Source organism: Microvirga sp. BSC39, assembly GCF_000739015.1.
GTDB lineage: Bacteria > Pseudomonadota > Alphaproteobacteria > Rhizobiales > Beijerinckiaceae > Microvirga.
On the sequence record NZ_JPUG01000049.1, the window covers coordinates 1 to 51,432 of the forward strand.

Consider the following 51,432-nt stretch of genomic DNA (forward strand, 5'->3'; position numbering starts at 1 on the left):
TAGCCCAAGTTTCCATGGGCTATTCCAAACTGAAGGTCACGTTCCCACGCTTTACTCACCCGTCTGCCACTCACCCCGAAGGATGCGTTCGACTTGCATGTGTTAAGCCTGCCGCCAGCGTTCGTTCTGAGCCAGGATCAAACTCTCAAGTTGAAGAATTTGATCTCGACTATAGTCACTACGCAAATTGACAGAGTACCTCCATACTCCAGCGTTTCCACTGAAGCGGTGTACTCACCAAAGCATAGAACTGGTCGATGTATCTTACAGCAGCTCGTAAAAGCTGCCCGCAAGGACACCGCCGCCTACGCTTCTCTTCCCCTCTCAACAATGTCAAAGAGCATTTGTCTCACAAGAGACTGGAAAGAACCTCAAGCACCCCGGCTTCCCTTGCGGGAGATCCAGGACTTGAAGCTTTCCCGGCAACGATCCCGAAGAACCGCGCCGCCGATGAAGATGTTCTATCCGAACCCCTTCTTTAGGTCAACACCTTTTTCGAGATTTTTCTCGAAATCAGCAGCACCTATCACCATCACTCAGTATAAAGACAAGCTTCATCGTTCGCAGAGAGTGCATCCACCTCTGCGTTTACTTGCTCCGGACCAATGACATCAATCCGAAACCTTCTCTTTTCCGTCAGAGGAGCCATGAAGAATCGCCATCTATTGGCGCTCATGGCTCTTGTCGCAGATCAGGATCTTCTGAGATCGCCGATCAAGACCCTAACGAGCATCGAGATCCGAAGAACTCGGCAGCGTCGGTGTCCGTTGAGATTGAAGCTCGCCTGAACTGAATTCCGGCGGGGCTGCGGATATGTCGATTCCCGCCTTGTTTGTCAACACCCGACCATCGCGCTGTGCAGGGTTTTTCCTCCCGCTCGACAGCCAAGGTAAACAGAAGCGCTCTTCCATGAGCTTCTGTCTTGATTGTAAGGAGATTGGAGCGGGCGATGGGAATCGAACCCACGACATTCAGCTTGGGAAGCTGACGTTCTACCTCTGAACTACGCCCGCGCGCCCTTATTCATACCCGGCCTTTCGGCGATCCGGCAAGGGGCAGCTTACACGGTTACCGGAAGTGCTTCGACAGCTTAAGTCCTTGGGCTTGGTAGTTCGAGCCTGCGCCTGCGCCGTAGAGCACCTTCGGCCGCTCGGCCATCCGCTCGTAGACGAGGCGGCCGACGATCTGGCCATCCTCCAGGATGAAGGGCACGTCACGGGAGCGCACCTCGAGTACGGCCCGGGCCCCCTCCCCTCCAGCCTCCGCATGGCCGAAGCCCGGATCGAAGAAGCCGGCATAATGGACGCGGAACTCGCCCACGAGGGGATCGAAGGGCACCATCTCGGCGGCATAGTCCGGCGGCACGTGCACCGCCTCCTTGGAGGCGAGAATATAGAACTGGCCCGGGTCCAGGATCAGGGTGCGGGAGGCATCCGCATAGAGAGGCTCCCAGAAATCGGCCACGCGGCAGGAGCCGGGCTTGTCCACATCGACGAGGCCCGTATGGCGCTTGGCGCGGTAGCCGATCAGGTTGTCGGTCCCGAAGCCGGCGAGATCCACGCTCACCGCTACCCCATCCTGAATGGACGGCTCGGCGGAGGTCACCACCCGCTCCAGCCTGTGGAGGGCCAGAAGCTCCGCATCGCTCAGGCGCACCTCACCCTTGCGCAGGCGCAGCTGGGACAGGCGCGTCCCCGTCCGGACCAGCACTGGAAAGGTGCGCGGCGAGATCTCGGCATAGAGGCGGCCACGATAGCCAGCTCCGATCGTATCGAACTCCTGGCTCTGATCGGTGATGACGCGGGTGAACACGTCGATCCGGCCCGTGGAGCTCTTGGGGTTCGCCGCCGCCGAGAGATCCTGCGGCAAAGCCAGCTCCTCCTGCAGCTCCGCGATATAGACGCTGCCGGTCTCCAGGATGGCGCCCCGGCTCAGGTCGATTTCATGGAAGCTCAGTTGGTCGAGGCGATCCTGGACTGTGTGATTGCGCCCCGGCAGGAAGCTGGCGCGGACACGATAGGCCCGGCGTCCCAGCCTGAGATCCAGGCTTGCCGGCTGGATCTGATCGGGCGCGAAGGGCGTCTCCGGTTTGATGGCTCCTGCTTCCGCAAGGCGCATGATGGCATCAGCCGATTGGATCCCGTCCTTCAACGCAACCATGTCCGTCATCCGAAAGCCCTGCCGTCTCTAAATGTTGAGCCTGACAGTATCCTCTAAGGCTTGTTACGGAATTCTCAATCGCTTTCCTCCGGCCCATCGCGGAAGGCGTGCCAGGCCAGGGTGACACGGGCGAGCGCACTCATCACGGTCAACCCGGCGAAGGCATAGGCCAGGATGGGGAAATGCCCCGGGAGCAGGATCATGGCGGCGAAGAACAGGATCGTCTCCGTGCCTTCCATGAAACCGGCGGTGAAATAAATCGACTTGATGCCCCGGATATCGCTGCTCATCCCCCGCTTGGCGGCAACGGCCGCGAAGGCGAGGAAGCTCGCTCCATTGACATAGAAAGAGAACAGGAGGACCGCCGCCGGCAGAGCGAAAGCGCCGGGGTCACGCAGGGCAAAGGCCAGAGGAATGGCCCCGTAGATGGCGAAATCGAGGACGATGTCGAGAAAGCCGCCCCGATCCGTGCGGCGGGTCGAGCGGGCGATGGCGCCGTCGAGACCGTCGAGGAGCCTGTTGAGCCCGAACAGGACAAGGGCGGCCACGTCGAACTGCAGGGCGATCATGAGAGCTGCGACCAGTCCCACCCCCAGCCCTGCCAGCGTCATGGCATCTGCGGAAACGCCGGCTTGTGCAAGTCCCTGCCCCAGCCGATCCAGCGGCGGATCGATCCTGCGCCGCATCCACCCGTCGAGCATGGCCGTTCTCCCCTGCCTCGATTGACGAGGTCCGAGGACGGCCTTACCACGGGCGGGTCGAACTTCTCTACTGGGTGAAGGCAGGCTCATGTACAAGGCTGTGACCCGCGGCATCTCTGTGACGGTAACGCCCCGCTACATGCCCGAAGAGTCCTCCCCCGACGACGGCCGCTACTTCTTTGCCTATACGGTGGAGATCATCAACACGGGCCTGGAACGGGTTCAGCTGCGCGCCCGCCACTGGCGGATCACCGATGAGCACGGTCATGTGCAGGAAGTGCGCGGCGCAGGCGTGGTCGGCGAGGAGCCGGTGCTCGGGCCCGGCGAAAGCTTCAGCTACACGAGCGGCTGCCCCCTGACCACGCCGAGCGGCACCATGCAGGGCACCTACCTGATGGAAACCGCGAGCGGCGAAACTTTCGATGCCGAAATCCCCGCCTTCTCACTCGATATCCCACGCGCCAGGCGCGTGCTGCACTGAGGTTCCCGATGTCATCTAAAGGCCAGCGGCTCACACCGCTCGAAATGTTGGCGAAGCTCGTGTCGTTCGACACGGTGAGCTCGAAGTCCAACCTGCCGCTCATCGACTTCGTTGAAAGCTACCTGCAGGGCTGGAACGTGCCTTATGTGCGGGTGCCGAACGAGGCTGGTGACAAGGCGGCCATCTATGCGACGGTCGGGCCGCAGGATCGCGGCGGGATCGTGCTCTCCGGCCACACGGACGTGGTACCCGTGACAGGGCAGGCCTGGATGTCGGATCCCTTCACGCTTCGGGTGGAGAACGGCCGCGCCTATGGGCGCGGCGCCGTGGATATGAAGGCTTTCGACGCACTCGCGCTCGCGCTGGTTCCGGAGTTCCAGGCCGCAAACCTCATGACGCCGATTCACATCCTCCTTTCCTACGATGAGGAGACAACCTGTCTCGGCGTCGTGGACGTGATCCGACGCCTCGGACACGATTTGCCGCTGCCGAAGGCTGCGATTGTCGGAGAGCCCACAATGATGGAGGTGGTGGATGCGCATAAGAGCGTCGTCACCTTCAGCACGACGGTGCATGGCTTCGAGGCGCACTCGTCGAAACCCTACCTCGGCGCGAGCGCCGTGATGACGGCGGCCGAACTGATTGCGGAACTGAACCGCATCGGCGACGAGATGATGGAGCGCGGCGACACGAGCGGACGTTTCGACCCGCCTTATACAACCGTGCATGTGGGCACGATCTTGGGCGGCACGGCGCGCAACATTCTGTCGAAGTCCTGCAGCTTCCACTGGGAATTCCGTGGGTTGCCGAGCCTGGATCCGCAGGAGATCCCCGACCGTCTGGAGACGTTTGTGCAGGAGGTCGCTCTCAAACGCCTCAACCGCTTCGGCGCGTTCGGAAGGATCGAGACGAAACTCGAGGTGGCTGTGCCGGGTCTGGCGCCGGAACCGGGATCCTTCGCGGAAACCTTTGGCTTGAGGCTTGCCGGCAAGAACCAGACGCAGACCGTCCCCTTCGGCACGGAAGCCGGTCATTATCAGGCAGCGGGCATCCCCACGGTAGTCTGCGGCCCAGGCTCGATCGATCAGGCGCATCAGCCGGATGAATACATCACCCTGGACCAGTTGGAGGCGGGCGCAGCCTTCATGCGCCGGCTCGCCGCGACATGTGCGAGTTCTTGATAATCAACACGTCGTCATGCCCGCACTTGTTGCGGGCATCCACGTCTTAGCCCGCTCAAAAACGTCACGGCCGGGACAAGCCCGGCCATGACGACATCTTGAGCAACCGAATTTATGTGAGACGCGGTGTCTACGCTTCCGACTTCGCGATCTCGGCTTCAACTTCCACCGGATCGAGATCGTAGAAGCGTGAGCAGAACTCGCAGGTTATGCCGATGCGGCCGTTATCGCCGACCATGTCGCGGCGGTCTTCCGGTGGGAAGCGGCGCATCATGCCCATGATGCGCTGATGCGAGCAGGTGCATTCCTCGTGCACCTGCTGGCCCTCGAACACGCGCACGCCGCGCTCGTGGAACAGGCGATAGAGAAGCGTCTCGCTGGAGACGGCCGGATCGATCAGCTCGTGATCCTCGACCGTGCCGATCAGCGACTTGGCCTCCATCCAGGCATCGTCTTCGGAAGGCACGCCGAGATCGTTCGACGGGTGTCCCTCCGGAACGTCGCCGGGATCGAGATCGGCCTGCCGGAGACGCTCGGAGGAGGATGGGAGGAACTGGATCATCAGCCCACCCGCGCGATAGGTGTGGCGCCCATTCTCGAACTGCTCGGCCACGGCGAGGCGCACCTGGGTCGGGATCTGTTCCGACTGGCGGAAATACTGGTGCGCCGCCTCCTCGAAGCCCTGCCCTTCGAGAGCCACGAGGCCTTGGTAGCGGCTACGATCGGAGCCTTGATCGATGGTCATGGCAAGGTAGCCGGAGCCCAGGAGTTCGCCTGTTGTTATGGATGCTGAATCGAGAGCTTCGAGCCGGTCTTTGTCGAACCGGGCTGTGGCGCGCAAGCGGTCCGGCGCATTGAAGTCCACCACCACCATGTCGATGATGCCGTCGGTTTTGGTCTGCAGCTGGAAACGTCCCTCGAGCTTCAGGGACGCGCCGAGCATGACGGTGAGCGCCGCCGCCTCGCCGATGACGCGGGCCACCCGGTCGGGATAGCCGTGACGGGCCAGGATCGTGTCGATGGAAGGACCAAGGCGCACCACGCGCCCGCGCACATCGAGGGGCTCGACCGCGAAGGGGAGAACGACGTCGTCATGTCCTTCGAACGAAGCTGAACTCATGCGCTTGCTGCTCCGAGGCACCAGGCCAGGATGCCTTTCTGTGCGTGAAGCCGGTTCTCGGCCTCGTCGAAAACTACGGATTGCGGACCGTCCATCACCTCGTCCGTCACCTCCTCGCCGCGGTGGGCGGGAAGGCAATGCATGAAGATGGCCTCCTTGTCGGCCACGCCCATGAGCCTGCCGTTGACCTGATAGGGCTTGAGCAGGTTCTGGCGGCGGAACTCGTCGTCGTCACCCATGGACACCCAGCAATCGGTGATGACCGCGTGGGCGCCCTCGGCGGCCTCGTAGGCATCGGTGGTCACGCTGATCTTGGCCCCTTCCTGTTTCGCCCAGGACAAAAGCTCCGGGCGGGGGGCAAGTTCCGGCGGGGACGCGATCTTCAGGGTGAAATCGAGACGCGCCGCGGCATGGACCCAGGAGGCGAGCACGTTGTTGGCGTCACCCGTCCAAGCCACCGTCTTGCCCTCGATGGAGCCGCGATGCTCCTCGAAGGTCATGATGTCCGCCATGATCTGGCACGGATGCGTCATCTTGGTGAGGCCGTTGATGACCGGGATCGAGGCGTATTGGGCGAGCTCCGCCACCATGGCATGATCGAGGGTGCGGATCATGATGGCGTCCACGTAGCGGGACAGGACCCGGGCCGTGTCGGCGATGCTCTCGCCACGGCCAAGCTGCATCTCCTTGCCGGTGAGCATCAGGGTCTCGCCGCCAAGCTCGCGCATGCCGACGTCGAAAGACACGCGGGTGCGGGTGGAGGGCTTGTCGAAGACCATCGCCAGGACCTTGCCCTCGAGCGGCCGCTCCTTGGCCTTCTCGCCACGGCGGCGCTTGGCCTTGAGGTCGGAACCAATCTTCAACAGTCCCCTGATCTCTGATCCGGAAAAATCGCTCAGATCGAGGAAGTGGCGGGTCTTCATTGGGCGGCTCCCCGCTGGACTGTGTTTTGCTGCGCAGCTTCAATGGCCGTGCAGGCGGCCTCAATGCGGTTGACGGCCTCGCCGATTTCCGCGTCGCTGATGATCAGCGGGGGCAGGATGCGGGCCACGTTGTCGCCGGCGCCGATCAGAAGCAGCTTCTGGGCACGGGCAGCGGCAACGAGTTCGGTGTTGGGCACCACGCTGCGCAAGCCCATCATCAGGCCGTGGCCGCGCACGTCCGCGATGACGCCGGGATGGCGGTCCTTCACCTCGGCGAGGCGCTGCTTGAGCAGCAGACCCTTGCGCTCGACCTCCTTCAGGAAGCCGGGTGCCAGGATTACGTCGAGCACCGCGTTACCCACCGCCATGGCCAGCGGATTGCCCCCGAAGGTGGTGCCGTGGGTGCCGACCGTCATGCCCTTGGCAGCCTCTGCCGTGGCAAGGCACGCACCCATCGGGAAGCCGCCACCGATGCCTTTGGCGACCGACATGATGTTGGGGGTGACGCCCGTCCATTCATAGGCGAAGAGTTTGCCGGTCCGCCCGACTCCGGTCTGGATTTCATCGAAGATCAGCAGCAGACCCTGGCTGTCGCAGAGCTGGCGCAACTCGCGCAGAAAGGCATTGGAGACGGTCCGGATGCCGCCCTCGCCCTGGATCGGCTCGATCATCAGGGCTGCGGTCTCGGGACCGATAACGGCCTTGAGGGCATCGAGATCCTCGACCGGCACCTGATCGAACCCGTCGACCTTGGGGCCGAAGCCTTCCAGATACTTCGCCTGGCCGCCGGCCGCGATTGTTGCCAGTGTCCGGCCGTGGAACGCACCTTCGAACGTGACAATGCGGAAGCGCTCCGGATGACCGTTCACGGCATGGTACTTGCGGGCCATCTTGATGGCAGCCTCGTTGGCCTCGGCGCCGGAATTGGAGAAGAAGACCACGTCTGCGAAGGTATTATCGACCAAGCGCTTGGCCAGCCGCTCCCCTTCGGGGATCTGGAAGAGATTGGAGGTATGCCAGACCTTGGAGGCCTGCTCCGTCAGAGCCTGCACGAGGTGCGGATGGGCATGACCCAAGGCATTGACCGCGATGCCGGCCCCGAAATCCAAATATCGCTCGCCATCTCGGCCGAAGAGCCAGGGACCCTCCCCTTTCTCGAAGGAAAGCTCGGCGCGTGCATAGGTCGGCAGCAATGGCGATGTCACAGGTTGTCTCCGCCTCCAAGGACCCAAGGTCGCACCTGGGGCCGAAAAAGAAAGCGCCGCCCCAGCAGGGGCGGCACGGCTTGGAATTCTACCGAGGCGCGAGACCCTGTCAATTCAAGAGAAATGAACTGACTCATCACAAGGAACTTTTCCCAAAGGTGAGTTCCTTGGGGAAAACGGCAGGGCTTGTTCGGGGACTCTTGCGCCGGAGTCCACCCATCCTGTAACTTCGGGTCAGTCGAGTACGGCATTCGTGCGGCGGCATTCACCCTCAGGAGCGATCCTCGCAACGCGGTCGGACATAAAAACCCTGTCCGCGAGGCATCCGGGATTCTGAGTGTTTGAAGGCCGCCCCCGATGGAGGCAGATTGAAAATGATAGATGCGGGCGCAACTTGGACGGACGAGCGGGTCGAGCTTCTCAAGAAGCTCTGGACCGATGGTTTGAGCGCGAGCCAAATCGCCGCCGAGCTTGGCAACGTGACCCGCAACGCGGTTATCGGCAAGGTTCACCGCCTCGGCCTGTCCGGCCGGGCCAAGGATGCCAAGCCGGCTGGATCCGCCGCTGCGGCCCGCCCCCGCAAGGCGACCCGCGCGCCGAGCGCACCGGCTCCCCTGCCGCCTCAGCCGCATAACAACAATGTGGTCATTGCCCCGATCGCCCTCCAGCCCGTCACCCAGGAACCGAGCGTCTATGTCGAGGACGACCTTGCCGTTCCGGTCTCCGAGCGCGTGACCATCATGGACCTGCGCGAGTCCATGTGCCGCTGGCCCATGGGCGACCCGACCAAGCCCGAGTTCCGCTTCTGCGGCGCCCGCTCCATCACGGGCCTGCCCTATTGCACCCATCACGCCCGCATCGCCTATCAGCCGGTGGCCGACCGAAAGCGCGACCGCAAGCTCGCCCGCGCATAAACCTCATCGTTTTCATAAAATAATAAGGGCCGCGCTGAAGCGATCAGCGCGGCCCTTATTATTTACCCGGTGCTTTGCCTCAGGCCTCCAGAGCCTGCTCCTCGCGGGCGAAGGTCTCGTCGAAGGAATAGCCGGCGCCCCGCACGGTGCGGATGGGATCGGGCTTGCGCGGCAGGTTGATCGCCTTGCGCAGGCGGCCCACATGGACGTCCACCGTGCGCTCGTCGATGTAGACGTCGTGGCCCCAGACCGCATTGAGCAGGTGCTCGCGGGAGAAGACGCGGCCGGGGCTCTGCATCAGGAACTCCAGCAGGCGGAACTCCGTGGGACCCAGGTGGAGCTCCTGGTTGGCGCGGCGCACCCGGTGGGTTTCGCGGTCGAGCTCGATATCACCGGCCCTCAGAAGCGTTGCGATATGGGCAGGCTTCGTCCGGCGCAGGAGCGCGCGAACCCGCGCCAGCAGCTCCGGCACGGAGAAGGGCTTGACGATATAATCGTCGGCACCGGTCGACAGGCCGCGGATGCGGTCGCCCTCCTCGCCACGGGCCGTGAGCATGATCACCGGCAGGCGTTCGGTTTCCGAGCGCGCGCGGATGCGGCGGCACAGCTCGATGCCGGAGAGGCCGGGCAGCATCCAGTCGAGCAGCACGATGTCAGGCACCTGCTCGCGCAGGCGGATCTCCGCCTCGTCGCCGCGCGACACGCTGTCCACCTCGTAGCCTTCGGCCTCCAGGTTGTAGCGCAGGAGGAGCATGAGGGGCTCCTCATCCTCCACGATCAGAACGCGAGGCCCCATGGTCAGGCTCCCGCCTCGACCGTCGTGTCGATGGAGCGGTCGTTCTTCGGGCGGTCGATGGCCAGCGTCTCGGCCGTGACGAGGTAGTGAACCGTCTCGGCGATGTTGGTGGTGTGATCGCCGATGCGCTCGATGTTCTTGGCGCAGAAGAGAAGATGCGTGCAGAACGAGATATTGCGCGGGTCTTCCATCATGTAGGTCAGGAGTTCCCGGAACAGGGACGTGTAGAGCGCGTCGATGGCGCCGTCGCGCTTCCACACATCGAGTGCCTTCGCCGTGTCCTTCTGCGCATAGGCATCGAGCACGTCCTTGAGCTGGCCCATCACCAGATCGTTCATATGCCGGAGCCCGACCACGATCTTGTGCGGCTGGAAGTCGTCACCAATCGCCAGCGCCCGCTTGGCGATGTTCTTGGCGAGATCGCCGATGCGCTCCACGTCGCCGGCAATGCGGATGGCCGAGATGGTCTCGCGCAGGTCGACCGCGAGAGGCTGGCGGCGCGCAATGGTAAGAATGGCGTTCTCCTCGACCTCGCGATGGAGAACGTCGAGGCGCGGGTCGGAGGCAATCACCGTCTGAGCCAGAGGCTTGTCGTGGCGCGCCAGCGCGGCGACGGAATCGACCAGCATCTTCTCGGCGATGCCGCCCATCTCGGCGATGCGCTGCCGGAGCCCCTGGAGATCGGTGTCGTAGGAGCGGACGATATGCTCTGACATGGAAGTCCTCCGTGAACCGCTTCGGTCAGCCGAAGCGGCCCGTGATGTAGTCCTGAGTCTGCTTCTTGGTGGGGTTCATGAACATCTTGGTCGTCGGGCCGAACTCCACGACTTCTCCCAGATACATGAACGCCGTGAACTGCGAGATGCGCGCCGCCTGCTGCATGTTGTGCGTGACGATCACGATGGTGAACTCGGAGCGGAGCTGCTCGATGAGTTCCTCGATCTTGCCCGTGGAAATCGGATCGAGCGCCGAGGTCGGCTCGTCGAGGAGGATCACTTCGGGCTTCTGCGCGATGGTGCGGGCGATGCACAGGCGCTGCTGCTGGCCACCGGACAGGCTCATGCCGGACTGACGCAGCTTGTCCTTCGCTTCGTCCCACAGGGCCGCCTTGCGCAGGGCCTCCTCGACGCGGCCGTCGAGTTCGGATTTCGGCAGCCTCTCATAGAGTTTGATGCCGAAGGCGATGTTGTCGTAGATCGACATCGGGAACGGCGTCGGCTTCTGGAACACCATGCCGACGCGGGCGCGAAGCTCGTTCACGTCGATGGAAGACGAGAGAACGTTCTGGCCGTCGAGCAGGATCTCGCCGTCGGCGCGCTGCTCGGGATACAGACTGTAGATGCGGTTGAAGGTGCGCAGCAGCGTCGACTTCCCGCAGCCGGACGGCCCGATCAGCGCCGTCACCTGACGGTCGTAGAAATCGAGATTGATGTCCTTGAGACTGCGGAAGTCGCCGTAATAGAAGTTCAGATCTCTGACGGCGATGCGCACCGGCGCTTCGGCATTCCCGGCGGCGGCTCTTCCGACGGCGCTGCTCGTGTTGAGGGCAATCGTGCTCATCGGACTTTATCCTTCCTCAGGAGCAGGCGCGCCACGATCGACAGCGCCAGGATCGACATGGTGATGATGAGGGCGCCGGCCCATGCCAGTTCGCGCCAGTTCTCGTACGGCGAAAGGGCGAACTGGAAGATCATGACCGGCAGGTTCGCGACGCCGCCCATCAGGGTCGGGCTGAACCAGAAATTGTTGTTGAGGGCGGTGAACAGCAGCGGCGCTGTCTCGCCGGCAATGCGGGCGGTGGCCAGCAGCACGCCCGTGACCATGCCGGCGCGCGCCGCCTTCCAGCTGATCTTGATGATCACGGTCGACATGGGCGCGCCGAGCGCTGCACCCGCCTCACGCAGCGAACCCGGAACGAGGCGCAGCATGTCCTCGGTGGTGCGCACGATCACCGGCACTGCGATGATTGCAAGCGCCACGCCGCCGGCCCAGCCGGAATAGCCGCCCATGGGCTGCACCATGAGCATGTAGACGAAGAGACCGATCAGAATGCTGGGCGCCGCGAGCAGGATGTCGTTTACGAAGCGGATGACTTCCGCAAGCTTCGAACTCTTGCCGTACTCGGCCAGGTATGTGCCGGCCAGCACGCCGACGGGCGTTGCCACGACGATGCCGAGGAAGGTCAGGATGAGGCTGCCCACGATGGCATTGGCGATGCCGCCGCCCTGGGTTCCCGGTCCCGGCGTGGTCTCGGTGAAGACCGCCGGCGACAGGCCGCCGATTCCCTCGACAAGGAGCATGAGAAGGATCCAGCCGAGGACAAACGCGCCCAGGACCGTGAAGAGGGTGCAGATGATCTTGAGAGCGCGGTCGGCCACATGGCGGCTGCGGCGCACGCGTCCCCAGGGGGCAGGAGCGGTTGTCGGCTCGGTTGAAGCCTGATGCTGCAGAGCGATATCCATCAAATCCTCCTCAACCCACCTTCACCCGTGACACCAGCAGCCGGGCGAGCACGAGCACGGTGAACGTGACCAGGAACAGGATGCAGCCCAGAGCCATGAGCGCATTGAGCTGCAGGCCGATGGCCTCGTTGAACTCATTGGCGATGCGCGATGCGATGGTGGAGCCCGGATCGAAGAGCGAACCCGACAGGCGGTTCGCGTTCCCGACCACGAAGGTCACGGCCATGGTCTCGCCGAGAGCGCGGCCGAGCCCGAGCATGATCGCCCCGATGATGCTGACGCCCGCCTGCGGCAGGAGCACGTTGCGCACGACCTCCCAGGTGGTGCAGCCGATGCCGTAGGCGCTCTCGCGCAGCACAGAAGGGATCTGATCGAGAATGTCGCGCGCGATCGACGCGATAAACGGAATGATCATGATCGCCAGGATGATGCCGGCCGTCAGGATGCCGACGCCGGACGGCGTGCGGGCATACAGAATGGTGCCGATAATCGGCATTCCCTCGACGATGTTGGAGACGGGAACCTGAACGTAGTTGGCGAACAGAGGCGCGAAGACGAAAAGGCCCCACATGCCGTAGATGATGCTGGGAACGGCTGCGAGCAGTTCGATGGTCGTCGCAACAGGCCGCTTGAGCCAGGGCGGGCAGAGCTGCGTCAGGAAGATGGCGATGCCCAGGGAAAGAGGCACGCCGATCACGAGGGCGATCAAGGCCGTCGTCAGGGTGCCGACGATGGCAACCCAGGCGCCGTACTGGTCTTCGTTGACGTTCCAGACGCTCGACGTGATGAACCCGAAGCCGAATTCACGGAAGGCGGGCATCCCGCCGTAGATCATCGATCCGATGATGCCCAGCAACACGATGAGCACCAGAAGGGCCGATGCGAGGCTGGCTAGCCGGAAGAGCCGGTCGAAGCTTGGAGGAGTGGACCGACGAGCGGGAGCATCCGCGCTCGAAACGAGACGTTCTTGCGAGAGAGCTACCATTCGCCGATCCGCTGTGTTGTTTGATCGAGGTCAGATTACTGCGTGAAGACCGGCTGGCCCGAAGCGTTCTTGATCTCGCTCTTCCACGTCGCGCGCACCTGATCCTTCAGCTGAGCGGGAAGCGGCACATAGTCGAGCTCGACAGCCATCTTGTCGCCGTTCTTGAACGACCAGTCGAAGAACTTCAGGGCCTCGGCCACCTGCTCCGGCTTCTCCGGATTCTTGGGAACGAGGATGAAGGTCGGAGCCGTGATCGGCCAAGCCTCGTCGCCGGCCTGGTTCGTCAGCGAGATGCCGTAGCCGGGAGCCGACGTCCAGTCGGCATTGGCGGCGGCAGCCTGGAACGTCTTGGCTTCCGGCGACACGAACTTGCCGTTCTTGTTCTGGAGCTGAGCGAACGGGATGCTGTTCTGCTTGGCGTAGGCGTATTCCACGTAGCCGATCGAATTCGGCACCTGCTTCACGAGAGCGGCGACGCCCTCATTGCCCTTGCCGCCCTGGCCGACGGGCCATTGCACCGATGCGCCCACACCCGGTCCGCTCTTCCAGGTCTCGGAAACCTGAGACAGGTAGGTGGTGAACACGCTGGTGGTGCCCGATCCATCGGAGCGGTAGACCGGAGTGATCGAAGCGTCGGGGAGCTTTACGCCCTGGTTCGCCTGGGCGATCTTGGCGTCATTCCACTTGGAGATCTTGCCGTTGAAGATGTCGGCGAGAACCTCGCCCGTCAGCTTCAGCTGGCCGGCGGAAACGCCCTGGATGTTGTAGACGGGCACAACGCCGCCCATGACGGCCGGAAACTGGACGAAGCCGTCCTTCTGAAGCTCTTCGCCCTTCAGGGGAGCATCGGTCGCGCCGAAATCGACGGTCTTGGCCCGGATCTGGCGGATGCCGCCGCTGGAGCCGATGGACTGATAGTTCAGTCGGTTACCCGTCTCCTTGTTATAGGCCTCAGCCCATTTGGCGTAGATCGGGAACGGGAACGTCGCGCCTGCGCCGGTGATGTCAGCGGCAGAGGCCGTGGTCGTAAAGCTCGCGACGGCAAGGCCAGCCGCAATGGCGAAGGACATGATCTTCAAGGGTCAATCTCCTGTTCATGCAGTGTGACAGGTGGCTTCGAAAGCCAAGGCCCGTGTCACGCGATGGGACAGCTAGGCCCGACGGATGTCTCCTCTACGACAGTTGGATGACAATTACATGACACCCTCGAAGGATCCCTTGGAATGTCTCGATTTCCGTCCTGGGGAAAGTTGGCTGATCAGGAGCGCGCCTCGGGCAACGTCACCGTGAACCGAGCGCCCTGCCCCGGCTCGCTGGCGATGTCGAAATGGCCCCGATGGCGATTGACGATGTGCTTGACGATAGCCAGTCCCAGGCCCGTTCCGCCCTTGTCGCGGCTCTGCGCTACGTCGGCCCGGTAGAACCGCTCGGTCAGGCGCGGCAGATGCTCGGGCGCAATGCCGGGTCCGTAATCCTGAACGGCGAAGGTGACGTGGGGACCCTGCTCGCCGTGGGAGGCCCCGATGCTATCGACCTCTATGTCCACCCTGCCGCCGCTTTCGCCATACTTCACGGCATTCTCGATCAGATTCTCCGCCACGCGCAGAAGCTCGTCGCGGTCCCCGCGCACAAGGATGGACTGCCCGGGCAGCTTGGCCTGGATGACGACGCCCCTCTCCCGGGCCATGGGCGACAGGGTCTCCACCATCTGGGACACGATGGAGGCCAGATCGACATTCTGGGTCGGCGAGACATGCGCCCGCATCTCGATGCGCGACAGGGACAGGAGATCGTCGATCAATCGCTTCATGCGCTGCGCCTGCCCCTTCATGATGTCGAGGAAGCGCTCCCGGGCCTTCACGTCGTCGCGGGCCGGACCCTGCAGGGTCTCGATGAAGCCGAGGACCGAGGCTAGGGGAGTGCGCAGCTCATGGCTCGCATTGGCCACGAAGTCGGCCCGCATGGCCTCCAGGCGCCGGGCCGAGGTGAGATCGCGAAAGAACAGGACGACCCCGGCCTGAACCCCGGTGCTGGGCGCATCGGCCTGGAGGGGACCGATATGAACCTCGAAGGTGCGCTCGGTGGGAACCCGTTCGGAATATTCCACCTTCAGGGGCTCGCCCTTCTCCAGAACCCTCTGGATGCCGTCGAGCACGTCGGGGCTGCGGAGAGCGAAGGACAAAGGATGCCCCGTCTTCAATCCGCTCAGGAGCCCATAGGCGGCCTTGTTGCCCTCAAGGACCACGGCGCGCTGATCCACCAGGATGACCGGATCGGGGATCTGGGCCAGAACCGCCTCGGCGATGCTCGATTGCTGGGGCTTGTTTGGCTGTGATCGAACCCCGACCCCGAGGCTGCGCTTCGGACTGGCAACCAAGAAGCCAGCCATGATGGCAACGGCAGCCCAGAGCAGAAGCCAGGCATCTCCATTGCCCTGCACCAGGGCAACAATCACCATGACGAAACACGTGACCACCGCAGCCCGCAGGGCTGCATCACGCAGGAGTGCAGCGCCCTGGAGTTTGGGTTCCGGCGTCGGATCTTTGGGATCGCTCATGGAACGGAGGGTCTCGGAAAAGTTGCCTGCCTTCTTTAAGGCAGGCACCGGCAGGTGTCATCTCCCGCCAAGCTCTGCCCCAGCGGCGACCTCATCGTCATCGGGTTTGAACGAGAGCCGCGCCGCCCGGATCCGATTGCGAATTTCATAGCCCCCCAGAAGCGCGAGTGCGATCACGAAGGGCACGAGATAATAGCACAGACGGTAGAGGAGCAGCGCTCCCAGGACCGGCTCTCTCGGGTAACTTGAGAGGGCGAGCAGGATGGTGGCCTCGAAGACACCCAATCCACCCGGTGCATGGCTCGCCACCCCCAGCATGACGGCGAAGATGTAGACCGCCACGAAGGTCTCGAAGTTGAGGCCATGTCCGCCCGGCAGGAGCACGAAGAGAACCCCCGCGCCTGCACAGACATCGCCGGCGCCGATCAGGATCTGGGCCAGGGACAGCCGAAAGCCCGGCAGCTCCAGCTTCCAGCCCTGGATCTTCACGGAGCGGCGCTTGAGCGAAACCCAGACCATGTAGGTCACGACGAAGACGGCGGCGCCCAATCCGACAAGCTGGTTCATCCAGATATGCGTATAGACGAGGCTCGCCAGCTCGTCGGCCTTGCTGATCAGGCTCCAGGCGAGCACAAGGGCCATGCCGAGCCAGAAGGTCACCCCGGCGATCACGGTGAGGCTTGCTACCCGCCCCGGCTTCACGCCCTTGGGCGAATAGATCCAGTAGCGGACCGTTCCGGCCGTGAGCAGCGGGAAGCCCAGGGTGAAGCTCACCGCATAGCTCGTGAAGGAAGCCAGAGCCGTGGTGCGGTAGGGGATCTGCAGCTTGAGCTGGCGCAGTGCAATGGCGTCGTAGCAGGTCAGCAGGCCATAACTGATGGCGGTGAGGAGCACCGCCAGCCCGATCTGACGCGGGCTAGCGGCCGTGAATGCGGATTTCAGCTCATAGACGTCGATGTCGGATACGATGTGCCAGAGAACGACCAGCGAAGCGCCGAACAGAAGAATGCTCGCGGCCATCCCGATCCAGGCGAACCGGCGGGAGCGGCGCTCCTTCGGCTGAAGGGCTTCGGCAGATGACATCTCCGGTGGAGGCACCGGGCGGGAGCTCATATCGTTCATGAAAACTGTCAATCAGCCTCAGCGGAGGAAAGATCGCATCAAGGTGCGCGGGCTGTCCTGCATCTAGGCGCTGACGAGGAGAACCGCCAGACGCAGGCGGCCTTTTAATGGTTTCGCCGGACTGACGCTACTCTTTGAGCCGAGAAAATGCACATTGGGGCGGATGTGGGTTGTCAGCCTCGAAAAAGGCCTACAACAATGCTTGCCTGAGCTAAGCCGAATTGTGAGTGACTTTGGCCGTATGGGTGGCCCGGGAGTTCTGCGTGGATTTCAAGGATACAGAAACCCAATATGCCGTTCTGGCGGAGTCTCTGCCCCAACTCGTCTGGTCGTCCCGACCGGATGGATATGTCGATTACGTCAACCGCCGCTGGCGTGAATATACAGGCCGTTCGGGCGAGCAGATCTTGGGCGACGGATGGCGGGAATCCGTTCACCCGGACGATCTGGCTCAAGTCCAGGATCATTGGAAGCGCTCCCTCGAATCCGGACAGGCCTACGAATGGGAATACCGGATCAGGAGCGCCGCAGGAGACCACCAGTGGTTCTTAAGCCGTGCGATTCCGATTCAGGACCTCACCGGCAGGATCACTCGCTGGTTCGGCACGAGCACCAATATCGATGAGCAGAAGAGGACGGAGGAAGCCGCCCGGATGCTCGAGAGCCAGTATCGCCTGGCTCTGGAGGCTGCCCATCTCGGCACATGGCAGATCGATCTGGATAACAACCAGATCACCTGGGACGAGGAAAGCTGCGCCCTCTACCACATCCCGCACAATGGATTGTACAGCCTCCCGCTCGACAAAGCCTTGAACATGATCCATCCCGAGGATCGGGAGGACGCGAAGGCGCGGATCGCCGCTGCCGCCGCTCCAGACTCGGACGGCAAATACGACAACCGCTACCGGGCGCAGCTTCCCGACGGGAGCCTGCGCTGGTTCCGTTCTCACGGGCAGGCCCTTCATGTGAACGACGGCGGCACGCGCCGCGCCGTCAGTCTTTATGGCGTGATCAGCGACATCACGGAGCGCCAAGCCCTCGAAGAGGCACAGAAGCTTCTGACCAGGGAACTCAATCATCGCGTGAAGAACCTGTTCGCCATCGCGAACGGCATGGTGTCGATGACGGCCCGCACGGCCAAAGACCCCAAGGACATGGCGACGGCCCTGCGCGGGCGCCTCAGCGCCCTGTCGCGGGCCCATGAGCTGGTCCAGCCAGCCTCGATAACGGAGCCTGGAGCCGGCACCGACGTCGAGCTCTCCCGCCTGATCGAGGCTGTCCTCGAACCCTACAGGCAATCCGGCCAGAACAGGATCGCCATTGAGGGCCCCAGCGTTGCCGTGGGCTCCAACACGACGACGAGCCTTGCCCTGGTCCTGCATGAGCTCGCCACCAACGCGGCGAAATATGGGTGTCTCTCCTGTCCGGAGGGCGAGCTCACCATCCATTGGACGCTCCAGGGCGAGGACGTGGACCTCCTCTGGACCGAAAGCGGCGGCCCTTCCATCGAGGCCCCTCCAAGCTTCGAAGGGTTCGGCACGCAACTGTCTCAGAGGAGCATCGCCGGACAGCTCGGAGGCACCCTCGATCGGGACTGGCGGCCGGAGGGCCTGCGCGTTCACATGGTCGTTCCCGTCAACCGGCTGAGCGCCTGACCGGTCATGCCTGTGTACCGTCGTGTCCTGGTCCTGGGCGGCGCGCGCTCCGGCAAGAGCCGCTCGGCCCTGCAGCTTGCCGAGCGGGCCTCATCACAGCGGATCTATGTGGCGACGGCGCAGGCCTTCGACGATGAAATGCGCGAACGCATCGCTCTCCACCGCCTGGAGCGCGACGCTTCCTGGCAGACGGTCGATGCCCCACTGGAGCTGTCGCAGGCCATCCAGGCTCAAACCGGTCTCGGAAAAGCCGTGCTTGTGGATTGCCTGACCCTCTGGCTCTCCAACATCGTGCTCGCGGAACGGGACCCGGCTCATGAGGCCGAACGGCTGATCGGCGCGGTTCGGGAGGCCCAGGGCCCCCTCATCCTAGTGTCGAACGAGGTGGGTCAGGGCATCGTACCGTCGACCCCGCTCGGGCGGTCCTTCCGCGACGAGCAGGGGCGCCTGAACCAGCGGATCGCGGAAGCCTGCGATGCGGTGGTCTTCGTGGCCGCGGGTTGCCCGATCCTGCTGAAGCCGGCCCCTCCCCTGGACCTGAGACTGGCCTGAACACGCGATTTTCGCGGCCGGTTGAGCTGCGCCTCATGGCCTCGATCTCGGCCGGCATCGAGGGACCTCGGCAAATCGTGAGACGAGCCGGAAGGGCTCGGCGCGGGAGTTGCTGTGAACACCTGTTTTCCGAACGCCGCAAGCTCAGGATCAACCGGGCTGCACTGCCCCAGGATAACCTGAGCAATTTCCTAGGTGCGGCGGAATGACCCGCACTTTATAGTTAATGGCCTGCCTCATACACGTCTTCGCTCCAGTATTCCTTGGAATGCAGGAGTTCTTTGAAGATTATCCCCTTTGTCCGGATAGTTGCAAAAGGTCGCATGTGGGAACAAAGTCCAATCTCACCGTTAAGCTGACCCATTCTGGACATATCTGACACGCACATACTCACCTCACTTGAACGAAGAACAACCGCAAACCTGTCGCGGCGCGGCAGTGAAGCGGCGCATTTCTAGGGGGCTTCTTCATATGCAGATTGCACTGACAGCGTCTCGCGACGCATGCCAGCAGAAGGCTATTCGCCTGGACTTCGGACAGCACAGCGGCCTCCAGGGACGCTGCACGGCTCAGAAGCGTCCCGCCCTTCAGGGAGGTCAGACCCTGCTCAACCTGACCAAGATGCTCGGCCTCGGCGCCTGCATGACGCTGGCTCTCGGCACCGCCGCTATGCCCCAATCGGCCTCGGCTGCAGAGCAGAAATCAGCCCTTCCGGCGGCTTTCGATGCCGGCGAAAAAGCCATCAAGGTTCCAGCCCAGCACGCGCAGCCTTTCGCCGCGTCGGCGGGTGATGCCACTCCGGCTGATCCGCTGGAAGCCATCGTCACGGTGGCGTCGGCTGAGGCCAACCAGGCCGATCTGCAGAGGCAGATCATCCTGACCATTCCGCTGACCAATCCGGCAACCCGGGTCGGCAGCGACGACGACAAGCCCGTCTCGCGGGAACTCACGGATTATATGGAATTCGAGGAAATGCGCGTGCCCGTGTGGATCGTGGACACGATCCTGCGCGCCTCCAAGATGACCGGTGCCGATCCTGTCTACATGATGGCTCTCGCGGACAAGGAGTCGAGCTTCCTGCCCGGCAACAAGGCCTCGACCTCCTCGGCCGTAGGCTTGTTCCAGTTCATCACGAGCACATGGCTTGAGGTCGTGCGCTCCTTCGGGCCTGCCCATGGCTTGGATGCGGAAGCACAGGCCATCGAGCGGGTCGACGGCAAGCTCGCCGTGGCGGACGAGACCATGCGCGAGCACATTCTCGGGCTGCGCCGCAATCCCTACATCTCGTCCCTCATGGCCGCCGAGATGATGAAGCGCGACAAGGCGAAGATCGAAACAAGGCTTGGGCGCAAGCTCAACCGTTCCGAGTTCTACATGTCTCACTTCTTCGGCGTGGACAGCGCCAGCAGGTTCATCGCCCTGGTGGATGACACCCCGAAGAAGAGCGCACCTGCCGCCTTCCCGGCTGCGGCGAAGTCCAACAAGTCGCTGTTCTTCACCAAGGACGGCAAGAAGACCCGCCAGCTCAGCGTGGCCGAGGTCTATGGCAAGATCGACGACATGATCGACAAGCGGCTCAACCGCTACGGCGACGTCTCGACCCGCGTGGCAGGGGACCTCCCCTTCTGATCGGATGCCTCCGCCTCTCCGTCTGAGTCAGGGTGGTGAGGCTGGGAATCTTCTGTGCCGATCTCCGCCCGAGGCGCCAGACCCGCCGACGCGGAACTGCTGGGTGCTATATCGGCAAAGCCGCCTTTGGCAGGCGGGCGCTGCACCCGGATGATCCGCATCACGATGAAGGCGGCAAGTCCCAGTGAAGCCAGGGCCGCATAGATGAAGAGGCCCTGAGGCCCAAGGACCTCCATGGCCAGCGCCCCGAGAAGAGGGCCGATGGTGACCCCTGTCGCCCAGGAAAACAGCAGGGTGCCGACGGTGGACACGATCTGCCCCGGATCGACGATATCGCAGGCATGGGCGACGCACACCGAGTAGATGCAAAGGGCCAAGCCGCCCCAGGCTGCAAACGACCACAGGATCAGCAGGCTTGCATTCTGCGCGCTGGCCCAGAGAATCAGGAGCGAGACCAGGCTTGTCCCTAAGGCCAGGGCTGCGATCACGTAGCGTCGGTCGGCCCGATCGGAGAGCCATCCGAGCGGCCATTGCATCGCGAGACTTCCGGCCTGCAAGGCGAAGAGAAGCGCCGCAGCTTGATCCTGGCTCAATCCGATGCTGACGCCGAACACCGGCGTGATCGCGATGACCGGTCCATTGACCAGACCGACCACGAAGGCTCCGACCACCGCTGAAGGAGCCGTCGCAAACAGTTTCCTGACTTCGATCCGCACGCCCTGCGGGGCGTTCGGCTCCTTCGTCGTGGTGGCCGCGATGGGAAGAAGCGAGAGCGTGATCAACGCGCTCACCGCCATGAACAATCCGTCCGTGCGGATGTCGCCGAAGCTGATCCCGAGCGGGGACAGCATCAGGGCGACCTTGGTGCAGATCATGTAGATGGAGAGGATCCGCCCGCGATGACTCGACGTGGCCCGGGCACTGATCCACCCGTCGGTGACGGTGAAGATGCAGGCGAGCGTGACGCCCGTCAGTCCGCGCAGCAGAATCCAGGCCAGCGTCGAATGAGCCTGCGTCATGGCCAGGATCAGCACCGACACCACCGCCGCCAAGCTGGCGAAAGCCCTGATGTAGCCGACATGGCGGATGAAGCTCGGCGCGAGGAAACAGCCTGTCGAGAAGCCCACGCCATAAGCAGCGGCCACGACGCCGATGGAGGCTACAGAAATGCCCTCCGCCTGCATGCGCAGCGGCATCAAAGCCTGCAGAAGACCGTTCCCGGCCTGCAGGAGGGTCGTGGCGGCCGTGATGGTCCAGATCAGAGCAAGGGAGGAGTTCACGATCGAATCGATGATGGGAGGCGGCAGGCGCGAAGGTCACCAAGATAGAGAGCAGGTGACGCCCAAGATCAAGAGTCGATCCGGTTCCTATGATGGTCTTTGATCAGTCTGCATGCCCGACCCCTTCGGCCGGACATGCTCAGCCTTGCGCTCAGAAGCCTACTGGCTCGGCTGGCTCTTCTGAAAGCTGGCGAAAAGATAAAATCCGTTGAAACGCACGCCTTCCATGGCGGCTTTCCGGTCGAACCCCAAGGGGGCATCCTGACTCTGGACCCGCCCGCCGAAGCGCCAGTGCGGCTCCACGACGAAGGGAGGAACAGTGCGCTCCTCCGGGACGGCGCAGACGAGGCCGTCCAGTTTCGTACTCTGGAACAGATTATATGCGTACATGTCCTGCTCCTTTTCTTCTCGCGACGAATCGCATCCTGCCCGCCAACAGTGACAGGAGTGTGATATTGCAGCGCAGCATCAGCAGAATTTCTTCTTTTTCGCCACGGAATGGAAGTGGCGCAAAGGGATGATCCTTTGTTAGGCTCACCCATCCTCATGGGATGAGTGCAACAACCAGGGAGCACGCCGCATGACCACTCAGAGCACCCTTCGCCGAAGCCTCATGGGGCTCGGTCTCCTGGCCAGCCTGCCCTTTGCGCCACTCGCATTGGCTCAGGCGGTCGCACCTTCCCCCGAGGCACCCACGGGTCGCACGGCCAAGTCCGTCGGCACCGCAACGAAGGACATGGTCGCCGCGGCCAATCCTCTGGCGGCCCAGGCCGGCCGCGAAATCCTGGCGGCGGGCGGGAGCGCCGTCGACGCGGCCATTGCGGTTCAGCTTGTTCTCAATCTCGTCGAACCGCAGAGTTCAGGCATCGGCGGTGGCGCCTTCATGGTGTTCTGGGACGGCCGCACTATGGCGACCCTCGACGGGCGCGAAACGGCGCCCGCCGCTGCCAAGCCCGAGCGCTTCCTTGGCCCCGACAGCAAGCCGATGAAGTTCTACGATGCCGTGGTGGGCGGCCGCTCGGTCGGCGTGCCGGGAACGCTGCGCCTGCTCGAAATGGCGCACAAGAACTGGGGCAAGCTGTCCTGGCAGCAGGTGATCGAGCCGGCGGCGCGTCTGGCCGAGGAAGGCTTTGCCATCTCGCCACGTCTCAACGGCCTGCTGACCCAGGAAAAATACCTCCAGAACGATCCGGTGGCGCGGGCCTATTTCTATGAACCCGATGGCAAGCCCAAGGCGGTCGGAACCATCCTGAAGAACCCGGCCTTCGCCAAGACGCTCCGCACCGTCGCCGAGAAGGGGGCAGAGGCCTTCTACACCGGCGAGATCGCCCAGGATATCGTGGCGACCGTGACGGGGCATCCGACCAATCCCGGCGACATGACCCTCGACGACCTGAAGGGCTACAAGGTGCAGGAGCGTGAGGCCCTATGCGGCACCTATCGCACCTACAGAATCTGCGGCATGGGCCCGCCGAGCTCCGGCCAGGTCGCCGTGCAGCAGATGATGGGTGTGCTGGAAACCCAGGACATGGCGGCCCTAAAGCCCGGACCCGACGCGGCACACTGGCTCGCAGAGGCCGGCCGCCTGGCCTACGCGGACCGCGCTCTCTTCCTGGCCGACCCGGCCTTCGTGAACGTTCCCGTCAAGGGCCTGACCGATCCCGGCTATATCAAGAGCCGCGCCGCCCTCGTCGATCCGAACAAGTCCATGGGCAAGGCCAAGCCCGGCGACCCGCCGTTCCAGAAGACCTTCCTCTGGGGACCGTCGGACGGCATCGAGTACGGCACGAGCCACATCTCCATTGTCGATCGCAACGGCAATGCCGTGTCCATGACGACCACCATCGAGGATGGCTTCGGTGCGCGGATCATGACCAAGAGCGGGTTCCTGCTCAACAACGAGCTGACGGACTTCTCGTTTGCCACAACAGAGGAGGGCAAGCCGATCGCCAACCGCGTCGAGGCCGGCAAGCGTCCGCGCTCGTCCATGGCCCCGACCATGGTGCTCGACGGCAGCGGCAAGCTCTATGCGGTGGTGGGCTCGCCGGGCGGAAGCCTGATCCCCAACTATGTGGCCAAGACGCTCGTGGGCATTCTGGACTGGAAGCTCGATCCCCAGGTGGCCGCCGATCTGCCCAACATGGGCAGCCGCAACGGACCGACGGAGCTCGAGGCCGGCACCGAGGCGGAAGCCTGGAAGGCAGCGCTCGAGGCCAAGGGGCATGAGGTCAAGCTGATCGACCAGAACTCCGGCATCCATGCCATCGTTGTCACACCGGCGGGGCTCGTCGGCGGTGCCGACAGCCGCCGCGAAGGTGTTGCCATCGGCAATTGACATGTCATTGGCAGCTCGTGCCAGAGGGCTGCTTCCACATCGAAGAAGGTTCGAGTTCCATGCGTATCATCGTCATCGGCAAAGATGGGCAGGTCGCCCGCTCCCTGGCGGAGCGGGCGCGGGCTCACGGGGCACAGGCCGTTCTCGTCGGCCGCCCCAAGCTCGACCTTGCCGATCCGTCGGGCATTGAGGATGCCCTGGTTGAGACCGGGGGCGACATTATCGTGAATGCGGCCGCCTATACCGCCGTCGACCAAGCCGAGTCCGCTCCGGAGCTGGCCGAGGCCATCAATGGAATCGGCGCCGGTGTGGTGGCCGGCGCAGCGGCCGCCATGAACGTGCCCCTGATCCACATCTCCACCGACTACGTGTTCGACGGCACGGCCGACCATCCCTACCGGGAGGATGACCCCGTCTCCCCTTTGGGCGTCTATGGTGCCTCGAAGCTTTTGGGCGAAGAGGCCGTGGCTGCCGAGGCCGAGAACTACGCCATCCTGCGCACCGCCTGGGTCTACAGCCCCTTCGGCAAGAACTTCGTCAAGACGATGCTGCGCCTTGCGGGCGACCGCGACGAGGTCGGTGTGGTGGCCGACCAGCACGGCTCGCCGACCAGCGCCCTGGACATCGCGGACGGCATCGTCGCGGTCTGCCGCAACCTGCTGGAGAGGCCCGAGGACAAGAACCTGCGCGGCGTGTTTCACATGGCCGGCTCGGGCTTTGCCAACTGGGCGGAGTTCGCGGCCGAAATCTTCGCCCTGTCGTCTCACCTCGGCGGGCCCTCGGCGAAGGTCCGGCCGATTGCCACATCGGACTACCCGACCCCTGCCAAGCGGCCGGCGAACTCCCGGCTCGACTGCACCAAGCTCAAGGAGGTGCATGGCGTGGTGCTGCCGCCCTGGCGTTCGTCGCTCGAGCCTTGCGTGAAGCGCCTCCTCGAGGAGACCCGCAGGGAGTTTCTCCGAAGCAATGCAGGCTGAGCGCGGAAGCGGAGACTTTCCGTCAGAAGAAGACGGTTGTTCTTTATAAAGAACATCCCTAGGATCGCTTCATGACCACGCCCGAAGAGTCCCGCTACCGCCTCGAAACCCGCCTCGTTCACGAGGGCAACCAGCGCACACCGTTTGGGGAGACATCCGAGGCGCTGTTCCTCACTCAGGGCTTCGTCTACGAGAGCGCCGAGAGCGCCGAGCGGCGCTTCCTGAACGAGGAACCCGGCTACAGCTACAGCCGCTACTCGAATCCAACCATCGATGCCTTCGAGCAGCGCATCGCCGGTCTCGAAGGCGCGGAAGCCGCGCGCGCGACGGCGAGCGGCATGGCGGCTGTCACGGCCGCCATGGTCGGGCAGGTGCAGGCCGGCGACCATGTGGTGGCCGCGCGTGCGCTCTTCGGCTCCTGCCGCTGGGTGGTGGAGGATTTTCTGCCCCGGTTCGGTGTCGGCTGCACCCTGGTCGACGGCGCGAACTTAAGCCAGTGGCGCGAGGCTGTGAGACCTGAGACCAAGGCGTTCCTGCTGGAGACGCCGACCAATCCGAGCTTGGAGATCATCGACATCGCGGCCGTTGCCGAGATCGCCCACGCGGCCGGCGCGACGCTCACTGTGGACAACGTCTTCGCGACGCCACTCTTCCAGAAGCCGCTCGCGCTCGGTGCCGACTGCGTCGTGTATTCGGCCACCAAGCACATCGATGGCCAGGGCCGATGTCTGGGCGGTGTGATCCTCGGCTCCACCGCGTTCATCGAGACCAAGGTGCAGCAGTTCCTGCGCATGACGGGACCGTCGATCTCGCCCTTCAACGCATGGGTTCTTCTGAAAGGCCTCGAGACGCTCCCCCTTCGCGTCGAAAGGCAGACGGCCACCGCCGGCGCTCTTGCGGACGCGCTCCACGATCATCCCAAGCTGCGGCGCCTGACCTATCCGGGTCGCCCTGACCATCCGCAGGCTGAGTTGATCCGGCGCCAGATGAGCGGCGCCTCGACGATGATCGCGCTGGACGTCGAAGGCGGCAAGGACGGCGCGTTCCGCTTCCTGAACGCTCTGAGGCTCATCCGGATCTCCAACAACCTGGGCGATGCGAAAAGTCTCGTCACCCATCCGGCCACCACAACCCATCAGCGCTTCACGCCTGCGCAGCGCGCCGAGATGGGCATCACCGATGGGCTGGTTCGCCTGTCGGTCGGATTGGAACATAAAGACGACCTGCTCGAAGATCTCGCCCGCGCCCTCGACAAAGCCTGACCATCACAAGCGCGTGATGCCGATCTGAGGCCGCCTCGAGACAACCGGCTCACATGCGTGTTGCCCGCCCGGCCTTGGGATGCTTCGTCGATGGAGCAGCAGCGCCAACAAGGTCTTTGTAGAAGAAGATCGACGCAGAACATCGGCCCGGAAAGTCAAACTCATCTAAGCCAGAGGTCTATATCGCTCACCCTCCCGCGCCCCTTGAAGTCACAGGGGAAATGACACACCATCCTCTGCGGAATAACGCGTTCCAGCATAAGAAAACGCGATCCTCACAATGATATGGTTGAGGGAGGAAGCAGTGAAAAAAGATAAAACACCAGCGTCTCAGACTCCGAGTGCATCCAAGCAGTCTCGCCGTCGGTTCCTGCAAGTCGCCGGCCTGGGAGCGGCGGCAACAGTCGCAGCCCCTCAGGTCTCCAGAGCCCAGACGGCTACCTGGAAATTCCAGTCGACCTGGCCGAACCGCGACATCTTCCACGAGTTCTGCAACGACTACGCCAAGCGCATCAACGACATGTCCGGCGGGCGCCTGAAGATCGACGTTCTCGCCTCCGGCGCCGTCGTTCCGGCCTTCCAGCTGCAGGATGCGGTGCATGCGGGCATTCTCGACGGCGGCCACGGCGTTGCGGCCTATTGGTACGGCAAGAACAAGGCCTTCGCCCTGTTCGGCACCGGCCCGTCCTTCGGCTGGAACGCCAATTCCTTCCTCGGCTGGATGAACTATGGCGGCGGCTACGATCTCTACAACGAGCTGCAGCAGCAGATCCTCAAGCTCAACATCGTCGGCTTCCTGTCGGGTCCCATGCCGGCCCAGCCGCTCGGCTGGTTCAAGAGCGAGGTGACCTCGGCCGATGCCTTCAAGGGCCTGAAGTACCGCACGGTGGGCTTGGCCGCGGACCTCAATCGCCAGCTCGGCGCAGCCGTCACCATCCTGGCCGGCGGCGAAATCGTGCCGGCGCTGGAGCGCGGCGTCATCGACGGCGCCGAGTTCAACAACCCGTCCTCCGACCTCATTCTCGGTTTCCCGGACGTGTCGAAGAACCTGATGCTCCAGAGCTATCACCAGTCCGGCGAAACCTTCGAGCTCATCTTCAACAAGGCCAAGTACGATGCGCTCCCGGCGGAGCTGAAGGCCGTTCTCAAATATGCGGCGGAATCGGCCTCGGCCGACATGTCGTGGAAGGCGCTCGACCGCTATTCCAAGGACTTGGAGGCCATCCGCGGCCGCGGCGTGAAGGTCACGAAGACGCCGGACTCGGTGCTGAAGGTTCAGCTCGATGCCTGGAACAAGGTCATCGAAGAGTTCTCGAAGGATCCGTTCTTCAAGAAGGTGATCGACAGCCAGAAGGCCTGGGTGCAGCGCACTTATGCCTACGAGCGCTTGAACGAGCCCTCGCGCGACATGGCCTACGACCACTTCTTCAAGACCACCTGAGAGCGGCCATCCGGTCAGCCTCGATCCGAGGCAGAGTCTACAAGCCACGAGGGCGGCATGCATGATGCCGCCCTTGCACTGTCCCGCAGGCTTCCGGAAGGGCCTCGCCCATGCGCTTCGTCTACTTCATCGACCGCATCAACACAGTCATCGGCAAGACCGTTGCCTGGGCCATTCTCGCCCTCACCTTCGCGGTCTGCTACGAGGTGTTCTCGCGCTATGTGCTGCGAGCCCCGACGGAATGGGCGTTCGACGCGAGCTACATGCTCTACGGACTGCTCTTCATGGTGGCCGGCCCTTACACGCTTGCGCGCAACAGCCATGTGAGAGGCGACTTCCTCTACCGCAACTGGCGCCCGCGCCGGCAGGCGGGTTTGGACCTCGTGCTCTACTTCCTGTTCTTCTTTCCCGGCATTCTCGCCCTCGTCTATGCCGGCATTCCGTTTTCCCAGATGTCATGGATGATGAACGAGCACTCCATGAACTCGCCGAACGGACCGCCGATCTATCCCTTCAAGGCTCTGATCCCACTTGCAGGCATGCTGATGACGTTCCAGGGCATTGCCGAGGTCATCCGCTGCATCCACTGCCTGCGCACGGGCGAGTGGCCGCAGCGCCTGCATGACGTGGAAGAAACCGAAAAGCTCATTCTCGAACAGGCCGAGCAACAAGGCCTCACCAGGGGGGTCATCTGATGCTGGCATCTTGGGGGCTGGGGAATCCCGAACTGGGCGTGGTGATGCTCGGCCTGTTCGTGGTCTTCATCATGTTGGGGTTTCCCATCGCGTTCACGCTGATGGCGCTGGGCTTCGGCTTCGGCTACTTCGCCATGGGCGACATCGTGTTCGCGCTCGTGGTGCAGCGGGCCTATTCCGTGATGACGAACGACACGCTCGTGGCCATCCCGCTCTTCGTCTTCATGGGCTACATCATCGAGCGGGCGAACATCCTCGACCGATTGTTCTACTCGATCCAGATCGCCATCGGGGGCCTTCCCGGATCGCTCGCCATCGCAACGCTGGTCACCTGCGCCCTCTTCGCGACCGCGACGGGAATCGTCGGCGCGGTGGTGACCCTCATGGGCCTCCTCGCCTTCCCGGCCATGCTGAAGGCAGGCTATGACGTGAAGCTTTCCGCAGGCGTGGTCTGCGCAGGCGGATGCCTGGGCATTCTCCTTCCGCCGAGCGTGCTGCTCATCCTGTACGGCGCGACGGCCGGCGTGTCCGTGCCGAAGCTGTATGCGGGCGCCCTCTTCCCGGGCCTCATGCTGGCGGCACTCTACACGTTCTACGTCATCGTCCGCTGCGCCATGAATCCGAGCCTGGCGCCGAAGCTGCCTCCGGAAGAGCGCACCGTTCCTCTGACGAAGATCATCTGGTCCCTGGCGACATCCTTCTTCCCGCTTGCGCTTCTCATCCTGTCGGTGCTCGGCGCCATCTTCTTCGGCATCGCGACCCCGACCGAGGCGGCGGCCGTCGGGGCGCTGGGCAGCCTGCTGCTGGCGGCCGCCTACCGGTCCCTGTCGTTCGGAAAGCTGAGAGAGTCGGTCATCCTCACCGCCCGCACCTCGGCCATGGTGTGCTGGCTGTTCGTGGGATCCTTCATCTTCTCGTCGATCTTCGCCTTTCTCGGCGGGCATCAGCCGGTCGAGAATTTCGTCACTAGCCTGAACCTCTCACCCTTCTGGTTCCTGATCCTGACGCAGGTGATCATCTTCGTGCTCGGATGGCCGCTGGAATGGACCGAGATCGTCGTGATCTTCGTGCCGATCTTCCTGCCGCTCCTCGACAATTTTGGCATTGATCCGATCTTCTTCGGCGTGCTGATCGCCCTCAACATCCAGACCTCGTTCCTGTCGCCGCCGGTCGCCATGGCACCCTTCTACCTGAAGGGCATCGCGCCGCCGCATGTGAGCATCAACGAGATCTTTGCCGGAGTGATGCCATTCCTGTTCCTCGTCATCGTGGCTATGGCCATGTTCTACACCTTCCCGGACCTTGGCCTGTGGCTGCCGCGCTACCTCTACGGCTGAGGCTCAAGGACTGACTGACCTGCGAGGTTTCCGGCTACGCTAGGAACCCTCGCAGCGGCTTCACGTTGGCCTCCTGTTCGTGCCCGAAGGAGGCCACCATGAAATGCCAGTTCTGCCAGCAAGACGTGGACGACCCTTGCCACAACAAGCAGGAGATGCAGCAGCGCGCCGCAAGCCATGTGGACCGCTGCGAGCATGCCCTGAAGGATCAGCAGGGCATGAGCTCCGGAGCCCACCGCCGCGACATTCAGAGCGGCAGCTGAGCCCATGTCCGGCAAGGGCGAGGATCACGCTCAGGGCTTGGCCGAGCAGAGCGTGAACACCAGCATCGTGCATCCAAGCGAGAGCAGTCCGGATCATGCCGAACGGGGCGATCGCTCGAGGGGTAACCGGAGCCTGACCGAGAACGATCAGCGCAAAGGTCTCGAAAAGACCGACTCCACTGCCCCGGGATCAAACAACCGAAACAAACCATAGGAGAAAGCCATGGCTTGCAAAGCCCGCGCGAGACCATCCTGGAAGAAGCATAAACGCTTCAAGGGAAAACCTTCCGGATCCCGCAAGGCTCGCGTGACCCAGCGCAGCTGATCCCCGGCAAGCACTCCCGACGGCCCGCCGATGCGGGCCGTTTTGCATGTGACCGGGAGGAACTGCGATCTGGACTCCACGTTGGCCCTTGAGCCAACAATGAAACCGAGGTCAAGCTTATGATCTGCGCATTCTGCCAGCAGGACGTGAACGAGCCGTGCCACACCATTCAGGAAATGCAGCAGCGGGCCGAGAGCCACGTCGACCGCTGTGAAAATGCTTTCGAACGACAAGGCGGTGGGAGCCGCCCGCAGCGCGCGCCATCGACAGATATTCAAAGCGGCGGCCGGAAGAATTGAGCTTTGCTCCCACCGGGGAGACTCTGAGCCATGCTCACAAACAACGCGGGGAGCCTTAACTCCCCGCGTTGTTTGTTCTGATGCCGGACTGAGATCGGACTGCATGGACCCATGTCCTGCGTATTGTCCTTGAGCATGCTCTGAAGGATGAGCGTCAGGCCTTGGTCGACGCTCTTCCCAAACCGATCATCGCGCGCACAGCACCCGCATGAGTTTTCCCCGGTTCACGGTCGAGCAGAATCTTGATCTTTGCTTCAGGAATAGCGTCCATCCCTGCGGTGCTTTCACTCCACTAATTCGAACCATCAATACTATATCTAATCACGTTATATAGTTAAGTTAACTTAGTAGTTGCTTGTGATTTAACGCACATCCTTCATTGTGAACTCGGCTGTAATCAGAAGAACAAATCAGCCAGGGAATACTTTTCGGAGGACCAGTTCATGCACGCATCGTCACTCAGCTTCAGACTCGCCGTTCTGTTCGTCATCGCCGGCATGGCTATGGGGATCGGCATGGCCGCGACCCAGAATCACGCCATCATGCCGGCCCATGCCCATCTCAATCTGCTCGGATGGGTCTCCCTGTTCCTCTTCGGCATCTACTACGAGCGCCGCCCTGCCCTCGATGCCAGCCGGCTGGCCATGATCCAGGTTGTCCTGTGGTCGGTCGGCACCGTCGTGCTCACGGTTGCGGTCGCTGCCATCCATCTCGGCTATCATGCCGCCGACCCGATCGCCGCGTTGTCGTCCCTGATCGTGCTGGCCGCCATGCTCCTGTTCGCCTACTTCGTCTTCCGTCCGGCGCGGGATCATTCCGCCAGCCCGGCAGCCCACCTGACGCCGGCCGAATAGGACCTCATCCGGTTCATGTCGAGCATGACGGAACCCATGCGCGACATGAACTCTGTTACGATCAGCAACGCCACATCGCTCACAACAGCGGGAGGGAGGTTCTCCCAACAGTGCTGTCGGTCGGGCTCGATCAGCGCTTCAATCCGTGCTGATCGAGAGCAAGACCGGGCTCATGTGATCCGATGTCGTCGCAATCTGACCGTTCTGTGCGGGTTGTTTGAACCAAAAGAAAAGCCCCGCCGAAGCGGGGCTTTTTCTCGGACACCTTTGGCGCTCCCTAGGGGACTCGAACCCCTGTTTTCGCCGTGAGAGGGCGACGTCCTAGACCGCTAGACGAAGGGAGCTAGCAAGGTGGAGGCCGCTCGTATAACCACCCTTCTGATTTGCTTCAAGCCCTTTTGCTGAAAAAAGCGAAGGCCGACCGGAAATGAGGATGCGGTGAACGATGTGACGCGGCATGAATGGATGTTGGAGGATGGTCTTGCGCCCGAGCGGCTCGATCGCGTGCTGGCGCGGCTCCAGGGAGACCTGTCGCGCAGCCGCCTTCAGGCTCTGATCCGCGACGGTCAGGTGACCGTCGACGGCTCACCGGTGCTGGACCCCAACAGGAAGGTGGCAGGCGGTGCCAGTATCGGATTGAGCGTGCCTCCGCCGGTGCCGGCGGAGCCGGCCGGCGAGGTGATGGCGCTCAGCATCATCTATGAGGACGACGACGTGATCGTCATCGACAAGCCGCCCGGCCTCGTGGTCCATCCGGCGGCGGGACACGAGTCAGGCACGCTGGTGAACGCGCTCATCGCCCATTGCGGCGAAAGCCTGTCGGGCATCGGCGGCGTGAAGCGGCCGGGCATCGTGCATCGGCTCGACAAGGACACCTCCGGCCTGCTGGTGGTGGCCAAGAACGATATCGCCCATCAAGCCCTCTCGGCGCAGTTTGCCGACCACGGCCGCACGGGCCCGCTGGAGCGGGCCTATCTTGCCATCGTCTGGGGCGTGCCCGAGCGCCGGCGCGGAACCGTGGAGGCGGCGCTCGCCCGCTCCACCCACAACCGCGAGAAGATCGTGGTGGTGGGCGAGGAGCGCGGCCGCTATGCCATCACCCACTACGAACTCCTGGAGAGCCTGTCCCCTGCACAGCCCCTGGCGAGCCTAGTCCGGTGCGAGCTGGAAACGGGACGCACGCACCAGATCCGGGTTCACATGGCCCATCTCGGGCACCCGCTCCTCGGCGATGCCACCTACGGCTCAGGCTTCAAGACCAAGGCGAACCGCCTCTCCGAGCGGTCGCGGGAGGCGCTCACGGCCCTGGGCCGGCAGGCCCTGCACGCGACCGTTCTCGGCTTCGAGCATCCACGAACCGGCGAGTTCCTGCAGTTCGAGAGCCCTCTGCCGGCTGATCTGGCTGCCCTGCTCGAGGCTCTGCGGGCGGAAATTTAGCGTCAATGGGTCGCAAAATTCAGCCACGCTGGCACCCTTGCGATTCTGATGCGTTCACCACGTCTTGAAGCCTGACGCCTCTATTCGGACGAGATTGAACCGATTATATGAAGAGGTTGAGCGGCCAGCCATGGGAGGGGGCCGCTGCAGGCTTGCCTCGCGGTGAGGGAGCCAAAGGAGGAGACACGATGGCTACAGCGCTTCCGGTGCTTGCCAATGAAGGAGGCCTTTCGCGCTATCTCGACGAGATCCGTCGCTTCCCCATGCTCGAGCCGCATGAGGAATACATGCTCGCCAAGCGTTGGCGCGAGCATGGAGATCGCGAAGCAGCCCACAAGCTCGTTACATCCCACCTGCGCCTGGTCGCCAAGATCGCCATGGGCTACCGCGGCTACGGTCTGCCGATCGGCGAGGTGGTGTCGGAGGGCAATGTCGGCCTGATGCAGGCCGTCAAGCGCTTCGAGCCCGACAAGGGCTTCCGCCTCGCCACTTATGCCATGTGGTGGATCAAGGCGGCGATTCAAGAATACATCCTGCGGTCCTGGTCCCTCGTGAAGATGGGCACCACCGCGAACCAGAAGAAGCTGTTCTTCAACCTGCGCAAGGCTAAGGGCCGCATCTCCGCCTTCGAGGAAGGCGACCTGCACCCTGACAACGTCAAGCAGATCGCCACCCAGCTCGGCGTGACCGAGCAGGACGTGGTGGACATGAACCGCCGTCTCGGCGGCGACTCGTCCCTCAACGCCCCCCTGCGCGACGAGGGGGAAGGCGGTGGCGAGTGGCAGGACTGGCTCGTGGATCAGGGCCAGAGCCAGGAGCAGGTGCTCGTCGAGGAAGAGGAAGGCCAGAACCGGCTCAAGGCCCTGCGCAACGCGCTGTCCGTCCTCAATCCCCGCGAGCGCCGCATCTTCGAAGCCCGGCGCCTCTCGGACGATCCGATCACCCTGGAGGAGCTCTCCTCGGAATTCGGCGTCTCCCGCGAGCGCGTTCGCCAGATCGAGGTGCGCGCCTTCGAGAAGATCCAGGACGCGGTCAAGAAGAACCTGACCCAGATCGAGACCTCGTCGGCCGACGCCTAAAGCTTCACGGACGGATCAATATAAAAAGCCGCGCATGAAGCGCGGCTTTTTGCTGTCGGAGGCCTGGACAGGTCTACTGCCACTGGCTGAAAGCGTCGTTGATGATCTGCTCGCCGGAGCCGCCCTTCTCGAAGCTTAAGATGGCTCGCTGGCCCGAGGCCATGCGCACCGGGAGATCGATCCAGTTGCGGCGCACGAACAATTGGGTGTTGCGCGCCACATCGGCCTGCAGGTTGGAGAGGCCGATCAGGAACAGGTTCTCGCGCACGGGCACCGGCAGGCCGGCCACCGGGGTGCCGCGGGCCGCCTCCTCGCTCTTGAACTGCAGCAGTCCCACGTCACGGATCACGCGGTTGGTATCGCTCGCACGGGTCGTGAAGGTCAGCTCGACCGTGTGGGAGGCGGGCAGCGTCGTGTCGAGATTGCGCCGCAGCACCATCCTCATGGTCAGCCCGGCATCCGGGATGTCCACATTGGCGATCACCGCCCGCTCCAGCGGCTGGCCCTGGCCCGGATTCACGTCCTCCAGGCGCCACGTCACCCGTCCGACCTGCGCCTTGGGGGCCGAAGGGTTGGCGGGATCCTCCTCGTAGAACACCGCCCGCTGAGCGACGCCCGTTTCCTGGCGCAGCGCCGGGTTGGGAGTTGCGGCCGGGGGCGGCGCCTGCCCTCCCCCCACGCGCTCGCCAATCTTGGAATCGGCAGGCGGCGTCGCCGGGGCCTCCGCGACCGGGGTCTCGGGGGCGAGATCCTCGGGCCGGTCGCGCCACAGGAAAGCGAAGGCCGCAATCGCCGCGATCACCAGCGCCAGGACGGAGCCGAACACGATGGTGCGCCCGCGGCCCTTGTTCTGCATGGCCGGATGCGGCCGGCTGTCGATCTTGGGCCGGGCCATGGCGGGCTCGGCATAGGGCTCTTCGATCTCTTCGTCCTGAGCCGGCTGAGGGGCCGGCGCCCGCAACCCGTGGACCGAGGCTGCGCCGCGCGAGCTTTCAGACCCCGGTCGCACCGGCGGCTCGTCGCTCAGCCTGGCGGAAGAGTGGTCGACATCGAACCCGGCCGGCGGCGCATGATCCGCCTCCACCCTGGCGATGGCCTCGTCGAGGGAGCGGCTCTCCTGCTGGATCTCCGCCTCGGACAGGGGCGGGTTGAGCGAACGCAGCTGCGCGATCAGTGCCGTTCGGGCACGCTCATAGACAGCGTGCCGCGTGTCGGGATTCTGCTCGGGCAGGCCTTCGACGGCTCGGGCGATGAGGGGGTAATAATCTGCCATTTCTCTTCGGAATGACCCGCTGCGGCTCCGCCGTCAACCCTCAAAGGGGTTCTTCATGAGGATTGTGTCGTCACGCTCCGGCGAGGTGGACAGCACCGCGACCGGGGCGCCGATCAGCTCCTCGACCCGGCGGACATACTTGATGGCCTGCGCCGGCAGGTCCGCCCAGGAGCGGGCGCCCGCGGTCGAGCCGCTCCAGCCCTCGAACTCCTCGTAGATCGGCTCCACGCGGGCTTGAGCTCCCTGGCTCGCCGGGAAGTAGTCGATGGTCTGGCCATCGAGCTTGTAGCCGACGCCGATCTTGATGGTCTCGAAGCCGTCGAGGATGTCGAGCTTGGTGAGCGCGATGCCGTCGATGCCCGAGGTGCGCACGGTTTGGCGCACCAGGGTGGCGTCGAACCAGCCGCAGCGGCGTTTGCGGCCCGTGACCACGCCGAATTCCTTGCCCTTCTGGCCGATCAGTTCGCCGGTCTCGTCGAAGAGCTCGGTCGGGAACGGCCCCTCGCCCACGCGGGTCGTATAGGCCTTGGCGATGCCGAGCACATAGCCGACGGAGCCCGGGCCGAGGCCGGAGCCGGTCGCCGCCTGGCCGGCCACCGTGTTGGACGAGGTGACGAAGGGATAGGTGCCGTGATCGACGTCCAGCAGCGCGCCTTGCGCGCCCTCGAACAGGATGCGCTTGCCGGCCCGGCGCTCGTCGTCGAGCAGGCGCCACACGGCATCCATGTAGGGCAGCACCTTGGGTGCGACGGAGGCCAGCTCCTGGTAGATCTCCTCGGGCTTGAACTCGTCGAAGCCGAAGCCGCGGCGGAGCGCATTGTGGTGCGTGAGCAGCCGGTCGATCTTGTCGCGCAGCGACGGGAGATCGGCCAGATCCATGAGGCGGATGGCGCGGCGGCCTGCCTTATCCTCGTAGGCCGGACCGATGCCGCGCTTGGTGGTGCCGATCTTCGTGCCGGCGCTGCCGCTTTCGCGCAGCGCATCGAGCTCGCGATGAATCGAGAGAATCAGCGTGGCGTTCTCGGCCACGCGCAGGTTCTCGCGGCTGATCGAAACGCCCTGCTCGCTCAGGCGCTCCACTTCGCCGGCCAGCGCATGCGGGTCGAGCACGACGCCGTTGCCGATCACGGAAAGCTTATTGGGACGCACGACGCCGGAGGGCAGGAGCGAGAGCTTGTAGACCTTGTCGCCGATCACGAGGGTATGGCCGGCATTGTGACCGCCCTGGAACCGCACGACCACGTCCGCCTGTTCGGACAGCCAGTCGACGATCTTGCCCTTGCCCTCGTCGCCCCACTGGGCGCCCACGACAACCACGTTCGCCATCGCTCAAACCCTCACATGAAAAAGCCCCGGCGCAAGGCCAGGGCTGGGTAAAAACCTTGCAAACCCTCATGGTGGATCATGCGCCTCAGGTCAAGGCGGAATGAGCCCTGCATCCCCGCATGATAAACACCGGAAAGGCGGGAATGTGGTTTGGCATGTTCGACCTCATGAATGGATTGATGAAACAGCCAGCGCCTGTGGGCCCGCAGCTGGTGCTGCGAGCCTTTGAGGCAATCGAGGGTGGCGCGTTGGGCAGCCCGGCTCGATGATGTGTGGTTGATAAGGAAGAGCCGAGATGCCTCTTCGCGCACGGCTTCTTTAGGCGGACAAGCGATGCCAGCCCGGTGACCGTCTCAGGCGGGGTCCGTCTGCTCGACGGGGGCCTGAGACCGGTTCCGACCACCGGCCCACAGCTTGGGCCTCCTGTCGGTGCTGCTTGCGAGGCATCACCACAGGACCGTGCCTGCTCCCACACTGCGACGCCTCGCGAGCGCGCCCCTCTCAGGAACAGATCTAAGGAAACTGTATAGCTTAGCTTAGGTGATCCGTCAAGAACAAAATAAGAACATCATACCGGATGCGAAACAGAGTTCCGGAACTCGAACCGGCGCTGTATGAGTCGGGGAGAGGATGCCTTCATGAACCCGCTTATCTCTGCGCCCGTTCTCGTTCTGCTCGCGGCCAGCCTTTCGGCCTGTGTAACTGCGGGAAACCCCCGCGCCGATCTTATTCCGATCTTCATGGATCAGTTCAAGAAGTGCTACATCCTCCCTCGACAAGCTGTGGGCGGCGAGGTGCCGGTGCTTGAGGTGCGATTGAACCTGGATGGCTCGCTTGCGCAGGAGCCCAAGGTGGTTCGTGGAGATCCGAATTCCTTGAATACCCTGGCAGCATTGAAGGCCGTGAAACGCTGTGCACCTTTCCACATCCCTGCGAGCATTGCTCACCGCTATGCGCAGTGGAATGTTATGCGGGTTGCTTTCGAACAGTAGTCACTCCGTCAGGCCGCGTTTGACGCTGCCGTCTAAGCGCCTTCTTCATCCCTACCCGGGAGCGGAATCTCCGGATCACGCCCGTCCGCGGGCGCTCTTCTCCGTTCGCACCCGATGTTCGATGAAGTTGCGGATTTCGCGCGTGCGGCGGACGGGCTCGAGAACCTCCGCGTCGATGCCGTGGCGCCAGGCGAGATCGAACCGCGTCGGATCCTTGTCGAGCGCCGCCAGATCCTCCGCGTAGGCAAGTGCCTCCTCGGGGGTCCGGCAGAAGCCCTCCCGAACGAGGATATCGGTGCGGCGGCTCAGGATTGCCGCGAGTTCGCCGAGCGAAAACTCCGGGTGGTACTGCACGCCCCAGAACGTGCCGCCGTCGCGGCGGATCTCGGCCGCCTGAACCGGCGAAATCGCGTTGCTCGCAAGAACCGTGCAGTCCTCCGGCACGACTGTCACCATGTCGAGATGGATCGCGGGCGCATCATAGGAAGCCGGGCGCCCGTCGAGCAGCGGATGCTCCCTGCCGGCCTCCGTCCGCGTCAGCCTGCGGGCGATTCCGACCTCGCGCCCGAGGGGGTTCTGGCGCACGTCTCCCTCGGCCGCGACCGTCGCCACCTGCAGCCCCCAGCAGGAGCCGAAGGACGGGGTCCGGGAGGCGTAGATCGCCCGCATCAGGTCGATCTGGCTCAGGATGTCGGGCGTGCGGTCGTAGATGTTGAGATGGGAGCCGGTGAGCACGATGCCGTCATAGGATTCGAGCCCCGCCGCATCCGGCAGGTTCGCGCCCTCGTCCGTCGGGAACGCGATATCGCAGACGGCATCCGTGGCGATCCCCTGGATCACCTCGGAGTAGGACTCGGAGAGCGTGAGTCCATAGGCGTCCCTGTGGGCCTGCCTTGCGCCCCGCGTATTGCCCTCAACCACCAGAAACCGTAAGGCCATGCGTGTCACCCGCTTGCTGTCGTGCCGGTTTAGCCGAACGGCGCACGGCGGCAAGTGCAATAAGGTCCGACCTCCGATGAATATCCTGCACGCGTTCTGGAAGGGAGTATGGGGGCAGGCCTACGTGCTCCTGACCCTGACCACGCTGATGTGGGGCGGCAATGCCATTGCCGGGCGGCTGGCCGTGGGCGAGGTGTCGCCCATGATGCTCACCTGCCTGCGCTGGGTCATCGTGGTGATCGTGCTGCTGCCGCTCGTCGGCCGGCAGGTGATTGCGGCATGGCCGCAGATCAGGCAGCGCTGGGCTTTCACGATCCTCATGGGGGCCTTCGGCTTCACCGGCTTCAACGCCCTGTTCTACGCGGCCGCCCATTACACCACCGCGGTCAATCTCACGATCTTTCAGGGCTCGATCCCGGTTCTCGTCCTTCTGGGCACAGTCCTGTTCTTCAAGGCCCGCGTGATCCCGCTGCAGATCATCGGCATGATCGTCACGATCCTCGGCGTGATCCTGGTCTCGGTGAAGGCCGATTTCGAGATTCTCCGGACGCTCGCGCTCAACATCGGCGACGTCTGGACCCTGATCGCCTGCGTGTTCTACGCGGGCTATACGCTCGGCCTGCGCCATCGCCCGGCTCTTCCAGGCCTCATCTTCTTCGCAGCGCTGGCATTGGTGGCCTTCACGACGTCCCTGCCTCTGCTCTGGATCGAAGCCGCTCAGGGCAGCCTGCAATTCCCCACCGCGAAAGGATGGCTGATCCTGCTCTATGTGGGCCTGCTGCCGTCGCTGTTGTCTCAGGTGTTCTTCATGCGCGGCGTGGAGCTCATCGGCCCGGCCAGGGCCGGCCTCTTCGTGAATCTCGTGCCGGTCTTCGGCGCCCTGCTCGCCGTGGTGCTGCTGGGCGAACCCTTCGCGTTCTATCACGCAGGAGGCCTCGTGCTGGTGCTCGGCGGCATCTGGCTTTCGGAGCGGCGGCGGTAGGAAACGCACGTGTCATTCCCGGCCGGAGATGGCGCAGCCATCGGAGGAGAAGGGAATCCACCCCCACGCACAACGCTATGGATCCCCTTCCCGCACTTCGTGCGCCGGGGATGACACCCACCACGTCATGGCCGTCCCCGGACTTGATCCGGGATCAGTCCCGGCCATCCACGTCTTCGATCGTTGCAAAGACGTGGATACCCGCAACAAGTGCGGGCATGACGATGGCGCTAATCCGCAAACACCACCGTCTTGCGCCCGTTGAGCAGGATGCGGTCTTCCAGGTGATAGCGCACGGCACGGGCCAGCACGCGGCGCTCGATGTCGCGGCCCTTGCGCACGAGGTCGTCCGCCGTGTCGCGGTGCGTGATCGACTCCACGTCCTGGGCGATGATCGGTCCCTCGTCGAGATCCGATGTCACGTAGTGCGCGGTGGCGCCAATCAGCTTCACGCCGCGCGTGTGCGCCTGATGGTAGGGCTTGGCGCCCTTGAAGCTGGGCAGGAACGAATGGTGGATGTTGATGCAGCGCCCGGAGAGCTTCCCGGCGAGACCGTCTGACAGCACCTGCATGTAGCGGGCGAGCACCACGAGATCGGCCTTCGAGTCGCGGATGATCTCCCAGACCCGCGCTTCCTGCTCGAGCTTCGTATCCTTCGTGACGGGAAGGTAGTGGAACGGCACGCTGCCCAGATCCACATGGCTGTAGGTGTCGACCGGATGATTGGCGATGACGCCGACGGGCTCGAAATCGAGCTCGTCGATGCGCCAGCGGTAAAGCAGATCGGCCAGGCAATGATCGAACTTCGAGACCAGCAGCATGACCCGGCGCTTCTCGTTCGGGTCGCGCAGGGTCCATGTCATGCCATAGCGCTCGGCCAAGGGCGCGAAGCCGCTCTTGAGGGCGTCGAGATCGGCTTCTCCCACGACGGGATCGAAAACGACCCGCATGAAGAAGCGATCAGTCTGCGTGTCGTCGTATTGCTGGGCGTCGAGAATGTTGAGGCCGGCTTCCGACAGATGCCCTGCCACGGCGGCCACGATACCCGGACGGTTCGCGCAGGCGAGTGTCAGGACGAAACGCTGCGGCAGGGATGATGTCATCTCGAAGACCTTGTCAGAACCGCACGGCGCGGGCGCGCTTGACCTGAGGGATGTCCTCGATCCGGCGCAGGAGCTCGTCGGAGACGGGCTGATCCACCGACACGAAGCAGATCGCATCGCCGCCGGGCTTGTCGCGGCCGAGCGCGAAGGTGGCGACGTTCACGCCCGACTCGCCGAGCAGGGTGCCGAAGCGGCCGATGAAGCCGGGCTTGTCGTCGTTGCGCACATAGATCATGTGCGGGGCGAACTCCGCATCGACCGCGATGTCGCGGATGTCGACCACGCGGGGCTTGCCGTCCTGGAACACGGTGCCGCCGGCATGGCGGGCCATGTCCTCCGCATCGACGATGATGCGGATGAAGCTCTCGTAGTCGCGCGCCGCGTTCTCGCGCTTGACCTCTTCCACCATGATGCCGCGATCGCGCGCCACCAACGGCGCCGACACCATGTTGATGTCCTGCAGGAAGGGACGCAGCACGCCGGTCACCGCGGCGGAGGTGAGCGCGCGGGTGTTCATCTCGGCGACATTGCCCTCGTACTCGATGCGGATGCCCTTGATGGGTGCTTCCGTAAGCTGGCCGAGGAACGAGCCGAGCTTCTCGGCAAGCGCCACGAAAGGCTTCAGGCGCGGCGCTTCCTCGGCGGTGATCGACGGGAAGTTCACGGCATTCTGGATGGCGCCCTGCAGCAGGTAATCCGACATCTGCTCGGCCACCTGCAGGGCCACGTTCTCCTGCGCCTCCGTGGTGGCGGCGCCCAGGTGCGGTGTGCAGACCACATTGGGATGGCCGAAGAGCGGGTTCGAAGTGGCAGGCTCTTCCACGAACACGTCGAAGGCCGCGCCCGCTACATGGCCGGAATCGAGCGCTGCGCGAAGCGCGACTTCATCGACGAGGCCGCCACGGGCGCAGTTGACGATGCGCACGCCCTTCTTGGTCTTGGCGATGTTCTCGGCGGAGAGCACGTTCTTCGTCTTCTCGGTCATCGGCACGTGCAGCGTGATGATGTCGGCGCGGCGCAAAAGGTCGTCGAGCTCGACCTTCTCGACGCCGAGCTCCAGCGCGCGCTCCGGCGACAGGAACGGATCGTAGGCGATCACCTTCATGCGCAGGCCGATGGCGCGGTCCGCTACGATGGACCCGATATTGCCGCAGCCGATGACGCCGAGCACCTTGCCCGTGAGCTCGACGCCCATGAAGCGGTTCTTCTCCCACTTGCCGGCCTGCGTAGAGGCATCCGCCTGCGGGATCTGGCGCGCGAGCGCGAACATCATCGCAATCGCGTGCTCGGCCGTGGTGATGGAATTGCCGAAGGGCGTGTTCATGACGATCACGCCGCGCGCCGTGGCGGCGGGGATCTCCACATTGTCGACGCCGATGCCGGCGCGCCCGATCACCTTCAGGTTCGTGGCCTGCTCGAGGATCTTCGCCGTGACCTTGGTGGCCGAGCGGATGGCGAGGCCGTCATACTGGCCGATGATTTGGGCGAGCTTGTCCTTGTCCTTGCCGAGATCGGGCTGAAAATCGACCTCGATGCCGCGATCCTTGAAGATCTGAACGGCGGCGGGAGAGAGAGCGTCGGAAATGAGAACGCGGGGAGCGGGCATGGTGCACCTCTGAAAGCCCTCTCCCCTCTGCGGGAGAGGGTGGCCTCGCGAAGCGAGGTCGGGAGAGGGGAAGAATTGTTTGTGAGTAGATGGGAAGGGCGGCGCTCATCGTGAGCACGGCCCCTCTCCCGGTCGGCATGCGCCGACCACCCTCTCCCGCTGAAGGGGAGAGGGAAGTAGAGATCAAGCCGCTTTCGCGAGCTTCGACTTTTCCTGCGCGAAGGCCCAGTCGAGCCAGGGCGTCAGGGCTTCGAGATCGGACTGCTCGACCGTGGCGCCGCACCAGATGCGCAGGCCCGGAGGGGCATCGCGGTAGGCGCCGATGTCGAGGGCGACACCCTCCTTCTCCAGCGCGGAGACGATGCCCTTGGCCACCTGCGTGACGGCCTCGGGGCCCTTCGCCACCACGTCCGCGTCGGCGATGACGAGGCACACGCTGGTGTTGGAGGCGGTGGCCGGGACCTTGGCGAGGTTGGCGATCCACGGGGTCCTGGCGACCCAGTCGGTGATGACCTTCGCGTTCGCGTCGGCCTTGGCGACGAGCGCGTTCAATCCGCCGATGGACTTCGCCCATTCGAGCGCGTCGATGTAGTCCTCGACCGCCAGCATGGACGGGGTGTTGATGGTCTCGCCCTCAAAGATGCCTTCGATGAGCTTGCCGCCCTTGGTCATGCGGAAGATCTTCGGCAGCGGCCAGGCGGGCTTGTAGGTCTCGAGCCGCTCGACCGCGCGGGGCGAGAGAATGAGCATGCCGTGGGCCGCTTCGCCGCCCAGCACCTTCTGCCAGGAGAAGGTCACCACATCGAGCTTGGAGAAATCGAGCTTCTGCGCGAAGGCCGCCGAGGTGGCGTCGCAGATGGTCAGACCCTCGCGGTCGGCCGCGATCCAGTCGGCGTTGGGCACGCGCACCCCGGAGGTGGTGCCGTTCCAGGTGAAGACCACGTCGCTGTTCTTAGTGTCGACCTGAGACAGGTCGGGCAGCTCGCCGTAAGGCGCGCCGATCACGCGGGCATCCGCGAGCTTGAGCTGCTTGACCACATCCGTGACCCAGCCCTCGCCGAAGCTTTCCCAGGCGAGCATGTCGACCGGACGGGCGCCCAGCATCGACCACAGCACCATTTCCACGGCTCCGGTGTCGGAGGCGGGCACGATGCCGACGCGGTAATCGGCCGGCACGTCCAGAACCTCGCGGGTTAGGTCGATGGCGAGCTTGAGGCGCGCCTTTCCGAGCTTGGCGCGATGCGAGCGGCCGAGGCTGTCGGTCTTGAGGTTTGCGAGGGACCATCCGGGGCGCTTCGCGCAGGGGCCGGACGAAAAGAAGGGCGCGCGCGGACGCGCGGCGGGCAGGCTTGTCATGTGATCCATCCTCTCAGATGGGCGCCTCTCGGTGGGGAGAGGTGTCCCGCCGACCGGTATGACGGAGCCGAAGGTCATGGTCAAGGCGATTACTGGAGGATCTGTCGTTGCGGCAGGAGTTCAGATTACGAAATCGTAATACAAAACATCGTGTTCAGAAGGATCCGATCCGGGTAATTGGCATATACTGTGCTAGGACGGGTTCCGATCATCCAAGCGACAAAGACTGACGTGTAAGGAGCAAGCATGCGTGTGTCCGGTCAACTTGCTGTCATCGCCGTGCTCGGGGCAGCAGGCTTTGGCGGCTGGTACGCCTACAAGGGCGGCCATCTGGCCAATGTGCCCGTGATCGGCGCCTATGTGAGCCAACCCGCCGGTCAGCAGGCTGGCGCTCCAAGAGGCCCCGGCGGACGGGGCGGTCCCGCCGGCCCGGCGACGGTCGAGGTCGACGCGGTCAAGACCGGACGCATCGTGGAAATCCGGGAGGCGGTGGGCACCGTGCGTGCCTATGAATCCATCATGGTGACCGCCAAGGTGGCAGGCATCATCGGCAAGATCGGCTTCGAGGAAGGCCAGAAGGTGAAGGCCGGCGACACGCTGGTCCAGTTCGATGCCGCCGAGCGCCGCGCCGCCATCGAGCAGGCGGCCGCCGAGGCCAGCCGCGCCACGGCACTCCGCAACGAAATCGCCATCAAGCTCGAGCGCGCCCAGGCCCTGCGCCGCACCGGTGCCGGCACCGAGGCCCAGGTCGATGACCTGACGGCGCAGATGAAATCGCTCGAAGGCTCGATCGCCTCCGCTCAGGCCCAGCGCAAGGCCGCCGAGGCGCGGCTCGAGGAGCTGACGATCCGCGCCCCCTTCGACGGCCGCGTCGGCACCCGCTCCGTCTCGCTCGGCGCCTATGTGGCACCGGGCACCCGGATCACATCCCTCGACGACCTCTCGAAGGTGCGCCTCGACTTCGCCGTGCCGGAGAACCTTCTGGGCCGCCTCGAGCCGGGCCAGACGGTCAACGCCGTGTCGGCCGCCTACCGTGGCCGGACCTTCAAGGGCACGGTCGCCACCATTGACCCCCGGGTCGATCAGACGACGCGCACGGCGCGCCTGACCGCGGAGTTCAACAACCCGGACGAGGCGCTGAAGCCCGGCATGTTCCTGTCCGTTGCCCTGGAAGTCTCCAACAAGGACGACGCCGTCGTGGTGCCGGAAGAGGCCGTGGTGAGCGAGGGCCTGCGCCACATCGTCTATCCGGTGAAGGACAACAAGGTGGAGCGCCGCGTCATCACCATCGGCCAGCGCCAGGGCGGCAAGGTGGAGGTGGTGGAAGGCCTGAAGCCCGGCGAGACCATCGTCGTGCTGGGCGTCCAGCGCGTGCGGCCCGGCGCCGAAGTCATCGCTCGCCCGGTCGGTTCCGGCGCCCCTGCCGCGCCTGTTCCGGCAGCCAACCGCGAGCAGCCCTCCCGCTCGTCGCTGAACGTGCCGCAGGCCATCGGCAGCGCGCAGGCGGCCGAGCGGAAGTAACATGCATTCCGTGTCATTCCCAGCCGGAGCGCAGCGGAAGGGAAGGGAATCCATAGCTCCGCGCTTGATCGTGGATCCCCTTCCCTCGCTGACGCTCGCCGGGGATGACACTGAGCTTCCACTTTTCAAACGACTTGACCCTAACGGGATCGAATAAAACCATGCAGGTTTCAGACCTCTTCATCCGCCGCCCCGTCTTCGCCGTCGTGGTCAGCCTGCTGCTGATCGTGGGCGGCCTGGCGGCGCTTATGAACCTGCCGGTTCGCGAGTACCCGCAGGTCGACCGCCCGGTGGTGTCGGTCTCCACCGTCTATCGCGGCGCCTCGAACGAGGTGATCGAGAGCCGGGTGACGGAGATCATCGAGGGCGCGGTCGCCGGCATCGAAGGCATCCGCCAGATCACCTCGCAAAGTCAGAACGACCGCTCCTCGGTGTCCATCGAGTTCGAGGTTTCCCGCGAGCCGGAAGCCGCGACGTCGGACGTGCGCGATGCCGTCTCTCGCGTGACCGGGCGTCTGCCGGACGGAGCCGACACGCCGGTGGTGCGAAAGGTCGATGCGAACGCCTCGGCCATTCTGTGGGTCGGCGTCACCTCCACGACTCTGGATGCCCTCGAACTCAGCGACTTCCTCAAGCGCGTCTACGTCGATCGCCTGTCGACCGTTCCGGGCGTCGCCAACGTGAACCTGAGCGGCGAGCGACGCTTTGCCATGCGGGTCTGGATCGACCGCCCGGCGCTCGCGGCCCGCGGGTTGACGGCGCAGGATCTCGAGACCGCCATCAAGCGCCAGAACGTGGAATTGCCCGGCGGCCGGATCGAGTCCAGCCAGCGTGAATTCACCGTCAAGACGGATTCCCGCCTCGCGACCCCTGAGGAATTCGCCCGGGTGATCGTCACCAACAAGAACGGCTATCTGGTCCGGCTCGGCGAGGTCGCCCAGGTCGAGGTCGGGGCGGAGGACACGCGCTTCGAGTTCTACCAGTCGGGCGAGACCGCCATCGGTCTGGGCGTGGTGCGCCAATCGACCGCCAACACGCTCTCCGTGGTCGAGGGCGTGCGCAAGGAACTGGAGGAGCTCAAGTCGTCGCTTCCGCCCGGCACCGTGGCCGAAGTGGCCTATGACGAGAGCCAGTTCATCCGCGCCTCCATCGACGGCGTGCTGAAGACGCTGCTCGAAGGCGTCGCGCTGGTGATCCTCGTGATTCTGGTCTTCCTGCGCGACTGGCGCTCCACCATCGTGGCCATGGTGGCGATCCCGGTCTCCATCACGGCGGCCTTCATGGTGATGGCCTTCTTCGGTGCATCCATCAACGTGCTGACCCTGCTCGCCATCGTGCTCGCCATCGGCATCGTGGTGGATGACGCCATCGTGGAGATCGAGAACGTGCACCGGCGCATCGAGGAAGGGCAGCCGCCGCTGCTCGCTTCCTTCGACGGCGCGCGCGAGATCGGCTTCGCGGTGATCGCGACGACCGCCACCCTGATGGCGGTGTTCGTGCCGCTTGCCTTCATGACGGGCAACACCGGCAAGCTCTTCCGCGAGTTCGGCATCACGCTTGCGGCCGCCATCTTCTTCTCGGGCGTCGTCGCGCGTACCCTCACGCCGATGATGTGCTCGAAGCTGATGGTCCCGGCCCACGGGCGCATCCAGCGCATGACCGAGCCGCTCTTCGAGAAGATGAACAGCGGCTACCGCTGGCTGCTCTCCCGCGCGCTGAAGATCCCGGTCGTCATCCTGTTCGTCGGCTTCCTGGTGTCGCTCTCGGCCTATGGGCTGTTCCAATCCCTGCCGAAGGAATTCGCCCCGCAGGAGGATCGCGGCGCTATTATCGTCAGGCTCCAGGCGCCGGAAGGCGCGAGCCTCGACTACACCCGCGACCGGGTGAAGGAGGTCGAAAAGGCCATCCTGCCCCTGCAGGAGCAGGGCGTCATCGGGTCCATGCTGAGCCAGGTCGCGCCGGGCTTCGCCCGCCCCTCACCGGTCAACGAAGGCATCGTGATCGTGCGCCTCGTCCCCTGGGAGGAACGCACCAAAAGCCAGCAGGACATCGTGCGTGAGCTGACGCCGAAGGTGTCGAACTTCCCCGGCGCGCGCGTGTCCGTGGTCAACCCGCCAGCCTTCGGCGGCGCCGGCGGCTTCGGCCAGCCGATCCAGTTCGTCCTCGGCGGTCCCGATTACGAAACCATCCGGGGCTGGCGCGACATCGTCATGCAGAAGGCCCAGGAGACGGGCAAGTTCGTCAACATGGATTCCAACTACCGCGAGTCGCAGCCCGACATCCGCGTGCAGATCGACCGCCAGCGCGCCGCCGATCTCGGCGTCTCGGTGGAGGATATCGGCCGCACGCTGCAGCTGATGTTCGGCGAGACCGAAGTCTCGACCTTCGTCAGCCGCGGCGACGAATACCCGGTGATCATGCGGGCCCGCGCGCAGGATCGCGCGACCCCGAACGACCTCACCAACACGTTCATCCGTGCCGCCAACGGCGAGCTGGTGCCCCTCTCGTCCTTCGTGAGCCTGACGGAATCGGCTGCTCCTCAAGCGCTGAACCGGTTCGACCGCCTGCGCTCGATCACGATCCAGTCCTCGCTGACGCCGGGCGTTTCCATCGGCGAAGGCCTGGAGATCCTCCAGCAGATCGTGCGCGACAACCTGCCGGCGGAGGTGCGCATCGGCTATAACGGGCAATCGAAGGACTTTCTCGATTCCACTGGGGCGATCTACGTGACCTTCGCCATGGCGCTGCTCGTGGTGTTCCTGGTGCTGGCCGCGCAGTTCGAGAGCTGGATCAACCCGTTCATCATCATGCTCACGGTGCCGCTCGCGGTGACGGGCGGTCTGCTGGCGCTGTTCGTCACGGGACAGACGCTCAACATCTACAGCCAGATCGGCATGATCCTGCTCATCGGCCTCATGACGAAGAACGGCATCCTGATCGTCGAGTTCTCGAACCAGCTGCGCGAGCGCGGATACTCGGTGCACGATGCGGTGCTCGAAGCCTCGGTCCTGCGCCTGCGGCCGATCCTGATGACCTCGATTGCCATGATCGGCGGCGCCATTCCGCTCGCCTGGTCCACGGGCGCGGGCGCCGAGGCACGCAATGCCATCGGCACCGTGATCGTCGGCGGCGTGACGGTCTCCACCATGCTGACCATGCTGGTGGTGCCATCCATCTACCTGCTCATCGGCGGCTTCACCAAGCCCTCCACCTATGTGGGCGACATGATCGATCGCCTGCGCGCGCAGACCGGCCTGCGACCCCATGGGGAAGACCTGCCGTCGCGGACGAAGGAGGCTCCTCCGGCTCACCCGGCGGAGTGATCCGCAGCATAGCACTTCGATACTTTTTCCTCGTCATCACCGGCCTTGTGCCGGTGATCTCGCTTCGGTGAGGCGCTGCGTGCTTACAATCGGGATGGCCGGGACGAGCCCGGCCATGACCTGGAGAGTGCGATCCACGCCACCTCCCCGCAAACGGATAGGCGCAACAGAAAAGCCCCGGCGATCATCTCGCCGGGGCTTTTCTTTTGAAGCTTGGAAGGAAGCGGCGTTCTTATGCAGCGACCTTGGAGGCGGCCTGGGTGACGGCAGCCACCACGTCGTCCACCACGCGGTTGACGACATCCTCGTTGTCGCCCTCGCCCATGACGCGGATGACAGGCTCGGTGCCGGAGGGGCGGATCACGAGGCGGCCTGCCTCGCCGAGCGTCTCGCGTCCTGCCTCGATGGCCTTGATGACGGACGCGTCCTGCAGGGGCTTGCCGGCCTTGTAGCGCACGTTCTTGAGAACCTGCGGCAGGGGCTCGAAGCAGTGGCAGACCTCCGAGACCGGCTTGCCGAGGCTTTTCACCACCGCAAGAAGCTGCAGGGCCGCGATGAGACCGTCGCCCGTGGTGGTGTAGTCGGACATGATGATGTGCCCGGACTGCTCGCCGCCGAGGTTGAAGCCATGGGCCCGCATGTGCTCGAGCACATAGCGGTCGCCCACTGCCGTGCGCACGAGGCCGAGCCCCATGCCGCTTAAGAAACGCTCCAGGCCGAGATTCGACATGATCGTAGCAACGATGCCCGGCTGCGACAGGCGGCCGTCGTCCTTCCACGAGCGGGCCACCACGGCCATGAGCTGGTCGCCATCGACCTTGTGACCCTTCTCGTCGACGATGAGAACGCGGTCCGCATCGCCGTCGAGGGCGATGCCCACATCGGCGCGCAGCTCCCTGACCTTCTGGATCAGGGCATCGGGGGCGGTGGAGCCGACATCGTGGTTGATGTTGAAGCCGTTCGGCTCCACGCCGATCGACATCACCTCGGCGCCCAGCTCCCACAGGGCTTCCGGAGCCACCTTGTAGCCGGCGCCGTTGGCGCAATCGATCACGACCCGCATGCCTTCCAGGTCGATCTGGCGCGGCAGGGTGCGCTTGGCGAACTCGATGTAGCGGGCCTGGACGCTCTCGATGCGCTTGGCGCGGCCCAGCGTCGCTGAGCCGGACAGGCGGCGGGTGAGATCGGAATCGATCAGGGCCTCGATCTGAAGCTCCATGTCGTCGCTGAGCTTGAACCCGTCCGGGCCGAACAGCTTGATGCCGTTGTCCTCGTAAGGATTGTGCGAGGCCGAGATCATGACGCCGAGGTCGCAGCGCATGGAGCGGGTCAGCATGGCGACAGCAGGGGTTGGGATCGGTCCGAGCAGGAGCACGTCCATGCCCACCGAGGTGAAGCCCGCCTGAAGGGCGGACTCGATCATGTAGCCGGACAGCCGCGTATCCTTGCCGATCACGACCCGGTGGCGGTAATCGCCGCGCTGCTGGAACATGAGGCCTGCAGCCTGCCCGACCCTGAGGGCGAGGTCCGGCGTGATGATGCCGTTGGCGCGGCCCCGAATGCCGTCGGTCCCGAAGTATTTCCGCACGTGCTTTGTCTCCGCATTCCTTGGCGCCGATCCGCGCTTTTGCTTTTTCAAAGCAACCTCCCCCACTCCGGTCAAGGCATGGAGGCCAATCCGCGCATCACAAGTGATAAGCGATTGTTACAAACCTTACCCCTGGCTCATGTGTAGTATTAGTACTTTGAGGTAAACAAAAAAGAACGCCCGCTGGAAAGGCGGGCGTTCTTGGATTTCACAGATACCGACGTTTTTAAGCCTGCGGCTGGGGCTCCATGCCCCCGTCGGTTTCCCGGGGGCGGCCCGGGCGGGTGGTCGGAACGGCCGACCCGCGGCTCGGGGTGACCGTGTCGCCGGAGTCCCGCACCGGAGGCTGACCGTCGAGGAGGTTGCGGATCTCGTCGCCCGACAGGGTCTCGTACTCCAGAAGGCCGCGGGCCAGGGCCTCGAGCTCGTGCTGCTTCTCGGTGAGGATGCGGCGGGCGTCGTTGAGCCCGTCCTCCACCAGACGGCGAACTTCCGAGTCGATCTTCTGCGAGGTCGCCTCGGAGATGTTCTGCTGGCGGCCCATGGACATGCCGAGGAACACCTCGTCCTGGTTCTCGCCATAGGCAACGGTGCCGAGCTCGGGCGAGAAGCCCCACTTGGTGACCATCATGCGGGCAAGCCGCGTGGCCTGCTCGATGTCCGACTGGGCACCCGACGTGACCTTCTCCTTGCCGAAGATCATTTCCTCGGCGATGCGGCCGCCCATCATGATGGCCAGACGCGAGGTCATCTGCTCGTAGGACATGGACAGCTTGTCCCGCTCAGGCAGCTGCATGACCATGCCAAGCGCACGGCCGCGCGGGATGATGGTGGCCTTGTGGACCGGGTCGGTGGCCGGGACGTTGAGCGCCACCACGGCATGGCCGGCCTCGTGATAGGCGGTCAGGCGCTTCTCGTCGTCGGTCATGACCAGGGTGCGGCGCTCGGCGCCCATCATCACCTTGTCCTTGGCGTCCTCGAACTCGCGCATGGTGACGATGCGCTTGCCGCGGCGAGCCGCCAGGAGAGCCGCCTCGTTGACGAGGTTCATCAGGTCGGCGCCCGAGAAGCCAGGGGTGCCGCGGGCGATCACCTTCAGGTCCACGTCGGGCGCCAGCGGGACCTTGCGCACGTGAACGCGCAGGATCTTCTCGCGGCCGACCACGTCCGGGTTCGGCACCACGATCTGGCGGTCGAAGCGGCCGGGGCGCAGGAGCGCCGGATCGAGCACGTCGGGACGGTTGGTGGCCGCGATGATGATCACGCCCTCGTTGGCCTCGAAGCCGTCCATCTCCACGAGGAGCTGGTTGAGGGTCTGCTCACGCTCATCGTTGCCGCCGCCCAGGCCGGCGCCGCGATGGCGGCCGACCGCATCGATCTCGTCGATGAAGATGAT

The 51,432-nt window shown here is 64.1% G+C and carries 45 protein-coding genes, 2 tRNA genes and 1 rRNA gene; 20 read left to right on the top strand and 28 right to left on the bottom strand.

Annotation, left to right across the window (positions count from 1 at the left end; genetic code table 11):
- The 4 genes from MA07_RS06180 to MA07_RS06195 all read right to left on the bottom strand — a co-directional run.
- Positions 1-153: ribosomal RNA gene (locus MA07_RS06180) — 16S ribosomal RNA — on the bottom strand; the annotation flags it as partial.
- 785 nt (positions 154-938) lie between these two features.
- Positions 939-1,013 (bottom strand) — tRNA-Gly (locus MA07_RS06185).
- A 55-nt stretch (positions 1,014-1,068) separates the two neighbouring features.
- Positions 1,069-2,160, bottom strand: coding sequence for a 2'-deoxycytidine 5'-triphosphate deaminase (locus MA07_RS06190; RefSeq protein WP_036348171.1), 1,092 nt, complete (start codon positions 2,158-2,160; stop codon positions 1,069-1,071).
- Between the two features lie 74 nt (positions 2,161-2,234).
- Positions 2,235-2,861, bottom strand: coding sequence for a CDP-alcohol phosphatidyltransferase family protein (locus MA07_RS06195; RefSeq protein WP_036348070.1), 627 nt, complete (start codon positions 2,859-2,861; stop codon positions 2,235-2,237).
- Positions 2,862-2,949: 88 nt separating this feature from the next.
- Here MA07_RS06195 and apaG point away from each other — a divergent pair, with 88 nt between their 5' ends.
- Together apaG and argE are read left to right on the top strand one after the other, a co-directional pair.
- Positions 2,950-3,342 (top strand): Co2+/Mg2+ efflux protein ApaG, encoded by a 393-nt coding sequence (gene apaG / locus MA07_RS06200; protein ID WP_036348072.1) that lies wholly within the window; start codon positions 2,950-2,952, stop codon positions 3,340-3,342.
- A gap of 8 nt (positions 3,343-3,350) precedes the next feature.
- The gene (gene argE / locus MA07_RS06205) at positions 3,351-4,523 is read left to right on the top strand and encodes an acetylornithine deacetylase (RefSeq protein ID WP_036348074.1); all 1,173 of its coding nucleotides are present in this window, start codon (positions 3,351-3,353) and stop codon (positions 4,521-4,523) included.
- 130 nt (positions 4,524-4,653) lie between these two features.
- On the opposite strand, the gene MA07_RS06210 is transcribed toward argE, so the two are convergent.
- From MA07_RS06210 to MA07_RS06220, 3 genes are read right to left on the bottom strand one after another with little or no spacing between them, the layout of a single operon-like run.
- A complete protein-coding gene (locus tag MA07_RS06210) occupies positions 4,654-5,643 on the bottom strand; it encodes an Hsp33 family molecular chaperone (protein ID WP_036348075.1) in 990 nt (329 codons plus the stop codon).
- On the bottom strand, positions 5,640-6,566 hold the full coding sequence (gene argF / locus MA07_RS06215) for an ornithine carbamoyltransferase (RefSeq protein ID WP_036348076.1): 927 nt from the start codon (positions 6,564-6,566) through the stop codon (positions 5,640-5,642). Before argF ends, MA07_RS06210 begins: the two co-directional genes overlap by 4 nt.
- Complete coding sequence (locus MA07_RS06220; protein WP_036348078.1) at positions 6,563-7,771, bottom strand: aspartate aminotransferase family protein; 1,209 nt, start codon at positions 7,769-7,771, stop codon at positions 6,563-6,565. Before MA07_RS06220 ends, argF begins: the two co-directional genes overlap by 4 nt.
- Before the next feature lie 374 nt (positions 7,772-8,145).
- Here MA07_RS06220 and MA07_RS06225 point away from each other — a divergent pair, with 374 nt between their 5' ends.
- The gene (locus MA07_RS06225; RefSeq protein WP_036348081.1) at positions 8,146-8,685 is read left to right on the top strand and encodes a GcrA family cell cycle regulator; all 540 of its coding nucleotides are present in this window, start codon (positions 8,146-8,148) and stop codon (positions 8,683-8,685) included.
- 79 nt (positions 8,686-8,764) lie between these two features.
- Here the strand turns inward: MA07_RS06225 and phoB are convergent, their stop codons facing one another.
- The 8 genes from phoB to MA07_RS06265 all read right to left on the bottom strand — a co-directional run bounded on the left by phoB (position 8,765) and on the right by MA07_RS06265 (position 16,607).
- The gene (gene phoB, locus MA07_RS06230) at positions 8,765-9,481 is read right to left on the bottom strand and encodes a phosphate regulon transcriptional regulator PhoB (RefSeq protein ID WP_036348084.1); all 717 of its coding nucleotides are present in this window, start codon (positions 9,479-9,481) and stop codon (positions 8,765-8,767) included.
- Positions 9,482-9,483: 2 nt separating this feature from the next.
- Positions 9,484-10,197 (bottom strand): phosphate signaling complex protein PhoU, encoded by a 714-nt coding sequence (gene phoU, locus MA07_RS06235; RefSeq protein WP_036348087.1) that lies wholly within the window; start codon positions 10,195-10,197, stop codon positions 9,484-9,486.
- A 25-nt stretch (positions 10,198-10,222) separates the two neighbouring features.
- Positions 10,223-11,041, bottom strand: a complete 819-nt coding sequence (gene pstB / locus MA07_RS06240; protein ID WP_036348090.1) for a phosphate ABC transporter ATP-binding protein PstB — start codon at positions 11,039-11,041, stop codon at positions 10,223-10,225.
- Complete coding sequence (pstA, locus tag MA07_RS06245; protein WP_036348093.1) at positions 11,038-11,943, bottom strand: phosphate ABC transporter permease PstA; 906 nt, start codon at positions 11,941-11,943, stop codon at positions 11,038-11,040. Before pstA ends, pstB begins: the two co-directional genes overlap by 4 nt.
- A gap of 10 nt (positions 11,944-11,953) precedes the next feature.
- Positions 11,954-12,928: a phosphate ABC transporter permease subunit PstC gene (gene pstC, locus MA07_RS06250; RefSeq protein WP_036348096.1), complete on the bottom strand. Its 975-nt coding sequence runs from the start codon at positions 12,926-12,928 to the stop codon at positions 11,954-11,956.
- Positions 12,929-12,963: 35 nt separating this feature from the next.
- Positions 12,964-14,007, bottom strand: coding sequence for a phosphate ABC transporter substrate-binding protein PstS (gene pstS, locus MA07_RS06255; RefSeq protein ID WP_036348100.1), 1,044 nt, complete (start codon positions 14,005-14,007; stop codon positions 12,964-12,966).
- Between the two features lie 179 nt (positions 14,008-14,186).
- Complete coding sequence (locus MA07_RS06260) at positions 14,187-15,485, bottom strand: ATP-binding protein (protein ID WP_036348174.1); 1,299 nt, start codon at positions 15,483-15,485, stop codon at positions 14,187-14,189.
- Positions 15,486-15,542: 57 nt separating this feature from the next.
- Entirely contained in the window at positions 15,543-16,607 is a 1,065-nt protein-coding gene (locus MA07_RS06265) for a lysylphosphatidylglycerol synthase domain-containing protein (protein ID WP_052002884.1), read from the bottom strand.
- A gap of 263 nt (positions 16,608-16,870) precedes the next feature.
- Here MA07_RS06265 and MA07_RS06270 point away from each other — a divergent pair, with 263 nt between their 5' ends.
- From MA07_RS06270 to MA07_RS27570, 3 genes are all read left to right on the top strand, one after another.
- Complete coding sequence (locus MA07_RS06270; protein ID WP_160195395.1) at positions 16,871-18,262, top strand: PAS domain-containing protein; 1,392 nt, start codon at positions 16,871-16,873, stop codon at positions 18,260-18,262.
- 6 nt (positions 18,263-18,268) lie between these two features.
- On the top strand, positions 18,269-18,814 hold the full coding sequence (gene cobU, locus MA07_RS06275; RefSeq protein WP_036348107.1) for a bifunctional adenosylcobinamide kinase/adenosylcobinamide-phosphate guanylyltransferase: 546 nt from the start codon (positions 18,269-18,271) through the stop codon (positions 18,812-18,814).
- Between the two features lie 471 nt (positions 18,815-19,285).
- Positions 19,286-20,443: a transglycosylase SLT domain-containing protein gene (locus MA07_RS27570; RefSeq protein WP_052002885.1), complete on the top strand. Its 1,158-nt coding sequence runs from the start codon at positions 19,286-19,288 to the stop codon at positions 20,441-20,443.
- Here the strand turns inward: MA07_RS27570 and MA07_RS27575 are convergent.
- Both MA07_RS27575 and MA07_RS06295 read right to left on the bottom strand, forming a co-directional pair.
- Positions 20,398-21,723, bottom strand: a complete 1,326-nt coding sequence (locus tag MA07_RS27575; RefSeq protein WP_052002886.1) for an MFS transporter — start codon at positions 21,721-21,723, stop codon at positions 20,398-20,400. The two genes, MA07_RS27570 and MA07_RS27575, sit on opposite strands and share 46 nt — an antisense overlap.
- A gap of 159 nt (positions 21,724-21,882) precedes the next feature.
- Entirely contained in the window at positions 21,883-22,113 is a 231-nt protein-coding gene (locus tag MA07_RS06295) for a hypothetical protein (RefSeq protein WP_036348114.1), read from the bottom strand.
- A gap of 190 nt (positions 22,114-22,303) precedes the next feature.
- On the opposite strand from MA07_RS06295, the gene ggt reads away from it, so the two are divergent.
- The 7 genes from ggt (at position 22,304) to MA07_RS30015 (ending at position 30,033) form a co-directional block, all read left to right on the top strand.
- Complete coding sequence (ggt, locus tag MA07_RS06300; RefSeq protein WP_036348117.1) at positions 22,304-24,058, top strand: gamma-glutamyltransferase; 1,755 nt, start codon at positions 22,304-22,306, stop codon at positions 24,056-24,058.
- Positions 24,059-24,117: 59 nt separating this feature from the next.
- A complete protein-coding gene (rfbD, locus tag MA07_RS06305) occupies positions 24,118-25,035 on the top strand; it encodes a dTDP-4-dehydrorhamnose reductase (protein ID WP_036348120.1) in 918 nt (305 codons plus the stop codon).
- A gap of 71 nt (positions 25,036-25,106) precedes the next feature.
- On the top strand, positions 25,107-26,297 hold the full coding sequence (locus tag MA07_RS06310) for an O-succinylhomoserine sulfhydrylase (RefSeq protein ID WP_036348122.1): 1,191 nt from the start codon (positions 25,107-25,109) through the stop codon (positions 26,295-26,297).
- Positions 26,298-26,601: 304 nt separating this feature from the next.
- Positions 26,602-27,738: a TRAP transporter substrate-binding protein gene (locus MA07_RS06315; protein WP_036348124.1), complete on the top strand. Its 1,137-nt coding sequence runs from the start codon at positions 26,602-26,604 to the stop codon at positions 27,736-27,738.
- 110 nt (positions 27,739-27,848) lie between these two features.
- Positions 27,849-28,433, top strand: a complete 585-nt coding sequence (locus MA07_RS06320; RefSeq protein WP_036348127.1) for a TRAP transporter small permease subunit — start codon at positions 27,849-27,851, stop codon at positions 28,431-28,433.
- On the top strand, positions 28,433-29,770 hold the full coding sequence (locus tag MA07_RS06325; RefSeq protein WP_036348131.1) for a TRAP transporter large permease subunit: 1,338 nt from the start codon (positions 28,433-28,435) through the stop codon (positions 29,768-29,770). Before MA07_RS06320 ends, MA07_RS06325 begins: the two co-directional genes overlap by 1 nt.
- Positions 29,771-29,868: 98 nt before the next feature.
- A complete protein-coding gene (locus MA07_RS30015) occupies positions 29,869-30,033 on the top strand; it encodes a hypothetical protein (RefSeq protein WP_160195396.1) in 165 nt (54 codons plus the stop codon).
- Positions 30,034-30,180: 147 nt separating this feature from the next.
- Here the strand turns inward: MA07_RS30015 and MA07_RS29510 are convergent, their stop codons facing one another.
- Complete coding sequence (locus MA07_RS29510; protein ID WP_152568755.1) at positions 30,181-30,762, bottom strand: hypothetical protein; 582 nt, start codon at positions 30,760-30,762, stop codon at positions 30,181-30,183.
- 338 nt (positions 30,763-31,100) lie between these two features.
- On the opposite strand from MA07_RS29510, the gene MA07_RS06340 reads away from it, so the two are divergent.
- Positions 31,101-31,511, top strand: a complete 411-nt coding sequence (locus tag MA07_RS06340; RefSeq protein ID WP_036348140.1) for a hypothetical protein — start codon at positions 31,101-31,103, stop codon at positions 31,509-31,511.
- Between the two features lie 268 nt (positions 31,512-31,779).
- Here MA07_RS06340 and MA07_RS06345 read toward each other — a convergent pair.
- Positions 31,780-31,855: transfer RNA gene (locus MA07_RS06345), tRNA-Glu, on the bottom strand.
- Between the two features lie 121 nt (positions 31,856-31,976).
- Here MA07_RS06345 and MA07_RS06350 point away from each other — a divergent pair.
- Both MA07_RS06350 and rpoH read left to right on the top strand, forming a co-directional pair.
- Positions 31,977-32,948 (top strand): RluA family pseudouridine synthase, encoded by a 972-nt coding sequence (locus MA07_RS06350; protein ID WP_036348180.1) that lies wholly within the window; start codon positions 31,977-31,979, stop codon positions 32,946-32,948.
- A 188-nt stretch (positions 32,949-33,136) separates the two neighbouring features.
- Complete coding sequence (rpoH, locus tag MA07_RS06355) at positions 33,137-34,027, top strand: RNA polymerase sigma factor RpoH (protein WP_036348143.1); 891 nt, start codon at positions 33,137-33,139, stop codon at positions 34,025-34,027.
- Between the two features lie 73 nt (positions 34,028-34,100).
- Here rpoH and MA07_RS06360 read toward each other — a convergent pair whose 3' ends face one another.
- From MA07_RS06360 to MA07_RS29515, 3 genes are read right to left on the bottom strand one after another with little or no spacing between them, the layout of a single operon-like run.
- Positions 34,101-35,300, bottom strand: a complete 1,200-nt coding sequence (locus MA07_RS06360; protein WP_036348146.1) for a hypothetical protein — start codon at positions 35,298-35,300, stop codon at positions 34,101-34,103.
- Positions 35,301-35,333: 33 nt separating this feature from the next.
- Entirely contained in the window at positions 35,334-36,626 is a 1,293-nt protein-coding gene (locus MA07_RS06365) for an adenylosuccinate synthase (RefSeq protein WP_036348149.1), read from the bottom strand.
- A gap of 11 nt (positions 36,627-36,637) precedes the next feature.
- Positions 36,638-36,937: a hypothetical protein gene (locus MA07_RS29515; RefSeq protein WP_152568756.1), complete on the bottom strand. Its 300-nt coding sequence runs from the start codon at positions 36,935-36,937 to the stop codon at positions 36,638-36,640.
- 327 nt (positions 36,938-37,264) lie between these two features.
- Between MA07_RS29515 and MA07_RS06370 the strand changes: the two genes are divergently transcribed.
- A complete protein-coding gene (locus MA07_RS06370) occupies positions 37,265-37,618 on the top strand; it encodes a hypothetical protein (protein WP_036348152.1) in 354 nt (117 codons plus the stop codon).
- A 75-nt stretch (positions 37,619-37,693) separates the two neighbouring features.
- On the opposite strand, the gene MA07_RS06375 is transcribed toward MA07_RS06370, so the two are convergent.
- Complete coding sequence (locus MA07_RS06375) at positions 37,694-38,557, bottom strand: type 1 glutamine amidotransferase (RefSeq protein WP_036348155.1); 864 nt, start codon at positions 38,555-38,557, stop codon at positions 37,694-37,696.
- Positions 38,558-38,633: 76 nt separating this feature from the next.
- Between MA07_RS06375 and MA07_RS06380 the strand changes: the two genes are divergently transcribed.
- Positions 38,634-39,539: a DMT family transporter gene (locus tag MA07_RS06380; protein WP_052002888.1), complete on the top strand. Its 906-nt coding sequence runs from the start codon at positions 38,634-38,636 to the stop codon at positions 39,537-39,539.
- A 230-nt stretch (positions 39,540-39,769) separates the two neighbouring features.
- On the opposite strand, the gene purU is transcribed toward MA07_RS06380, so the two are convergent.
- The 3 genes from purU to MA07_RS06395 all read right to left on the bottom strand — a co-directional run bounded on the left by purU (position 39,770) and on the right by MA07_RS06395 (position 43,604).
- Entirely contained in the window at positions 39,770-40,642 is an 873-nt protein-coding gene (gene purU, locus MA07_RS06385) for a formyltetrahydrofolate deformylase (RefSeq protein ID WP_036348158.1), read from the bottom strand.
- Between the two features lie 13 nt (positions 40,643-40,655).
- Positions 40,656-42,248: a phosphoglycerate dehydrogenase gene (gene serA / locus MA07_RS06390; RefSeq protein ID WP_036348161.1), complete on the bottom strand. Its 1,593-nt coding sequence runs from the start codon at positions 42,246-42,248 to the stop codon at positions 40,656-40,658.
- Between the two features lie 183 nt (positions 42,249-42,431).
- Positions 42,432-43,604, bottom strand: coding sequence for a phosphoserine transaminase (locus MA07_RS06395; RefSeq protein ID WP_036348186.1), 1,173 nt, complete (start codon positions 43,602-43,604; stop codon positions 42,432-42,434).
- A gap of 246 nt (positions 43,605-43,850) precedes the next feature.
- Here MA07_RS06395 and MA07_RS06400 point away from each other — a divergent pair, with 246 nt between their 5' ends.
- Positions 43,851-45,125 (top strand): efflux RND transporter periplasmic adaptor subunit, encoded by a 1,275-nt coding sequence (locus tag MA07_RS06400; RefSeq protein ID WP_052002889.1) that lies wholly within the window; start codon positions 43,851-43,853, stop codon positions 45,123-45,125.
- Positions 45,126-45,286: 161 nt separating this feature from the next.
- A complete protein-coding gene (locus MA07_RS06405; protein WP_036348164.1) occupies positions 45,287-48,448 on the top strand; it encodes an efflux RND transporter permease subunit in 3,162 nt (1,053 codons plus the stop codon).
- Positions 48,449-48,680: 232 nt separating this feature from the next.
- Here MA07_RS06405 and glmM read toward each other — a convergent pair whose 3' ends face one another.
- Both glmM and MA07_RS06415 read right to left on the bottom strand, forming a co-directional pair.
- Positions 48,681-50,036, bottom strand: a complete 1,356-nt coding sequence (gene glmM / locus MA07_RS06410) for a phosphoglucosamine mutase (protein ID WP_036348167.1) — start codon at positions 50,034-50,036, stop codon at positions 48,681-48,683.
- Between the two features lie 226 nt (positions 50,037-50,262).
- On the bottom strand, positions 50,263-51,432 hold a 1,170-nt coding region (locus MA07_RS06415; protein WP_036348170.1), incomplete at its 5' end, for an AAA family ATPase.

Bases quoted from the DNA above. Each gene is read 5' to 3' on its own strand.
- MA07_RS06190 (WP_036348171.1), bottom strand. From the start codon at position 2,160: ATGGTTGCGTTGAAGGACGGGATCCAATCGGCTGATGCCATCATGCGC.
- MA07_RS06195 (WP_036348070.1), bottom strand. From the start codon at position 2,861: ATGCTCGACGGGTGGATGCGGCGCAGGATCGATCCGCCGCTGGATCGG.
- apaG (WP_036348072.1), top strand. From the start codon at position 2,950: ATGTACAAGGCTGTGACCCGCGGCATCTCTGTGACGGTAACGCCCCGC.
- argE (WP_036348074.1), top strand. From the start codon at position 3,351: ATGTCATCTAAAGGCCAGCGGCTCACACCGCTCGAAATGTTGGCGAAG.
- MA07_RS06210 (WP_036348075.1), bottom strand. From the start codon at position 5,643: ATGAGTTCAGCTTCGTTCGAAGGACATGACGACGTCGTTCTCCCCTTC.
- argF (WP_036348076.1), bottom strand. From the start codon at position 6,566: ATGAAGACCCGCCACTTCCTCGATCTGAGCGATTTTTCCGGATCAGAG.
- MA07_RS06225 (WP_036348081.1), top strand. From the start codon at position 8,146: ATGATAGATGCGGGCGCAACTTGGACGGACGAGCGGGTCGAGCTTCTC.
- phoB (WP_036348084.1), bottom strand. From the start codon at position 9,481: ATGGGGCCTCGCGTTCTGATCGTGGAGGATGAGGAGCCCCTCATGCTC.
- phoU (WP_036348087.1), bottom strand. From the start codon at position 10,197: ATGTCAGAGCATATCGTCCGCTCCTACGACACCGATCTCCAGGGGCTC.
- pstB (WP_036348090.1), bottom strand. From the start codon at position 11,041: ATGAGCACGATTGCCCTCAACACGAGCAGCGCCGTCGGAAGAGCCGCC.
- pstA (WP_036348093.1), bottom strand. From the start codon at position 11,943: ATGGATATCGCTCTGCAGCATCAGGCTTCAACCGAGCCGACAACCGCT.
- pstC (WP_036348096.1), bottom strand. From the start codon at position 12,928: ATGGTAGCTCTCTCGCAAGAACGTCTCGTTTCGAGCGCGGATGCTCCC.
- MA07_RS06260 (WP_036348174.1), bottom strand. From the start codon at position 15,485: ATGAGCGATCCCAAAGATCCGACGCCGGAACCCAAACTCCAGGGCGCT.
- MA07_RS06265 (WP_052002884.1), bottom strand. From the start codon at position 16,607: ATGAACGATATGAGCTCCCGCCCGGTGCCTCCACCGGAGATGTCATCT.
- cobU (WP_036348107.1), top strand. From the start codon at position 18,269: ATGCCTGTGTACCGTCGTGTCCTGGTCCTGGGCGGCGCGCGCTCCGGC.
- MA07_RS27570 (WP_052002885.1), top strand. From the start codon at position 19,286: ATGCAGATTGCACTGACAGCGTCTCGCGACGCATGCCAGCAGAAGGCT.
- MA07_RS06295 (WP_036348114.1), bottom strand. From the start codon at position 22,113: ATGTACGCATATAATCTGTTCCAGAGTACGAAACTGGACGGCCTCGTC.
- ggt (WP_036348117.1), top strand. From the start codon at position 22,304: ATGACCACTCAGAGCACCCTTCGCCGAAGCCTCATGGGGCTCGGTCTC.
- rfbD (WP_036348120.1), top strand. From the start codon at position 24,118: ATGCGTATCATCGTCATCGGCAAAGATGGGCAGGTCGCCCGCTCCCTG.
- MA07_RS06310 (WP_036348122.1), top strand. From the start codon at position 25,107: ATGACCACGCCCGAAGAGTCCCGCTACCGCCTCGAAACCCGCCTCGTT.
- MA07_RS06320 (WP_036348127.1), top strand. From the start codon at position 27,849: ATGCGCTTCGTCTACTTCATCGACCGCATCAACACAGTCATCGGCAAG.
- MA07_RS06325 (WP_036348131.1), top strand. From the start codon at position 28,433: ATGCTGGCATCTTGGGGGCTGGGGAATCCCGAACTGGGCGTGGTGATG.
- MA07_RS30015 (WP_160195396.1), top strand. From the start codon at position 29,869: ATGAAATGCCAGTTCTGCCAGCAAGACGTGGACGACCCTTGCCACAAC.
- MA07_RS29510 (WP_152568755.1), bottom strand. From the start codon at position 30,762: ATGCAGTCCGATCTCAGTCCGGCATCAGAACAAACAACGCGGGGAGTT.
- MA07_RS06340 (WP_036348140.1), top strand. From the start codon at position 31,101: ATGCACGCATCGTCACTCAGCTTCAGACTCGCCGTTCTGTTCGTCATC.
- MA07_RS06350 (WP_036348180.1), top strand. From the start codon at position 31,977: ATGTTGGAGGATGGTCTTGCGCCCGAGCGGCTCGATCGCGTGCTGGCG.
- rpoH (WP_036348143.1), top strand. From the start codon at position 33,137: ATGGCTACAGCGCTTCCGGTGCTTGCCAATGAAGGAGGCCTTTCGCGC.
- MA07_RS06360 (WP_036348146.1), bottom strand. From the start codon at position 35,300: ATGGCAGATTATTACCCCCTCATCGCCCGAGCCGTCGAAGGCCTGCCC.
- MA07_RS06365 (WP_036348149.1), bottom strand. From the start codon at position 36,626: ATGGCGAACGTGGTTGTCGTGGGCGCCCAGTGGGGCGACGAGGGCAAG.
- MA07_RS06370 (WP_036348152.1), top strand. From the start codon at position 37,265: ATGAACCCGCTTATCTCTGCGCCCGTTCTCGTTCTGCTCGCGGCCAGC.
- MA07_RS06375 (WP_036348155.1), bottom strand. From the start codon at position 38,557: ATGGCCTTACGGTTTCTGGTGGTTGAGGGCAATACGCGGGGCGCAAGG.
- MA07_RS06380 (WP_052002888.1), top strand. From the start codon at position 38,634: ATGAATATCCTGCACGCGTTCTGGAAGGGAGTATGGGGGCAGGCCTAC.
- purU (WP_036348158.1), bottom strand. From the start codon at position 40,642: ATGACATCATCCCTGCCGCAGCGTTTCGTCCTGACACTCGCCTGCGCG.
- serA (WP_036348161.1), bottom strand. From the start codon at position 42,248: ATGCCCGCTCCCCGCGTTCTCATTTCCGACGCTCTCTCTCCCGCCGCC.
- MA07_RS06395 (WP_036348186.1), bottom strand. From the start codon at position 43,604: ATGACAAGCCTGCCCGCCGCGCGTCCGCGCGCGCCCTTCTTTTCGTCC.
- MA07_RS06400 (WP_052002889.1), top strand. From the start codon at position 43,851: ATGCGTGTGTCCGGTCAACTTGCTGTCATCGCCGTGCTCGGGGCAGCA.
- MA07_RS06405 (WP_036348164.1), top strand. From the start codon at position 45,287: ATGCAGGTTTCAGACCTCTTCATCCGCCGCCCCGTCTTCGCCGTCGTG.